This window comes from Paraburkholderia sp. J67 (assembly GCF_905220265.1).
In the GTDB taxonomy this organism is placed as follows: Bacteria; Pseudomonadota; Gammaproteobacteria; order Burkholderiales; family Burkholderiaceae; genus Paraburkholderia.
Genome location: NZ_CAJMZK010000023.1, coordinates 56,984 through 113,334 on the forward strand (window position 1 = coordinate 56,984; position 56,351 = coordinate 113,334).

The 56,351-nt window shown below is 63.9% G+C and carries 55 protein-coding genes, 1 pseudogene and 1 riboswitch (2 of these 57 running past the window's edge); of the genes and pseudogenes, 30 read left to right on the forward strand and 26 right to left on the reverse strand.

The genetic code is table 11. The features are described from left to right. The 3 genes from U5782_RS30605 to U5782_RS30615 form a co-directional block, all read right to left on the reverse strand. Window positions 1–1,094: the 5' portion of a tetratricopeptide repeat protein gene (locus U5782_RS30605; RefSeq protein WP_322047610.1), read on the reverse strand. The gene continues 481 nt to the left of window position 1, outside the view; the window shows 1,094 of its 1,575 coding nt (coding positions 1–1,094); the start codon lies at window positions 1,092–1,094; its stop codon lies beyond the left edge, outside the window. A gap of 297 nt (window positions 1,095–1,391) precedes the next feature. Continuing rightward, on the reverse strand, window positions 1,392–2,528 hold the full coding sequence (locus U5782_RS30610) for a porin (RefSeq protein ID WP_322047611.1): 1,137 nt from the start codon (window positions 2,526–2,528) through the stop codon (window positions 1,392–1,394). Window positions 2,529–2,817: 289 nt separating this feature from the next. After that, the gene (locus U5782_RS30615) at window positions 2,818–4,035 is read right to left on the reverse strand and encodes an FAD-dependent monooxygenase (RefSeq protein WP_322047612.1); all 1,218 of its coding nucleotides are present in this window, start codon (window positions 4,033–4,035) and stop codon (window positions 2,818–2,820) included. A gap of 175 nt (window positions 4,036–4,210) precedes the next feature. On the opposite strand from U5782_RS30615, the gene U5782_RS30620 reads away from it, so the two are divergent. Beyond that, a complete protein-coding gene (locus U5782_RS30620) occupies window positions 4,211–5,155 on the forward strand; it encodes a LysR family transcriptional regulator (protein ID WP_322047613.1) in 945 nt (314 codons plus the stop codon). A 66-nt stretch (window positions 5,156–5,221) separates the two neighbouring features. On the opposite strand, the gene U5782_RS30625 is transcribed toward U5782_RS30620, so the two are convergent. The 4 genes from U5782_RS30625 to U5782_RS30640 all read right to left on the reverse strand — a co-directional run bounded on the left by U5782_RS30625 (window position 5,222) and on the right by U5782_RS30640 (window position 10,202). Further along, complete coding sequence (locus U5782_RS30625) at window positions 5,222–6,409, reverse strand: porin (RefSeq protein ID WP_322047614.1); 1,188 nt, start codon at window positions 6,407–6,409, stop codon at window positions 5,222–5,224. 97 nt (window positions 6,410–6,506) lie between these two features. Next, on the reverse strand, window positions 6,507–7,697 hold the full coding sequence (locus U5782_RS30630) for a M20 aminoacylase family protein (protein WP_322047615.1): 1,191 nt from the start codon (window positions 7,695–7,697) through the stop codon (window positions 6,507–6,509). 43 nt (window positions 7,698–7,740) lie between these two features. Continuing rightward, window positions 7,741–9,066: an MFS transporter gene (locus U5782_RS30635; RefSeq protein ID WP_322047616.1), complete on the reverse strand. Its 1,326-nt coding sequence runs from the start codon at window positions 9,064–9,066 to the stop codon at window positions 7,741–7,743. Between the two features lie 212 nt (window positions 9,067–9,278). After that, window positions 9,279–10,202: a LysR family transcriptional regulator gene (locus tag U5782_RS30640; RefSeq protein WP_322047617.1), complete on the reverse strand. Its 924-nt coding sequence runs from the start codon at window positions 10,200–10,202 to the stop codon at window positions 9,279–9,281. Between the two features lie 98 nt (window positions 10,203–10,300). Beyond that, a riboswitch (glycine riboswitch) is annotated at window positions 10,301–10,391 on the forward strand. Between the two features lie 96 nt (window positions 10,392–10,487). Between U5782_RS30640 and U5782_RS30645 the strand changes: the two genes are divergently transcribed. From U5782_RS30645 to U5782_RS30685, 9 genes and pseudogenes are all read left to right on the forward strand, one after another. Then, a complete protein-coding gene (locus U5782_RS30645) occupies window positions 10,488–11,831 on the forward strand; it encodes a D-amino acid dehydrogenase (RefSeq protein WP_322047618.1) in 1,344 nt (447 codons plus the stop codon). A 174-nt stretch (window positions 11,832–12,005) separates the two neighbouring features. Further along, window positions 12,006–12,278, forward strand: a complete 273-nt coding sequence (locus tag U5782_RS30650; protein WP_322047619.1) for a metal/formaldehyde-sensitive transcriptional repressor — start codon at window positions 12,006–12,008, stop codon at window positions 12,276–12,278. 7 nt (window positions 12,279–12,285) lie between these two features. Beyond that, on the forward strand, window positions 12,286–13,296 hold the full coding sequence (dmeF, locus tag U5782_RS30655) for a CDF family Co(II)/Ni(II) efflux transporter DmeF (RefSeq protein ID WP_322047620.1): 1,011 nt from the start codon (window positions 12,286–12,288) through the stop codon (window positions 13,294–13,296). Window positions 13,297–13,299: 3 nt separating this feature from the next. Then, window positions 13,300–13,500, forward strand: coding sequence for a DUF1289 domain-containing protein (locus U5782_RS30660; protein ID WP_322047621.1), 201 nt, complete (start codon window positions 13,300–13,302; stop codon window positions 13,498–13,500). Between the two features lie 72 nt (window positions 13,501–13,572). Continuing rightward, window positions 13,573–13,938, forward strand: coding sequence for a hypothetical protein (locus U5782_RS30665; protein WP_322047622.1), 366 nt, complete (start codon window positions 13,573–13,575; stop codon window positions 13,936–13,938). A gap of 173 nt (window positions 13,939–14,111) precedes the next feature. Then, window positions 14,112–15,425, forward strand: coding sequence for a TolC family protein (locus U5782_RS30670; RefSeq protein ID WP_322047623.1), 1,314 nt, complete (start codon window positions 14,112–14,114; stop codon window positions 15,423–15,425). Between the two features lie 20 nt (window positions 15,426–15,445). Beyond that, window positions 15,446–16,708 (forward strand): annotated as a pseudogene (locus U5782_RS30675) (efflux RND transporter periplasmic adaptor subunit); the annotation flags it as partial. An 11-nt stretch (window positions 16,709–16,719) separates the two neighbouring features. After that, window positions 16,720–19,926: an efflux RND transporter permease subunit gene (locus U5782_RS30680; RefSeq protein WP_322047624.1), complete on the forward strand. Its 3,207-nt coding sequence runs from the start codon at window positions 16,720–16,722 to the stop codon at window positions 19,924–19,926. After that, window positions 19,923–20,282, forward strand: a complete 360-nt coding sequence (locus U5782_RS30685) for a copper-binding protein (protein ID WP_322047625.1) — start codon at window positions 19,923–19,925, stop codon at window positions 20,280–20,282. Before U5782_RS30680 ends, U5782_RS30685 begins: the two co-directional genes overlap by 4 nt. A 63-nt stretch (window positions 20,283–20,345) precedes the next feature. Here U5782_RS30685 and arsH read toward each other — a convergent pair whose 3' ends face one another. From arsH to U5782_RS30730, 9 genes are all read right to left on the reverse strand, one after another. Continuing rightward, a complete protein-coding gene (gene arsH / locus U5782_RS30690) occupies window positions 20,346–21,068 on the reverse strand; it encodes an arsenical resistance protein ArsH (protein WP_322047626.1) in 723 nt (240 codons plus the stop codon). Continuing rightward, complete coding sequence (arsC, locus tag U5782_RS30695; RefSeq protein ID WP_322047627.1) at window positions 21,061–21,483, reverse strand: arsenate reductase (glutaredoxin); 423 nt, start codon at window positions 21,481–21,483, stop codon at window positions 21,061–21,063. Before arsC ends, arsH begins: the two co-directional genes overlap by 8 nt. A 30-nt stretch (window positions 21,484–21,513) precedes the next feature. Continuing rightward, window positions 21,514–22,584 (reverse strand): ACR3 family arsenite efflux transporter, encoded by a 1,071-nt coding sequence (gene arsB, locus U5782_RS30700; RefSeq protein ID WP_322047628.1) that lies wholly within the window; start codon window positions 22,582–22,584, stop codon window positions 21,514–21,516. A 57-nt stretch (window positions 22,585–22,641) separates the two neighbouring features. Continuing rightward, window positions 22,642–22,965: a metalloregulator ArsR/SmtB family transcription factor gene (locus U5782_RS30705; RefSeq protein WP_322047629.1), complete on the reverse strand. Its 324-nt coding sequence runs from the start codon at window positions 22,963–22,965 to the stop codon at window positions 22,642–22,644. A 65-nt stretch (window positions 22,966–23,030) separates the two neighbouring features. After that, a complete protein-coding gene (locus tag U5782_RS30710) occupies window positions 23,031–23,969 on the reverse strand; it encodes a helix-turn-helix domain-containing protein (RefSeq protein WP_322047630.1) in 939 nt (312 codons plus the stop codon). Window positions 23,970–23,980: 11 nt separating this feature from the next. Beyond that, on the reverse strand, window positions 23,981–24,349 hold the full coding sequence (locus U5782_RS30715) for a cupin domain-containing protein (RefSeq protein ID WP_322047631.1): 369 nt from the start codon (window positions 24,347–24,349) through the stop codon (window positions 23,981–23,983). Window positions 24,350–24,388: 39 nt separating this feature from the next. Continuing rightward, window positions 24,389–25,690, reverse strand: coding sequence for an FAD-binding oxidoreductase (locus U5782_RS30720; protein WP_322047632.1), 1,302 nt, complete (start codon window positions 25,688–25,690; stop codon window positions 24,389–24,391). A 105-nt stretch (window positions 25,691–25,795) separates the two neighbouring features. After that, on the reverse strand, window positions 25,796–26,155 hold the full coding sequence (locus tag U5782_RS30725; protein WP_322047633.1) for a cupin domain-containing protein: 360 nt from the start codon (window positions 26,153–26,155) through the stop codon (window positions 25,796–25,798). A gap of 191 nt (window positions 26,156–26,346) precedes the next feature. Beyond that, window positions 26,347–27,558, reverse strand: coding sequence for a porin (locus tag U5782_RS30730; protein WP_415914433.1), 1,212 nt, complete (start codon window positions 27,556–27,558; stop codon window positions 26,347–26,349). Between the two features lie 291 nt (window positions 27,559–27,849). Between U5782_RS30730 and U5782_RS30735 the strand changes: the two genes are divergently transcribed. The 4 genes from U5782_RS30735 (at window position 27,850) to U5782_RS30750 (ending at window position 33,215) form a co-directional block, all read left to right on the forward strand. Then, window positions 27,850–28,833, forward strand: coding sequence for a LysR family transcriptional regulator (locus U5782_RS30735; RefSeq protein ID WP_322047634.1), 984 nt, complete (start codon window positions 27,850–27,852; stop codon window positions 28,831–28,833). 129 nt (window positions 28,834–28,962) lie between these two features. Beyond that, window positions 28,963–30,915, forward strand: coding sequence for an acid phosphatase (locus tag U5782_RS30740; RefSeq protein ID WP_322047635.1), 1,953 nt, complete (start codon window positions 28,963–28,965; stop codon window positions 30,913–30,915). A 380-nt stretch (window positions 30,916–31,295) separates the two neighbouring features. After that, entirely contained in the window at window positions 31,296–32,735 is a 1,440-nt protein-coding gene (locus U5782_RS30745) for a PLP-dependent aminotransferase family protein (RefSeq protein ID WP_322047636.1), read from the forward strand. Between the two features lie 69 nt (window positions 32,736–32,804). Next, window positions 32,805–33,215, forward strand: coding sequence for a Rieske (2Fe-2S) protein (locus U5782_RS30750; RefSeq protein ID WP_322047637.1), 411 nt, complete (start codon window positions 32,805–32,807; stop codon window positions 33,213–33,215). Window positions 33,216–33,257: 42 nt separating this feature from the next. On the opposite strand, the gene U5782_RS30755 is transcribed toward U5782_RS30750, so the two are convergent. The 5 genes from U5782_RS30755 to U5782_RS30775 form a co-directional block, all read right to left on the reverse strand. Further along, window positions 33,258–34,586: a HAMP domain-containing sensor histidine kinase gene (locus tag U5782_RS30755; RefSeq protein ID WP_322047679.1), complete on the reverse strand. Its 1,329-nt coding sequence runs from the start codon at window positions 34,584–34,586 to the stop codon at window positions 33,258–33,260. 44 nt (window positions 34,587–34,630) lie between these two features. Beyond that, window positions 34,631–35,371, reverse strand: a complete 741-nt coding sequence (locus U5782_RS30760) for a response regulator (protein ID WP_322047638.1) — start codon at window positions 35,369–35,371, stop codon at window positions 34,631–34,633. A gap of 7 nt (window positions 35,372–35,378) precedes the next feature. Continuing rightward, window positions 35,379–35,573 carry a hypothetical protein gene (locus tag U5782_RS30765; RefSeq protein ID WP_322047639.1) on the reverse strand — a complete coding sequence of 65 codons (195 nt, stop codon included), beginning with the start codon at window positions 35,571–35,573 and terminating at the stop codon, window positions 35,379–35,381. Then, window positions 35,570–35,941, reverse strand: coding sequence for a GFA family protein (locus U5782_RS30770; RefSeq protein ID WP_322047640.1), 372 nt, complete (start codon window positions 35,939–35,941; stop codon window positions 35,570–35,572). Before U5782_RS30770 ends, U5782_RS30765 begins: the two co-directional genes overlap by 4 nt. Window positions 35,942–36,196: 255 nt before the next feature. Continuing rightward, window positions 36,197–36,625 (reverse strand): hypothetical protein, encoded by a 429-nt coding sequence (locus U5782_RS30775; RefSeq protein ID WP_322047641.1) that lies wholly within the window; start codon window positions 36,623–36,625, stop codon window positions 36,197–36,199. A 271-nt stretch (window positions 36,626–36,896) separates the two neighbouring features. On the opposite strand from U5782_RS30775, the gene U5782_RS30780 reads away from it, so the two are divergent. Both U5782_RS30780 and U5782_RS30785 read left to right on the forward strand, forming a co-directional pair. Then, window positions 36,897–37,148, forward strand: coding sequence for a toxin HicA (locus tag U5782_RS30780; protein ID WP_322047642.1), 252 nt, complete (start codon window positions 36,897–36,899; stop codon window positions 37,146–37,148). Then, on the forward strand, window positions 37,145–37,468 hold the full coding sequence (locus tag U5782_RS30785; protein WP_322047643.1) for a type II toxin-antitoxin system HicB family antitoxin: 324 nt from the start codon (window positions 37,145–37,147) through the stop codon (window positions 37,466–37,468). Before U5782_RS30780 ends, U5782_RS30785 begins: the two co-directional genes overlap by 4 nt. Before the next feature lie 47 nt (window positions 37,469–37,515). Here U5782_RS30785 and U5782_RS30790 read toward each other — a convergent pair whose 3' ends face one another. The 4 genes from U5782_RS30790 to U5782_RS30805 form a co-directional block, all read right to left on the reverse strand. After that, the gene (locus U5782_RS30790) at window positions 37,516–38,757 is read right to left on the reverse strand and encodes an MFS transporter (RefSeq protein ID WP_322047644.1); all 1,242 of its coding nucleotides are present in this window, start codon (window positions 38,755–38,757) and stop codon (window positions 37,516–37,518) included. Window positions 38,758–38,767: 10 nt separating this feature from the next. Then, window positions 38,768–39,244: a MarR family winged helix-turn-helix transcriptional regulator gene (locus tag U5782_RS30795; RefSeq protein ID WP_322047645.1), complete on the reverse strand. Its 477-nt coding sequence runs from the start codon at window positions 39,242–39,244 to the stop codon at window positions 38,768–38,770. Window positions 39,245–39,334: 90 nt separating this feature from the next. Beyond that, window positions 39,335–39,625, reverse strand: a complete 291-nt coding sequence (locus U5782_RS30800) for a DUF1330 domain-containing protein (RefSeq protein ID WP_322047646.1) — start codon at window positions 39,623–39,625, stop codon at window positions 39,335–39,337. Beyond that, a complete protein-coding gene (locus tag U5782_RS30805) occupies window positions 39,622–40,299 on the reverse strand; it encodes a GntR family transcriptional regulator (protein WP_322047647.1) in 678 nt (225 codons plus the stop codon). Before U5782_RS30805 ends, U5782_RS30800 begins: the two co-directional genes overlap by 4 nt. 196 nt (window positions 40,300–40,495) lie before the next feature. Between U5782_RS30805 and U5782_RS30810 the strand changes: the two genes are divergently transcribed. From U5782_RS30810 to U5782_RS30870, 13 genes are all read left to right on the forward strand, one after another. Beyond that, window positions 40,496–41,098 carry an amino acid synthesis family protein gene (locus U5782_RS30810; RefSeq protein WP_322047648.1) on the forward strand — a complete coding sequence of 201 codons (603 nt, stop codon included), beginning with the start codon at window positions 40,496–40,498 and terminating at the stop codon, window positions 41,096–41,098. After that, window positions 41,067–41,906 (forward strand): alpha/beta hydrolase, encoded by an 840-nt coding sequence (locus U5782_RS30815; RefSeq protein WP_322047649.1) that lies wholly within the window; start codon window positions 41,067–41,069, stop codon window positions 41,904–41,906. The genes U5782_RS30810 and U5782_RS30815 overlap by 32 nt, the downstream gene beginning before the upstream one ends. 1 nt (window position 41,907) lies before the next feature. Further along, window positions 41,908–42,843, forward strand: coding sequence for a flavin reductase (locus U5782_RS30820; RefSeq protein WP_322047650.1), 936 nt, complete (start codon window positions 41,908–41,910; stop codon window positions 42,841–42,843). A gap of 11 nt (window positions 42,844–42,854) precedes the next feature. Beyond that, complete coding sequence (locus tag U5782_RS30825) at window positions 42,855–43,892, forward strand: LLM class flavin-dependent oxidoreductase (protein ID WP_322047651.1); 1,038 nt, start codon at window positions 42,855–42,857, stop codon at window positions 43,890–43,892. 12 nt (window positions 43,893–43,904) lie between these two features. Continuing rightward, on the forward strand, window positions 43,905–45,374 hold the full coding sequence (locus U5782_RS30830) for an aldehyde dehydrogenase (protein WP_322047652.1): 1,470 nt from the start codon (window positions 43,905–43,907) through the stop codon (window positions 45,372–45,374). Window positions 45,375–45,404: 30 nt separating this feature from the next. Beyond that, window positions 45,405–46,817 carry a purine-cytosine permease family protein gene (locus U5782_RS30835; RefSeq protein WP_322047653.1) on the forward strand — a complete coding sequence of 471 codons (1,413 nt, stop codon included), beginning with the start codon at window positions 45,405–45,407 and terminating at the stop codon, window positions 46,815–46,817. Between the two features lie 126 nt (window positions 46,818–46,943). Further along, the gene (locus U5782_RS30840; protein ID WP_322047654.1) at window positions 46,944–47,741 is read left to right on the forward strand and encodes a PhzF family phenazine biosynthesis protein; all 798 of its coding nucleotides are present in this window, start codon (window positions 46,944–46,946) and stop codon (window positions 47,739–47,741) included. Beyond that, a complete protein-coding gene (locus tag U5782_RS30845) occupies window positions 47,734–48,333 on the forward strand; it encodes a GNAT family protein (protein WP_322047655.1) in 600 nt (199 codons plus the stop codon). Before U5782_RS30840 ends, U5782_RS30845 begins: the two co-directional genes overlap by 8 nt. Before the next feature lie 153 nt (window positions 48,334–48,486). Beyond that, complete coding sequence (locus tag U5782_RS30850; protein WP_322047656.1) at window positions 48,487–49,041, forward strand: sigma-70 family RNA polymerase sigma factor; 555 nt, start codon at window positions 48,487–48,489, stop codon at window positions 49,039–49,041. After that, window positions 49,034–50,122: a FecR family protein gene (locus U5782_RS30855; RefSeq protein WP_322047657.1), complete on the forward strand. Its 1,089-nt coding sequence runs from the start codon at window positions 49,034–49,036 to the stop codon at window positions 50,120–50,122. Before U5782_RS30850 ends, U5782_RS30855 begins: the two co-directional genes overlap by 8 nt. Window positions 50,123–50,242: 120 nt before the next feature. Next, window positions 50,243–52,675 (forward strand): TonB-dependent siderophore receptor, encoded by a 2,433-nt coding sequence (locus U5782_RS30860; RefSeq protein WP_322047658.1) that lies wholly within the window; start codon window positions 50,243–50,245, stop codon window positions 52,673–52,675. Window positions 52,676–52,691: 16 nt separating this feature from the next. Then, the gene (locus U5782_RS30865) at window positions 52,692–53,708 is read left to right on the forward strand and encodes an alpha/beta hydrolase (RefSeq protein WP_322047659.1); all 1,017 of its coding nucleotides are present in this window, start codon (window positions 52,692–52,694) and stop codon (window positions 53,706–53,708) included. A 146-nt stretch (window positions 53,709–53,854) separates the two neighbouring features. Beyond that, complete coding sequence (locus U5782_RS30870; RefSeq protein WP_415914434.1) at window positions 53,855–54,760, forward strand: class I SAM-dependent methyltransferase; 906 nt, start codon at window positions 53,855–53,857, stop codon at window positions 54,758–54,760. A gap of 13 nt (window positions 54,761–54,773) precedes the next feature. Here U5782_RS30870 and U5782_RS30875 read toward each other — a convergent pair whose 3' ends face one another. Next, the gene (locus tag U5782_RS30875) at window positions 54,774–55,568 is read right to left on the reverse strand and encodes a helix-turn-helix transcriptional regulator (protein WP_322047661.1); all 795 of its coding nucleotides are present in this window, start codon (window positions 55,566–55,568) and stop codon (window positions 54,774–54,776) included. 277 nt (window positions 55,569–55,845) lie between these two features. Between U5782_RS30875 and U5782_RS30880 the strand changes: the two genes are divergently transcribed. Then, window positions 55,846–56,351 carry the 5' portion of a TonB-dependent siderophore receptor gene (locus U5782_RS30880; RefSeq protein ID WP_322047662.1) on the forward strand. 1,705 nt of this gene lie beyond the right edge of the window, so only the first 506 of its 2,211 coding nucleotides appear in the window; it begins with the start codon at window positions 55,846–55,848; its stop codon lies beyond the right edge, outside the window.

A 56,351-nucleotide genomic window follows, 5' to 3' on the forward strand; every position in this document is an offset into this window, starting at 1 on the left:
TCCGGTTCGCCGATCACGTCGGACCACGCTGCGCGCTGCGCGTCGTCCGCATGAAGATAGTCGCCCGCCGGCGCGAAATCGGCAACGCGAAGTGCGAGTGCGTGAGGCAGGCTCAACATCGGCAGGTGATAGTCGAACGCGGGCAGCGGTGCGGATTTTCCGATCACGCTCGCCGCGCTCGCCACATCCTGCAACAAGGGCAACAATGCATCCTGTACGCGCACGATCACGTTCGCGCCCTTAGCTGCGAGGCGAGGAACGAAACGCACGAACTGCAAGGTGTCGCCAAAGCCCTGTTCCGCGTGCACGAGCACCGTCTTGCCTTCGAGCGCTTGTCCCTTCCACTGCTGCGCGTCGGGGAAACCGTGCGCCATCGCGCCGTCGCGCCAGCGCCATTCGTATTCGCGCCAGCCGTGCTCGAACTGCCCGAGCAGCAAATTGGTCTGCGCGCGATTGGTGCGCGCGCCGGGATCGTTCGCGTCGATCGACAACGCCGTCTTGAACTGGCGCAATGCTTCGTCAAAGCGATGCAGATCGCGCAAGGCCACGCCCAGATTGGTGTGGGCCGCAACGAAATTCGGCTTGAGCGTAATCGCCCGCCGATACGCAGCAAGCTCCTCGTCGTAGCGCCGCAACTGGCCAAGCAGCGTGCCGTGGTTGTAATGGACTTCCGCCTGGAGCGGATAGCGTTGCGTCAGGCGCGTGAGATAAGCGAGCGCGGCCTCGCCCTGCTCCATCTGCACGAGCGACATCGCCACGCCATGCAGCGAATCGGCGTGGTCGGGCGCGAATGCGAGCAGACGCTCGTAGAGCGTGACGGCATCGGCGTGGCGTTGCACGAGCTGGCAAATCCGTGCGGCGCGCTGCAACTGCTGCGGCTGGGTCGCGGCCGGTTGCGCCGCGCGCCACGCAAAATCGGCTGCGCCTACGTAGTCCTTGCGCGCAACACAAACGAAAGACATCGCTTCGAGCGCACCGATGTGATCGGCATTCGCCGCGAGGATCGATTTCAGTTCTTGCTCCGCAGCGTCGAGATCGCCAGCGGAAAAATGCTGTTGCGCTTGCGCGAGCCGCGCAGCGTTGGGGTCAATCATGCATACGCGGGCGCACGCGCCCGCCCCGGTGAAGAGAGCTGAAGGCGACACGCTTCGCGGGCCCACGTGAGCATCATGTGCGTCATGAGCCGCCGCTTGTCGCAGAAAGTCGTTATGTTAATCGACGACGCATCGCATTAGCCATTGAATAAGGCAAATTTCAGTCCCTTATTTCCGCTTCGTCATGATTGGTAATTTTCTCCGATCGAATATTTCACAAGACTTACACATCATGCCAGGCCGCTTCTTTATCGCGTCGATCGGTAAGCCTTGCGAGCACTATTTTCACCGCATTCGTCAGAACATGTGACGAATCCCGGCCATTACACCCACCTGGCCCAGTCCCGGCGCCGGTGTCGTGCCCCCGCCCCCGGCGCTGACCGTAAAGGCTGCGTGCGCGCTGTTTGCGAGGTACGCGCCCTGGAGATAGACAGCGGTCTGCTTCGAAAAGAAGTACGTCGTGCGCAGCACACCCAACGTCGCCCGCGCGTCCTGCCCCGATACCGTGACGTGATAGACGCCGCCATCGACGGAAACCGCCGGAGTGAAATAGTAATTAGCGGTGAAATAAAACAGATTGGAATGGACGTTCGGCGCGCCTGACGAGTTCGTGTCGACCCATCGACCGATCCAGCCGCTACCCAGCTTGACCCCATAGATACTCACGTACCCATTGACCTGGGCGCGATCGTCCTTGTCCGCATTCGAGGTCAACGACACGGGTTTCACGCCATCGAAAAAGTTTGCCGCCGCAGTGGTGCCTCCGCCTCTTTGCTCTTCATAGGAAGCCGCGGCGCCGAACCACGTCGAATCGTATTTGAGCATGGCCGACCACAGACGGCATTCGGTCATATCGCCAGGCGTCTGACCGGCACACGTGCCCTGCCCGGGCGAATTGCCGGTTCCTGCCGAGTCCCGACCGAACGAGTACATGGCGCCCACCGTCAATCCACCGAACTTGCTGCGCCAGGCCACCGAATTGTCCGCGCGACCGTTCGGAATATAGGCATCGAGCGAAGGCAAGCCGTAAATGTTCGGGCCGAGCAGGTCGGCATCGAGCACGGCAAGGTAGGTCATGGTGTATTGGCGGCCGAAAGACAACGTGCCGTACGGGCTTTCGATGCCCACCCAGCTTTGCCGCCCGAAGAGACGTCCACCTTGTCCCATGGTGCCATTGGAAACGTTGAAGCCGCTTTCCAGAACAAAAAGCGCTTTATAGCCCGCGCCCAGATCTTCGGTGCCGCGTATACCCCAACGCGAAGGGAATTCTCCCGTGACGGAGGGCATACGCACAACACTCTGCCCCGCTGCATTGGCATGTGAAATGTATTCCACGCCCGTATCGATAATGCCGTACAGCGACACGCTGCTTTGCGCAAAGCCGGTCGTCGCGAATCCGAGCAAAGCTGCGCCAATGAGAGGGTGCAATCTCATAGAGTCTCCAAACCATGATGGGGATTTATTTTATTTCTACGCATGACTAATCAATTAATAAAAATTGATTAGTCATTCTTCGACTTCTACAACACGAATACGGATTGAATCAGAACCCTTCGCAAACCGGGGATCGAATCGGTTGTTTTAGTGCGCTGATAGTATCGACCGCGCAATAAGCAGTCCAACACCTATTCGGTATAGATTCCATATCCACGAGGTATGGACGGATCTGCTTGCGTCACGCGCGGATAAACCGCGCGTGACGCCGATCGACTTGCTGGCTCGCTTAGAGCCAGGTGCCGCCCTGACGATCGCTCGGCTCTTCGTTGAGCGCGTCGAAGTCGTGAATCCAGTCCAGGTGATTCAGCAAGCTCTCGCGATCGCCCAGACGGGCGTTGCGCGCCTCGGCGGCCGGCCCGTCGGGCAGATGCAGCACGTCCGCCGTGGTGATCGACGCATACTGCACCTTGCGCGTGCGGCCACGGCGCAGGCGTTCATAGGCTTCCTGCGCCTCGCGCCAGTTGCCCGCGCCCGCCTTGGCCAGTTGCGCGGCCAGCACGACGGCGTCCTCGATCGACTGGTTGGCGCCTTGACCGTGGTGCGGCACCAGCGCATGCGCGGCGTCGCCGATCAGCGTGACGCGGCCCTTGCTCCAGCGGCCGAGCGGCGGGCGATGGAACAGGCCCCAGCGTTGACTGATCGGCACGGCCGTGACCATCTGCACGACAGCGGGATGCCAGTCCTTGAACAGGCGCAGTTGCTCGCCCTCGCTTGCCGGCAGGACCCAATCGCGCGACGGCCACGGCGAAGGATGACGCTCGACCAGCAGAAAATTCTGGTCGCCGTTGTCGCCGATCGGATAATGCAACAGATGGCCGCCCGGCCCGACCCAGAATTGAATCGTCTCGGGGTCGGGCAACAGGTGCAGCGAATCGGCCGGCACGACACCGCGAAAACCCGAGCATCCCGAATACAAGGCGTCGTCATAACCCAGCATCCAGCGGCGCGTGATCGAGCGCGCCCCGTCGGCGCCAATCACGAGATCGGCGTCGATGCGCTGGCCGTTGTCGAACGCAAGCGTCACACGATCGGGGTGCTGCGTGAGATCGACCAGCCGATGACCGAGCTTGATACGGTCGAGGCCCACCGCCGTGGACAGCACAGCCTGCAGATCGGCGCGATGAACGCCCCAGTACGAGCCGCCGAATTGCGCCCGATAATCCGGCGCGCCGCGATGATGGCCGATGACTGCGCCGCTGCGGCCATCGCGATAGATGAGTCCGGGCACCTCCGCGCAGACCCTTTCGAACTCGGCGCGTAGCCCCATTTGTTCGTAAAAGCGCGTCGCGTTCGCCGAAAGCGCCACGGCCGCCCCCACTTCGCGCAACTCGTCGGTCTGCTCGAAGAGTTGAACATCGATCCCGTGCTCGCGCAGCGCGAGCGCCAGCGTCAAACCACCGATGCCGGCGCCGACGATCGCAATCTTCATATCCATTCGCGTCATGAAGGTGTCTCCTGTATCCGCATTGTTGGGTGGGGTCGTCCGCGACGCGCCTGCGGGGCGCCGAATGCCTGGACCACGTCAGTATTTTCAGCACTGGACCTTCATTGCTCAATAAGATGAAATGAATGCGCTTCATCACTCAACAGAATCAACCCGGCCAGGCGAATGGAATGTTATGGAACTCAGCGATATCGACCTCAATCTGCTGCTGCTCTTTCAGCGACTGATGCAGGAACGGCGCGTGGCGACGGTCGCGGAACAGATGAACATGAGCCAGCCCGGCGTCAGCAATGCGCTCGCCAAGCTGCGGCGCAGGCTGGGCGACCCGCTGTTCGTGCGCGCGCCGGGCGGTGTGGTGCCCACGCCGTTCGCGCTGCGCCTGGCGGAGCCGGTGTCCCATGCGCTCGCGACCCTGCACGCGGCGCTCAATCCGGTGACGGGCTTCGATCCGCTGCGCGCGACGCGCACCATGACGATCGGCATGACGGACATCGGCGAAGTCGTTTTTCTACCCGCGCTGCTCGAACGGCTGTCGCGCGAAGCGCCGGGCGTCGCACTCAATACGGTGCGCAATACCAGCGTCAATCTGAGCGATGAAATGGCCGAAGGACGCGTCGACCTGGCCGTGGGCCTGCTTCCGCAACTCAAAGGGGGCTTCTATCAACGCCGCCTGTTCGATCAGCGCTATGTCTGTCTGTTCCGGCGCGGGCATCCGCTGGAGGACGCGGCGCTCACGCTTGCGGACTGGCGTGAAGCCGAGCATCTGGTCGTAGTCTCGGCTGGCACCGGCCACGGCCAGGTCGACGATTGGTTGAAGCGGCGTGGCGTGCGGCGCCAGGTACGTTTGACGGTGCCGCACTTCATGAGCGTGGGCTACATCCTGCAACGCACCGACCTGATCGCTACGGTGCCGGAGCGGCTCGCGCTGCAACTCGCGACACCGTTCTCGCTCAGTCTGCGCGCGCTGCCCATGACCTTACCGGCCGCGCCGATCCATCTGCTCTGGCACACTCGCGTGCAGCAGGACGAAGGCAATCGCTGGTTGCGCGAGGTGGTGATCGATCTGTTCGCGGACACGGCCGCACACGGGCGTAAGGTGGTGGCGCGAAAGGGGAAGTGAGGGGGAAAAGGGCGATGCGTCGATGCGCAATCGCCTGCGATTTTCGCGCCCCTCAATTCGCGGCGTCTAAAACCGATGCCGAATCCCCACCGTAGCCAGCGTCTGCGCATCGGTTTTAGAAGCCGTCACACCAGCAATCGCGGCAACCGCGGGCAAGCCGCGCGAATCGGTGCCCGACGCATGTTGATAAAAACCCATCGCATACAGATCGGTTCGCTTCGACAACGCGTAATCGACCACCAGATCGACCTGCTGATAATGCGCGTGCGTCACGCCCGTGCTTTGCGTATACGACCACGCCGCGCCCAACATCCACGCTGACGTTAGCTGAAACCTCACACTCGCCTCGCCGATATTGAACGACTGCGTGCCGCGAAAAGCCTTTTCCGTCGCGCTCAATCCCGCCACCGCAACGGAGCCCAGATCCGTGAAGCGCGTATTGCTATACGCGAGGCCCAGCGTCGCGCGATCGAGCACATACGTGCCGGCCGCCGAAAAAATCTTCTGCGCGCCCGCCGAAGCGAAACCCGCGTACACGGGGCTGTAGATATTGTTGGCGCTCGCGCTGTCGTTCGCCTTGTCGCCGAAGAACGAGAAGTTCGGCCGGTCGGCGCTCTGATAGCCGATGCCGAGCGTCAATGGCCCACGTGCATAGCCGCCCCCCACCGCGACGATGCGATTCGTCGCGATCGACCCCGCCTGATTGCCGAACGCGTACATGCCCGAAAGCGAGAAGCCGTAGAAGTTCGGCGTCGTGTACTTCACCGCGTTGTTGACGCGCGAGAACGTGTCGAGATTGTCGACATCGCCAGGATGCGCGCCATAGCCCGCGCCTGCCGCAGCCCAACTGCCGCCTGCTGTCAGATAGCCGGTGTACCAGTAGGCGCTCGAATACTGGCGGCCTAGCGTGAGCGTGCCGGGCTCGCCCGAGAGTCCGACAAACGCCTGGCGTCCGAAGAAGGTGCCGTTTTGCGAGATCGTGCCCGTGGTCGCGCTATAGCCGTTCTCCAACGTGAAAATGGCCTTCATCCCGCCACCGAGATCCTCGCTGCCCTTGAGTCCCCAGGCGCTCGAACTGGCGTTACCGCTTGCAAGCGCGTACTGCTGCTTGCCGCCCGCGTTCGAATTGAACACAGCGCCAACGTCGATCGTGCCATAGAGCGTCACGCTCGACTGCGCGTACGCGCTGCCCGAAATTGCTCCCAACGCCACCATCCTTACCGCCACTGCCAATGCCAATGCCCGCTTGCGCATGAAAAAAGATCTCCGTTTGGTGCTACTTTATGATTTTTTATTTCGGATAACAAACTATCAAAGAGACGCGAACGCATACGTTCGCGTCCCCACCTGCCTAGTCTTCGCTGCGCAGATAGGCTTCAGTCAGCGCCACCCAGCAGGCGGCGCCGATGGGAATGATTGCGTCGTTGAAGTCGTATCCATCGTTGTGCAACGAGCAGCCAACCCATTCGCCCGTACCGTTGCCTAGCGAGAAGTAACAGCCCGGCAGACGTTGCAACATCCAGGCGAAATCCTCGCTGCCCATTTGAGTCGAAGGCGGCACCTGGATCACCTGGGCTTCGCCCAGCACGCTCGCAATGGCCGCGCGTGCGAGTTCGGCTTCGGCAGGCGTATTCATGATCGCCGGGACCATGCGGTCGTAGACGATATCGGCCACCAGTCCCGCCGACGCGGCCTGATGCTCGACCACTGCACGAATGCGCGCTTCCAGCAGATCGCGCACGGCCGGCACGGTGGCGCGCACGGTGAGCTTGAGCGTCGCCGTTTCGGGAATGATGTTGTAAGTGCTGCCCGCCGAGATCTGTCCCACGCTAATCACACCCGCATCCACCGGCGCGACGTTGCGCGAGACGATGCCTTGCAGCGCCACCACGGCCATGCACAGCGCCAGCGTGGGATCGACCGCGCGGTGCGGAATCGCGCCGTGGCCGCCCTTACCGCGAAACGTCACGCTCACACGATCCGACGAACCGCCAAGCGGCCCTGCCTGCACGACCGCCTTGCCCACCGGCAAGCCCGGCGCGTTGTGGAATGCATAGACGGCATCGCAGGGAAAGCGATCGAACAGGCCGTCGTCCATCATCGCCAGCGCGCCGCTCAAGCCTTCTTCGTCGGGCTGGAAAATGAGGTTCAAGGTGCCGTCGAACGCACGCGTCGCGGCCAGGTGCTCGGCGGCCGCCAGCAGCGTAACCGTGTGGCCATCATGGCCGCAGGCATGCATGCGCCCGTCAATCGTGCTCGCATAGGCCAGACCCGTGCGCTCCTGAAGCGGCAGCGCGTCCATGTCCGCGCGCAGGCCGAGCCGTCGCGCGCCGTTGCCCAACTTCAACTGGGCGACGACGCCATGACCGCCAATACCGGTATGCACGTCGTAGCCCCACTCGCGCAGCAGGCCCGCGACGAGCGCCGCCGTATCGGGCACATCGGCGCCCAGTTCGGGATGCGCATGGATGCGGTGTCGGAGCGCGGCAAAGCGTCCGGCCGAGGCCGCCAAGGCGGCCGGAATCGAATCACACGAATTCATGAATGAAGTCCAGAGAGTGAAAGAGTCGATACCGAAGGCGGAGTCAATCGCGGCCCGGATTGCTCGGATAAAGCAGCAGCGCAGTGAAGCTGATAAGCGAAGCGCACAGCAGATAGCCCGCAGGCGCCATGCGGCTGCCGGTTGCGCTGATGAGCCAGGTCACCGCCAGCGGCGCAAAACCGCCGAAGATCGTCACGCCAAAGCTGTACATGATCGACATGCCGGTCGCGCGATGATGACGCGGCAGCGCCTCCATCATCATCGCCGTGCCCGCCCCCGTGCCGATCGACATCAGCGTGCCGGAGATCGCCACGCACATCATCGTGAGCGGCAGACCGGGCCCCGACGAAAGCAGCGTGAAATTGGGTATCACGATCAGCATCGACAACAGGCTGTTGGCGATCAGCAGCGGCTTGCGGCGCGGCAGGCGGTCGGCGAAGCGGCCGAACAGCGGCGCCAGCACGAGCATCGTGAAGCCGGACACGCAGGTCGCCGCGAACGCGGTCACCGAAGGCATGTGCAGCGTGCGCACGAGATACGTAGGCATATAGAAGACGATCACGTACATGGAAGACGTGGAGCTCGTCATGAGGAAGGTGCCGAGCACGAGTGTGCGGGCGTGCTCGCGCAGGACCACACGCACGCCGTTGAATGCCGAGTTGGCCTCGCTCACGTGGGTTTCTTCGAGGTGACGCCGAATATAAAAGCCCACCGGCGCGATCAGCAGGCCGACCAGGAACGGCAGGCGCCAGCCCCATGCCTGCAAGGCGTCGGGTGGTAGCCACGCGGAGACGGCCACGCCGGACAGCGCGCCAAGCAGCGCAGCGCCGCCTTGCGTTGCCGCCTGCCAACTCACCAGGAAGCAGCGACGCGCCTTGCCGCCCGATTCCATTAACAGCGCGGACGCCGCGCCCACTTCACCGCCTGCCGATAGCCCTTGCAGCAAGCGGCCGATCACCACCAGGATCGTTGCGCTCACACCGATGCTGGCATAGCTGGGCGTGAGTGCGATGAGCGCGGTGCCGGCGGTCATGAGCGCGATGGTCAGCGTCAGCGCCGCCTTGCGGCCGCGCCGGTCGGCAAGATTGCCGATCAGAAGCGCGCCGAGCGGCCGCATGAGAAAGCCCACCCCGAACGTCGCGAACGACAGCAATAGCGACGTAAGCGCGCTGCCGGCGGGAAAGAACAGCTTGCCGATCGTCACCGCGAAAAAGCTGTAGAGCGTGAAGTCGTACATTTCGAGGCCGTTGCCAATTGCGGCGGCCACGATGGCGCGACGGGTCGGCGCGCGTCGTGCAGGACTGGCCGAAGCGTCGCTGCGGCTCATGGGCGGCACGACGCTGCTCAGCGTGCGGGGCATTTCGTTCATTGACGTCCCTCTTAACAGATCGTCGCGTGGTGGGCGGCCCGCTCGGGCGGGCGTGGAATCGTTGCGCAAGTCGCTCACGCGAAGCGCGTGGCGCATGCCGTCAAACGGTGAGCCCAGTGTTTGTTGCCAAAATCACCGCGACAAGCGACTGATTTTCAATCGCTTGCCATCTGGTTATAACGGCGCGCCGAAAGAGGATCGGGGCGATGCGTTCAGGGCTTGAGGGCGGGGGCGTTGAGCGGATCGTAGTCGCGCAAGGCATCGACGATCGCATCATGCAGGCGCGACGCCGAGGCTGGCAGCGTATGGCGGTCGCGTGTGACGAGGGAAATAGTGCGCTCGGGCATGGCCTCGTCGAGCTCGAGAAAGTCCATCGTTTCACGCATGAAACGACTGTTGGTCGATTCCGACGACAGCAGGATGAGCGAGTCCATTTGCGAACACATGGCAAGCGCGAGCGACATCGACGAGCATTCGATCACGCGCTCCGGCAGGTCCATGCCATGTTGGGCGAACAGTTGCACGAAAGGCGTGCCCGCATCCTCCAGCGGATCGAGCACGAGCCATTCGGCCTGTTGCAGCGCGGCGAGCGAGCGCTCGGCTCGCAGCGGATGACCCTTGCGCGCGGCCACGAGCGTCGCCATGCCGAGCACCGGCGTGCAGTCGAGCGCGGAGTCCGGTGCGATTTGCTGCGACGTGACCGCAAAGTCGAGCGTGCCTTCGCGCACCTGTTCGAGCAGTTGCATCGGGCGCATTTCCAGCAGGCGCAAATGCACGCGCGGAAAATCACGCCGGAACACCGAGAGACAATCGGCGAGCGGACGCAGCAGCGCGGTCACGGGCGTCAAGCCGATACTGATCTCGCTCAGCGCGTTGCCCTTCATTTCCTCCATATCGTCGCGCGCGCGGCGCACCTGGTCGCTGATGAGCCGCGCATGGCCAACCAGCCGCTGGCCATAAGCGGTGAGTTGCGCGCCCTTGCTGGAACGCACGAACAGCGTGGCCCCCACGTGCGCTTCCAGTTCCTTGAGCGCCTTGCTCAGCGCCGACTGCGTGACGTGCAGCATGCGCGATGCTTCGAGAATGCTGCCGGTCTGGGCAACCGCAACCAGCGCCTTGAGTTGATGCAGTTTCATGATGAATCGCCGTGTGGAACGGGTGAGACTATCGCACAGCGGTTTTTGAAAATCGATTGCCGGTTCCACCGAACGCGGGTTAATCTTGTCGCGTTCCAACACGCTGCATGGGAGAGATCGTCCTACCTGGACGACGCCGACGGAGCAACCGCCCCGGAAACTCTCAGGCAAAAGGACCATGCAGCCGGAACATCTGGAGAGCGGCGCACCGCCATGGTGGCGCCCACCGAAGGGGAACCCTGCGCGCCGTAAGCGCGTGGGCGAAACTCTCAGGTACATGGACAGATGGGGCATCGGCGCCGGTTGAAATCGGCCGGCGATGATCACTCCCATCTGGACACTGTCATGTCACGAATTGCCGTTATCGGCGCCGGTATTACCGGCGTCACCACCGCCTATGCGCTCGCCCGGCGCGGCCACCAGGTCACCGTCTTCGAGCGCCACCGTTACGCGGCGATGGAAACCTCGTTCGCCAATGGCGGCCAGCTTTCCGCCAGCAATGCGGAGGTCTGGAACAGCCGCGCCACGGTGCTCAAAGGCCTGCGCTGGATGTTCCGGCGCGACGCGCCGTTGCTCATGAATCCGCGCCCCAACTGGCACAAATACAGCTGGATTGGCGAGTTCCTGCGGCAGATCCCGAACTATCGTGAGAATACGATTGAAACGGTGCGCCTGGCGATCGCCGCGCGCGAGCATCTGTTCTCGATCGCGCAACGCGAATCGATCGACTTCGATCACGAGCAACGCGGTATTTTGCACTTCTACGCAACGCGCAAGGAGTTCGATGCGGCGACGAAAGTCAATGCGCTGCTGCGCGAAGGCGGGCTCGACCGGCGCGCCGTCACACCCGACGAAATCCGCGCCATCGAGCCCACGCTCCAGGGCGACTTCTTCGGCGGCTTCTTTACCGAATCGGATTCGACCGGCGACATTCACAAATTCACGCGAGGACTTGCGCGTGCCTGCGAACGGATGGGCGTGACGTTTCAGTACGACACGACGGTGCAGGCAATCGCAGATATGGCGGGTGACAGGGTCTGGATCGACACGCTATGCGATGGCCTGCCCGCCAGCACGACGTTCGATCGCGTCGTGATCTGCGCGGGCGTCGGCAGCCGCGCGCTCGCCGCGCATGTGGGCGACCACGTCAACGTGTATCCGGTGAAGGGCTATTCGATTACCGTGTGCCTCGACGGCGCCGCGAGCCGCGAGGCCGCCCCGTGGGTCAGCCTGCTCGACGACGCGGCGAAAATCGTCACGAGCCGCCTGGGCGCGGATCGCTTCCGCATTGCGGGCACAGCGGAACTCAACGGCGTCAACCGCGATATTCGCTCCGACCGCATCGAGCCGCTCGTGCGCTGGGCGCGCGACTATTTCCCGTCGATGTCGACGGCGCGCGTGATTCCGTGGACGGGATTGCGCCCCATGCTGCCCGCCATGTTGCCGAAGGTCGGACGCGGACGGCGCCGCAACGTGTTCTACAACACGGGGCACGGCCATCTCGGCTGGACGCTCTCGGCGGCCACGGCGCAAGCGGTCGCCGACCTCGTGAGTGAAGACCTCGAAGCCACGCGTGCCCGCGCGGTCGGCCCATCGGCCAGCGCCGTCACGTCGGGCGTTATGCGCTAACGCCGCATCCGCAAGGTGCAGCCTATGTCCGGCTGCACCTGCCTTCTGCCTGAGCCCCCCACCCTGCGCGCGGACACGACTTCCCGCGCGTGTCCCCAATTTTCTCGCGCACTCAGTAGTATACCCCCCCACCCTATTGATGCTAGACTGCGTCCCGTCAACGAGAGGACACAGATGAGCCATACGATCCGGGAAAAACAGAAGCTGCTGAACCGCATCCGCCGAATCAAGGGGCAGGTCGAAGCGATCGAGCGCGCGCTCGAAGACGAGCGCGGCTGTATGGAAATCCTGCAACAGGTCACCAGTTGCCGCGGCGCGATGAACGGTCTGCTGGCCGTCGTGCTGGAGGACCACATCCGCACTCATCTGGTCGATGCCGAGCCCGACGACGAGCATGGCAGCGGCACCGAGCAACTGATCGAAGTCGTGCACAGCTATTTCAAGTGAGAGCAACATGAGCCGGTTTGAGGACGCCGCCTTCGGGGCGGGACACGACCATATCTTCCTGGGCGCCGCCCACGAGGACAACGAACGCAGGACCTGGATGGTCATTGCGCTATGCAGCGCCATGATGGTGGCCGAGATTGTCGGCGGCAGCCTGTTCGGTTCGCTGGCGCTGGTGGCCGACGGCCTGCATATGTCCACGCACGCGGGGGCCATGCTGATCGCGGCGCTGGCCTACACGTATGCGCGCCGCCACGCGAGCGATAGCCGCTTCGTGTTCGGCACGGGCAAGCTTGGCGATCTCGCGGGATTCACGAGCGCGATCGTGCTCGCGATGATCGCGCTGCTGATCGGCTATGAGGCCGTCTCGCGCTTTTTCTCGCCGGTGCGGATCCACTTCGGTCAGGCGATTCCCATCGCCGTACTGGGTCTGCTCGTCAATCTGGCCAGCATCTGGCTGCTGAGCGGCGATCATCATGGGCACTCCCATGGCCATTCGCACGGTCATTCACATGGCCATAGCCACGGTCACGATCATGACCATGATCACGGCGACGAACACGATCATGGCGATGAAGCGCAACTGCACCGGGACCACAACATCCGCTCGGCGTACATCCATGTGATTGCGGACGCAGCCGTCTCCGTGCTGGCGATCATTGGCCTGCTGCTCGCACGCGCTTTCGGCTGGTTGTGGATGGACCCGCTCGCCGGCGTGATTGGCGCACTCGTGATTGCGAACTGGTCGTGGGGCCTCATGCGCGATACCGGCGGCATTCTGTTGGACATGAACGCCGACCGCCGCATGGCCGATAACGTGCGCCACGTCATCGAGGATAACGGCGACACCGTGCTCGACCTTCATGTATGGCGTATCGGCCCGGGCCATATGAGTGCGGTCGTGTCGGTCGGCACGCGCGACGCCCAGCGCAAGCCCAGCTTCTATCACGCGGCGCTCAAGCGCTTCGAGGGACTCTCGCACGTGACCGTCGAAGTCAATCCCGCCGTCGCTGGCGTCTGAGTCATGGCCGTCAAGTCTCCCTGTATCGACCTATGCGCGTTCGACGGCAAAACCGGGTTCTGTACCGGCTGCTATCGAACGCGAGAAGAAGCGCGCGGCTGGAAAAAGATGACCGATCATCGTCGGCATCAAATCATCAATGAGCGGTCGCGCCGTGAAGCCAAGGTGAATCCCGAGGCGCCTCAAGCACGCAAGCAGAACTAAAGGTATCGGCGAACGCGCACAATCAGCGTCACGTTGAAAAAACCGGCAATGCCTGCGCTATACTCGCGGTCAATGAAATTCATCCGGACCCTTCTCGTTCTGCTGCTGTGCGCGATGCTGCCCCTCTCGGGGCTGGCAGCCAGCGGCCTGAGCGGGCCATGTCCGATACAGGCTACGGTCTCGTCGGCCGCCGACGCCGACATGCAAGGCATGCCGGGTTGCGAGACGATGAAGTCTGCGCCTACCGACCACGGTAAATCCGGCGGCACGCTCTGCAAGATGACGGCCCAGTGCCAGGCCGGCAGTCTCTACCATCCCGTTTCCCTCCCCGTTCTGACGCGTCCTGCCGGGCGCGTCATCGAACTGCACTTCCACTACGCGCAAGCCTGTCCCGGCCGCGGCCCAGACGGGCTGTGGCGACCGCCGCGCGCGCTCTGACTCCGCTCATCCGGTACACCGCCTGAACGTCGATCTGGACGCTAATCCGGACGCTCATCTGGACGTTTAGCGCGGTGATGTCGTCCCGATCCGGGACGTGAGCCCCCTTGTCGATTCGTATGCCACATGAGCGTCATGTCGGCAGGCGCGGGCTCGACCCAACGGAGTTCATCATGCATTTAGCCAATGCCTTGCCGGCGCGCCGGCAGGGTGGACTGCGGCTGCGCGCGCTCGCCCTCGCGCTGACGCTGGCGTTCGCCTGCAGCCTCGCCGCTCACGCACAAAATGTGGACGAGGCCGCCCCCTGGACACTCGAAGCCGCGCTGCAAAGCGCCGCCCAGCGCAACACATCGATCCAGGCCGCCCAGGCATCCGTCGATGCCAGCGCCGAATCGGTCGTGAGCGCGGGGCAGCTACCCAATCCCAAACTCTCGGCGGGCATCGACGCCTTGCCGGTCAACGGCGACCAGGCATTCACCATCGGCCAGAACATCCTGACGATGCGCCGCATCGGCATCGAGCAGGAATGGGTGTCGCCGCACAAGCGCGCATTGCAGAGCGATCTGGCGGGCAGAATGGCCGAGCGCGAGCAGACCGGCTATCTAACGCAGCTTGCCAGCGTGCGCGAGCGCACGGCCAGCGCATGGCTCAACGCGGCGTATGCAAAGCGTGCCGTGGCGTTGCGCGCGGCGCTGCTCGATCACATGAACCACGAGCTTGCCGCCACCGAAGCCTCGTATCGCGGCGCGAAAGCGACGGCCGCCGATGTCACCCAGGCGAAGCTGATGCTCGCCCAGGCCAGCGACGACCGGCTCAAGGCGCGCCAGGTGTTGCAGACGGCGCTCATCGATCTGTCGCGCTGGACCGCCGCGAGCGTGACCGACATCACGGGCGAGCCGCCCGCGCCGGAGTCCACGGTCGCAGCATTGCCCGCGGATCAGTTGCGCAGCGTCGAACCCGCCCTGATCGCAGCGGCAGCCGATATCCACGTTGCCGATGCCGATGTGGCGGTCGCTTCGAGCCGTCGGAGTCCTAACTGGACCTGGAACGTCTCGTACCTGCAAGGCGGGGCGAATTCGCGCTTCGTTTCGGTGGGCGTGAGCATTCCGCTGCCGATCCACCGCGCAAACGTCGAAGACCGCGACGTCTCGGGCAAGGCCGATCTCGCCACGCGCGCGAGGCTGAGCTACGAGGACACGCAGCGCCAGATCGAAGCCGATATCCAGACGCTCGCGACGACGCTCGCAAGCGGCCGTGAGCGCCTGGCGGCTTTGCAGACCGCGCTCGTCCCCGCCGCCGATGCGCGCGTGGATCTGGCCGTCGCGGCTTATCGCGCGGGCACGGGCTCGCTCGCCGAGACCTTCGCCGCCCGCCGCGCCCAGCTCGACGCGCAGCTTCAGGTGCTCGACCTGCAACGCGAGGTCTCGCTCACCTGGGCCCAGCTCGAATATCAGGTCGTGCCGCCCGCGCTTGCCGTCAATCCGTGAGAACTGCCGTGAGAACCGACATGAAACTCAAACCCCTTGTTCTGGCAGCGGCGGCGCTCGCCGCTGGCGCGGCCCTGCTCGGCGCCGGCTATGTGGCCGGTGCTCGCCATGCACCGACCGCCACCGTCGTCCCGGCGTCCTCTACCTTTACCTCGACCTCAAGCGATCGCATCGACCCGAAAACCGGCCGCAAGGTGCTGTACTGGCACGACCCGATGGTGCCGAACCAGCATTTCGACAAACCCGGCAAATCGCCCTTCATGGACATGCAGTTACAGCCTGTGTACGCCGACGAAGGCGGTGCGGACGGCATCAAGGTCGCCGCTTCCTTGCAGCAGAATCTCGGCATCCGCTACGCGACGGTGCGCCGCGTGAGCGTTGCCGATGGCTTCGATGCGATCGGCACGACGCAATTCGACGAATCGAGCGCCGATGTCGTGCAGTCGCGCGTGACGGGCTATATCGACCGCCTGTACGCGAGCGCGCCACTACAGCGCATTGCCCGAGGCGCGCCCATCGCCTCGCTCTATGTGCCGGACTGGCTCGCGCCACAGGAAGAGTATCTTGCGTTGCGACGCAGCGGCATGGATCCCGCGCTGCTCGGCGCGGCACGCGCCCGCATGAAGGCGCTGTCGATTCCCGATGCACTGGTCGCCGCGCTCGATCGCACCGGCCAGGTTCAGACGCACTTGACGCTCACCGCGGCCGAATCGGGCGTCGTGAGCGAGTTGAACGTGCGCGATGGTGCGATGGTGACGCCGGGTCAGACCGTCGCGAAGATCACGGGTCTCGCGAAGCTCTGGCTGCTCGTCGAGATACCTGAATCGCTGGCCTTGCAGGCACGGCCCGGCATGCATGTCGACGCCACCTTCGCGGCCGAACCTTCGCGGCACTTCGGCGGGCGCATCCGCGAAATTCTTCCCGGCATCAGCACGGACAGCCGCACGCTTCAGGCGCGCCTGGAGCTCGACAATGCCAGCGGAGCGCTCACGCCCGGCATGCTCATGCGCGTACGCGTGAGTGCAGCTACGGCTGCTGCGCAACTGGTCGTGCCGTCCGAGGCCGTCATCACAACCGGCAAGCGCTCGCTCGTCATCGTGCGCAACGGCAATGGCAGCATGCAGCCGGTCGAGGTCGTGACCGGACGCGACACCGGCAGCGATACGGTGATTACATCGGGATTAACCGAGGGCCAACAGGTGGTGGCATCGGGCCAGTTCCTGATCGACTCGGAGGCGAGCCTGAAATCGGTGTTGCCGCGGCTCGAAGGGAGCGAAACCGCAGGAGTCCAGCCATGATCGCGCGCGTCATTCGCTGGTCGATCCATCAACGCTTTCTGGTCCTGCTGGCGACCTTGCTGGTTGCGGCATGGGGCGTGTATTCGGTGCGTCAGACGCCCCTGGACGCTCTACCCGACCTTTCGGATACCCAGGTAATCGTCAAAGCCTCGTATCCAGGCAAGGCGCCCCAGATCGTCGAGGACCAGGTAACGTATCCGCTCACCACCACCCTGCTCGGCGTGCCGGGCGCGACGACGATCCGTGCTTACTCGTCGTTCGGCGACGCTTTCGTCTACGTGCTGTTCGACGACAAGACGGATCAGTATTGGGCGCGCTCGCGCGTGCTCGAATACCTGAACCAGGTCCAGAGCCGCCTGCCGCCCGGCGCGAGCGTCTCGCTCGGACCCGATGCCACCGGCGTGGGCTGGGTCTACGAGTACGCGCTCGTGGACCGCACCGGCCAACACGATCTCGGGCAGCTGCGCGCGCTCAATGACTGGTTCCTGAAGTTCGAGTTGAAAGCCGTGCCCAACGTGTCCGAGGTGGCCAGCATCGGCGGCATGGTGCAGCAGTATCAGGTCGTGCTCGACCCCGACCGCTTGCGCGCCTATGGCATCACGGCTGATGCCGTGACGGACGCCATTCGCAAAGCCAACCAGGAATCGGGTGGCTCCGTGGTCGAACTCGCCGAATCGGAATACATGGTGCGTTCGTCGGGCTATCTGCGCACCCTCGACGATTTCCGCCATATCGTGCTGCGCGCGAACACGGCGGGCACGCCGGTCCTGCTGGGCGATGTCGCGCGCATCCAGATCGGGCCGCAGATGCGACGCGGCATTGCGGAACTGAATGGTCAGGGCGAAGTGGCCGGCGGTGTGATCGTGATGCGCTCGGGCAAGAACGCGCTGACGACAATCGAAGCCGTAAAGGACAAGCTCGCCGCCTTGAAGCGGTCCTTGCCGCCCGGCGTGGAGATCGTCACGACCTACGACCGCTCGCAGTTGATCGAGCGCGCCGTCGGCAATCTCAAGGACAAGCTGATCGAGGAGTTCATCGTCGTCGGCATCGTCTGCGCGTTGTTCCTGTTTCATCTGCGCAGCGCCTTTGTCGCGATCCTGTCGCTGCCGCTGGGCGTGCTCGCGGCCTTTATCGTGATGCGCTACCAGGGCGTGAACGCCAACCTGATGTCGCTCGGCGGCATTGCAATTGCGATCGGCGCGATGATCGATGCGGCGATTGTCATGATCGAGAACGCGCACAAGCATCTGGAAGCGTTCGAGCGCGCGCATCCCGGCGAGCCGATCGCGCCCGCGCAGCGCTGGGAGCTGATCGCGCAATCGGCGGCGGAGGTAGGACCTGCGCTCTTCTTCTCGCTATTGATCATCACGCTGTCGTTCATCCCGGTTTTCTCGCTCGAAGGTCAGGAGGGCAAACTGTTCTCGCCGCTCGCGTTCACGAAGACCTACACGATTGCGGCCGCTGCGGGCTTGTCGGTGACGCTGGTGCCCGTGCTGATGGGCTACCTGATTCGCGGGCGCATTCCGCACGAAGCGGCCAATCCGATCAACCGGGTGCTCGTGCGCGTCTACCGGCCACTGCTGGAGGCGACGTTGCGCCGCCCGTGGGTCGTGATCGGCATGGCCGTCGTGGCGCTCGCATTGACGGCGATCCCCGTGTCGCGACTAGGCGAGGAATTCATGCCGGCGATCGACGAAGGCGACCTGCTCTACATGCCGACCGCGCTGCCCGGCATCTCCGCCGACAAGGCCGCCGAACTGCTGCAGCAAACCGACCGGCTGATCAGGACGGTGCCCGAAGTCGCCACGGTATTCGGCAAATCGGGGCGCGCGGACAGCGCCACCGATCCCGCGCCGCTCGAAATGTTCGAGACCACGATCCAGTTCAAGCCACGCAGCCAGTGGCGCGCGGGCATGACGCCGCAGAAGCTGATCGACGAACTCGATGCGCGCGTGAAGGTGCCGGGCCTCTCGAACGTCTGGGTCCCGCCAATCCGCAATCGGCTCGACATGCTCTCGACCGGTATCAAAACGCCGGTGGGCGTGAAGATTTCGGGCCCGGATCTCGATGGCATCGACCGCGTCGCGGCGCAGATCGAGGCGGCGGTCAAGACGGTGCCCGGCGTCACTTCGGCACTGGCGGAACGCCTGAATGGCGGGCATTACATCGACGTGGACATCGACCGCCTCGCGGCAGCGCGTTATGGGCTGTCCGTGGCGGATATCCAGTCGGTCGTGTCGTCGGCGGTCGGCGGCGATGACGTTGGCGAAGTCATCGCGGGCCGCGAACGGTTTCCCATCAACGTCCGTTACCCGCGCGAGATTCGCGACTCGGTGGACAACATCCGGCGTTTGCCGGTCATAACGGATCGCGGCGCGCAGATCACGCTCGGCGACGTCGCGACCGTCCGCATCGACGACGGCCCGCCGATGATCCGCAGCGAAAACGCGCGTCTCGCGGGCTATGTGTACGTGGATATCCGCGATGTCGATCTGCAATCGGCGGTCGAGGCCATGCAGCGCGCCGTGGCGCAGAACGTGACGTTGCCGCCCGGTTATTCGATTACGTGGTCGGGACAGTTCGAATATCTCGAACGCGCGTCCGCGAAGCTGCGCACGGTCATCCCGGTGACGCTGATCGTGATTTTCGTATTGCTCTATCTGACCTTCAATTCGGTCGCCGATGCCGCTCTGTTGATGTCCACCGTGCCGTTCGCGCTGGTTGGTGGGTTCTGGCTGATCTGGCTGCTGGGCCATGCCGTTTCCGTCGCGTCGTCCGTGGGATTCATCGCACTGGCAGGCGTGGCCGCCGAATTCGGCGTGGTCATGCTGCTGTACCTGAAGAGCGCGCTCGATCAGCGCATCGCCAAAGGCGCGCCCTTGACCGAGGCGGCCCTCATCGACGCGATCCGCGAAGGCGCTGTGCTGCGCGTGCGGCCCAAGGCGATGACCGTCGCCGTCGTGCTGGCCGGCCTGATCCCGATCATGATCGGCCACGGCTCCGGTTCCGAGGTCATGCAGCGCATCGCCGCGCCGATGGTCGGCGGCATGGTGACCGCACCGCTGCTTTCGATGTTCGTGATTCCCGCCGCCTGGTATCTGCTTCAGCGCCGCCGGGCGCGCAAGCTCGCACAGGCGGCGATGTACCAGGCAGTCCATAACGACACGCAGGTGTCCACTCTCACTCAAGGAGAAAATTCATGAAACCGTTCCTCATTCTCGCCGCCGCATTGTGCGCAACCGGCACGTATGCGTCGTACGCCCTGGCAGGCGACGATATGGCCGCCATGAACATGACGATGAAGCCAGCCGCATCGTCCAGGACGTCCGCCAACGCGCTGAGCGGCGCCGAGGTCGTGAAGGTGGACGCGGCAGCAGGCATGGTCACGCTCAAACACGGTGAACTCGCCAATATCGGCATGCCCGCGATGACGATGGCGTATCCCGCCAGCCATGCTGCGATCGTGCAGATGGCGCACCCGGGCGAGAAGGTGAAAGTCCGCATCGAAAACGTCAACGGCGCGCCGACCATCGTGACGATGGTCAAAGCCTCGTCCTGATGCATTGAACGCCGCGCGTACGGACGCCGTAAAACGGCGTTCGTGCGTGACGGCCGGTGCGGCTCAAATGCTGGCCTGGTTCACGCGCTTCATCAGTGCCTCGGCGCTTTCCTTACGTTCGCTGTAACGGTCCACGAGATACGGCCCGATATCGCGCGTGAGCAGCGTGAACTTGACCAGTTCCTCCATCACGTCCACGACACGGTCGAAGTACGCGGATGGCTTCATGCGGCCCGCTTCATCGAATTCCATGAACGCCTTGGCCACCGACGACTGGTTCGGGATGGTCAGCATGCGCATCCAGCGGCCCAGCACACGCATCTGGTTGACCGCATTGAACGATTGCGAACCGCCACTCACCTGCATCACGGCAAGTGTCTTGCCTTGCGTTGGGCGTAAAGCGCCAACCGAGAGCGGAATCCAGTCGATCTGCGCCTTCATGATGCCGGTCATCGCACCATGCCGTTCGGGCGAGCACCAGACCATGCCTTCGGACCACAGCACGAGTTCTCGCAGTTCGGCGACTTTGGGATGGCTGTCCGGCGCGTCGTCGGGCAACGGCAGGCCGCTCGGGTTGAAGGTGCGGACTTCCGCGCCCATCGCGGTGAGCAGCCGCGCAGCTTCTTCGCTCAGCAGACGGCTGAACGAGCGTTCGCGCAGCGACCCGTAAAGTAGCAGGATGCGCGGTGGGTGGGAAGAAACTTTCGCGGGATGAAGGCGCTGAATATCAGGAACCCGAAACAATGCCGCATCGACCTGTGGCAGGTCGGTCGTGAGATCAGACACGTTTTCCCTCTGCGTTGATGACCACTTCACCGTCTTCCTTGCTGAATGCGCCGCGTTGCGGTTCGGGCAGGATATCGAGCACGATTTCCGACGGTCGGCACAGGCGCACACCCATCGGCGTGACCACGATGGGACGGTTGATGAGGATGGGATGCGCGATCATCGCGTCGATCAACTGGTCGTCGGTCAACGTCGCGTCGTCCAGATGCAGTTCTGCGTAGGGCGTGCCCTTCTCGCGCAGCACGTCGCGCACCTTGAGACCCGATCGACCGATGAGATCAAGCAACGTTTCGCGCGACGGCGGCTGCTTGAGATACTCGATGATCGTGGGCTCGATGCCCGCATTGCGGATCAGCGCGAGCGTGTTGCGCGAGGTCCCGCAGTCGGGATTGTGGTAGATCGTGACTTGGCTCATAGCCTGGGCTCCCGTATTGACGAGGTTCGATCAGGCGCACTCGTACCAGCCTTTGGAACGGTTGACGATACGCACGACGAGCAGCATGGCCGGCACTTCGATCAGCACGCCCACGACCGTTGCGAGCGCAGCGCCCGAATTGAAGCCGAACAGGCCAATCGCGGTGGCGACCGCCAGTTCGAAGAAGTTCGATGCGCCGATCAGCGCCGAAGGGCAGGCAATACTGTGCTTCTCGCCAACCGCGCGATTGAGCCAGTAAGCCAGCGCCGAATTGAAAAACACCTGAATCAGGATCGGCACCGCGAGCAGCACGATGACCAGCGGCTGCTTCAGAATGGCCTCGCCCTGGAATGCGAACAGCAGCACCAGCGTCGCGAGCAGCGCCATGATGGACCACGGGCCGATCTTCGCCATCGCGGTTTCGAAAACCAACGGCCCTTTCATGAGCAGCACTTTGCGCAGGACCTGCGCAAGGATCACCGGAATCACGATGTAGAGCACGACCGATGTGAGCAGCGTCGCCCACGGCACGGCGATAGCGGAGATGCCGAGCAACAGTCCGACGAGCGGCGCAAACGCGATCACCATGATGCTGTCGTTGAGCGCGACCTGGGACAGCGTGAAGAGCGGATCGCCGCCGGTCAGCCGGCTCCAGACGAACACCATCGCCGTGCAAGGCGCGGCGGCCAGCAGGATCAGCCCGGCGACATAGCTGTCGAGTTGCGCTGCCGGCAACATCGGTGCGAACAGATGCTGGACTAACAACCAGGCGAGCAAGGCCATCGAAAACGGTTTGACGAACCAGTTCACAAAGAGCGTGACGCCGATGCCCCTGATGTGTCGCCGCACTTCATGCAACGCGCCGAAATCGACCTTGACGAGCATCGGCACGATCATCACCCAGATCAGCAGCCCAACAGGCAGATTGACCTGCGCGTACTCCATCTGCCCGATCGCCCGGAAGACGCGAGGCAACACCTGCCCCAGCAGAATGCCCGCCACGATACACAGCCCGACCCATACGCTCAGGTAGCGCTCGAAGAAGCCAATGGCGGGCTTGGGTGCGGCCATGCGCGATGCGGCAAGTTCAGGTGAGGTCATGGGAAGGTCGATGGAGCGTGGGCCGGTTCCGAAGGCATGGCTTCAGGCGATACTTTTTCAGCATTGGCAGGCGCTCGCGCCCGGATCGAGACAGGGCTGCCCCTGGCAGCAGTTTTCAGTGAGAAAGCCGAGAACCGCGTTCATTTGCTCGTAGGCCGCGCGATAGATCAGACTGCGTCCATCGCGCTCCTGCGAGACGAGGCCCGCGTGCATCAATTCCTTCAGGTGAAAAGAGAGCGTTGCGTTGGGCACGTCGAGTTGCGCGGCGATGGCGCCAGGCGTCAGCCCCTGCGGGCCGGCCACGACCAGCATGCGGAACACGCGCAGGCGTAATTCATGAGCGAGCGCGCCCAGCGCGCGGATAACGTCGATCTCTTCCATATTTCCAATATATTCGAAATGATGGTCGAGCGCAAGCGCGCGGCGCTACGCCGTGCTGATCGGGTTCACCCCTTACGCGGCGTCTGCGAAGGCAACTCTCCGAACAGCCCGCGATACTCGCGCGCAAAGTAACTCGGATGCGTAAAGCCCCATCGCGCAGCCGCGTCGCCGACCATCAACTCGTCCTGACGGGTCGAACGCAGCAAGCGGCGCACGCTGTTCAGCCGCACCGAGCGCAGATATTCGACAGGCGAAACATTGGCGACGCGCTGAAAACTCGTCTGCAGCGTGCGCCGACTACAGCGCAACGCCACGCAGAGATTGAGCACGGTTTGCGGTTCATCGGCGTGCTGCTCGAGCAGGCGCTCGCTGCGCGAGACGATCTCGGCGTAGGTGGCATGCGTCAGGTCGCGCTTCTTCGCGTACTCGGGATTGAAGAGTTCGAGCAGCATGCTGAGAATTTCGTCGCGAAAGCGCTTGCTGGCGACCGGATTGCCGAAAGCCTCGGGCTGCTGCCGGAAGACGTCGAGAAAGCGCGACAATTCGGCGCCCACGCGCTCGCCCTCTTCCGTGCCGACGGGCAGCAGATTGCGGTCAAGCAGCGTGGCCGTCTGGTCGCCCAGCACACATGCCGCGAGCGCGCGCATTTCCTCGGCGGGAATGCTCGCGCCGAGGTAATACATCGTTTCGGGCGTGTAAAAGCGGAAGTCCTCGCCGGGGCCGAGCAGCCAGAGCGCGTAGCCGTCGAGCCGGCATCCCTGGAATGTGCCCGACACCGGCCGCTGCAACGGCAACGCAATCGACGCGAACCCGCGCGGCGCGATGCCGGACTGCGCGACGCTGCGGTTGGTCGATTCGCGAAAGAACAGGAAATCGGCCGCCTGCGCCTGCATGACGACGCTTTCGAAACGCCCCGGCGTGAGCTGGCTATACACCTGCTCCCATCCGTTCACCGCGGACGAATGATCGTGCACATCGGACAACGCCCGAATCCTGAATTCCATCGCGCCCGAACTCACGCAAACGCGAGGTAATGCTTGACGAAGCCATCGGACAGCACTTCCCATACCGTCGACGTGCCCTTGGTCACGAACCAGGAATCGCCGGCCTTGAAGGTGCGCGTTTCGCCCGTCGATTCGTCGGTCAGGCGCACTTCGCCTTCGACCACGGTGGCCTGTTCGGAGAACGGATAAACGAGGCGGAACTTGCCTTTATTCGTGCCGAAATAAGCGGCCGACACGGCATCGGTGGGTGCGCCATGCGTCATCTTGCCGAATGCACCGATCTCGCCGCCGTCAAGGATTTGCGCGCCGAGGTCGCTCAGCTTGCCCCATGCATCGAGTTCGGAAAGATTGATGCCTTGCTGGATTGCGATCAGACTCATGATTATGTACTCCGTATTAATTGACGATTGATGTGACGATCAGCGGCGACCGTGCCAGTAACCCGAGGTCTGGTGCATCACCTTGCCGAGCGTGACCAGCAGCGCGCGATATTGATCCTTGCCGCGAATGCTCGCGCGCGGAATCGAACTCACGAGCCGATAACGATCCGAACCGCCCAGAATGCCTTCGGACAGGATCTTGCAGATGATCTGGCTGGGCGTCACGCCAAAGCCCGAATAGCCCTGCACGAAGTACGCGTTCGGCCGGTCGGGCAGCGTGCCGATCTGCGGAAACAGATTGAGCGTCGAAGCCATCGGACCGCCCCACGCGAGGTCGATCTTGACGTCCTGAAGATACGGAAAAACTTCGAGCATCAGCTTGCGGTTCCAGGCCTTCAGATCGCTCGGAATATGTTCGACGAGCGACGTGGACGAGCCGAACAGCAAGCGGTTCTCGTTGGTCACGCGGTAGTAATTGATGACCGGGCGAATATCGCTGTACGCGCCGTGGATCGGGCTGATGCGCTTGATCAGTTCGTCGCTGAGCGGCTCGGTCATCGAATTGAACGCGTAGACGTTGATCGTGCTCTTGTGCAACTCCGGCTCGATGCCGTTGTTGAAACCATCGCAGGCCCAGACGATCTTTTTCGCACGCACGCTCCCCTTCGCCGTGCGCACGTGCACGGTGTCGCCGTAGCTGATCTGCAACGCCGGGCTGTATTCGAAGATGCGCACGCCGTAGATTTCGGAGACGGCCTTCGCTTCGCCCAGCAGCAGATTGAGCGAATGCACGTGACCGCCGCCCATATGCAGCAGGCCTGCGTGATAGACATCGGAGCCAATGAGCTGCTTGACGTCCGCGCCTTCGACATAGCGAATTTCATGCGGGCTGCCAAGCGACTTGAAATCCTTTTCCCAGCTACGCAAGGTTTTGGCCTGGCGGGCGTTGTAGGCAAGATAGCCATAGCCGCTGCAAAAATCGGCGTCGATGTTGTAGCGCTCGATACGCTCGCGCATGATTTGCGGGCCGAGGTCGCTGAGCGCGAAGATCGTGCGCAGGCCTTCTTCGCCCACATCCTGCTTGATCGCATCGAGATCGTGGCCGATCCCGGCCATCACCTGGCCGCCGTTACGGCCGGTGCCGCCAAAACCCAGATAACGCGCCTCCAGCACCACCGTATCCGTCACGCCCTGCTCGGCGAGTTCCAGCGCGGTATGAATGCCCGAAAAGCCTCCGCCGATGATGACCACCTCGGCCTGGATATCGTTTTCCAGCGACGGGAAGCTCAATTCGTATTTCTTCGTCGCCGTGTAGTACGTCGCAGTTTCATCGTTGTGCATCGTCGTTCCTGCTGGTGCATTGCACCGTCAAAGCGCGTGTCATGCGTCTGTGATTAATCGGGTGCAGCCGCGGCGCGTGTGCTCCCGTCCAACCCGCGGCGAGCCTCAGGCCACCGCGAAATAATGTTTGACGAAGTGCCCGGTATGGATCTCCCACGTCACCGGCGTGCCCTTCTGCACGAACCAGCTGTCGCCCGGGCGATAGCGCACGGCTTCGCCGGTCAGGCCATTGCGCAGCGTCACTTCGCCGGATACGACGATCGCCTGCTCCGTGAACGGATAGACCATGTCGAAGCGGCCCTGCGTGCAGCCGAACCAGCCGGCGCTGACCGCCGAGGTGGGCGAGCCGTGCGTGAGCAGGCCGAACACGTTCACTTCGCCTTCCAGAATCGTCGCGCCCAGGTCCGCGACCGTGCCCAGTGCTTCCATCTCCGGCACGCTTTCACCCGGTTTAATGCTGTACATCGTCTCTCTCCGTCCAGACCCGCCGTCGCCCACGCGAGCGATCGGGTTGGAATGACTGTAAGTGCCAAAAATCGGCGAGCGTCAGCACATATTGGCAAGGTGTCGCGTTCCAGGGGAAAACACGATGCGTTCAGCCGGAAAGCGCGTCGGCGCGGGGCTCGGCGAGCACCCGCCGCGCGCGCTCGGCTGCGTTAGAAGTTCACCCGAATGCCGGCCATGATGGCGAGTTGGCGGTCGGAGTTGCTGTTGACGAGATTCGGAATCTGCGCGTAATTGACGCTTGCACCCGTTTGCGGATCGATACCCAGCCCCGCGCCCGAGGACTTCTGCGCAATCGCCACGGCGTACAACGCCGTCTGCTTGGAGAGCGAATAGTTCGTGCCGAGGTTGATCTGATGAATGCGCGTCGAGCTGCCGCCGCTCACCTTCGCGTCGTTGAAGATATAGGCGGCGCCCACGGTCCATGCGGGCGTGATCGTGTACACGGCGTTCAGTTCGGCGATATCGAACGACACATCGGAGCCGGACGGATTCGCGCCGCTCGCGAAATACTGGCTATTTTCAAGGCGCGTGTGGGTATAGACCACGGCCACCGTCGCCTTGTCGATGACGACGGAGCCGCCCACGCCCCACTCCTTCATGGAGGACGCGTTCTGCAACTGGCAATACGAAGCGTCCGGATTGGAGCAGGCGAAATCGCCGATATAGCCGCTCGCGCCGCCGAGCGCCGCATCCAGCGGTTGATTCAACGACAGATAACCGGCGCTCAACGAGAACGGCCCTTGATTGAAGGCCGCAGCGAGCGCATAGCCGCGCTTCGCGGCGAAGTCGCCAGCCTGACCGCCAAAGCTGAACGTACCGCCAAACGTGAAGCCGGCGAAATTCGCGCTGGTGAACTTGAGCGCGTTATTGAAGTTGAACGCTTCGTTCAGGTTGTCGACGTCGCCGAAGTGCGAGCCATACAGCGTCGCCCAATTGTTGCTCGACGCGTACACGCCGAGAAAGTCCGAATACGAGTCGTACTGGCGGCCAGCGATGAGCGTGCCGTAACGCGCGTCGCCCAGCCCGACCCACGCCTGACGATTGAACAGCGAGCCGCTTTGCAGCATCGCGCCCGTACCGGTCAGGAACTGGTTTTCGAGGTCGAAGCTGGCCTTCAGCCCGCCGCCCAGATCCTCGCTGCCCATCAAGCCCCAACGCGAAGGCACGAGGTTGCCGCCGCTCATCTGCACAGCGTGGCCGCCGTGAACCGAGCCGTCGGCGTTCGTCGTTTGCTGGTTGGTCGAATAGATCACGCCAGCATCCACGGTGCCATAAAGCGTCACGCTGCTTTGCGCCCAGGCGCCACTCGATACGCCCATCGTAAGGATGACTAATGCTTTTCCGGTCAATTTATGGTTCATGGTCTTTTTGAATCGTATTTATCGTGAGTGGATGCCAGCGGCGCACCTGTCGTGCGCCGTCGAGACCCGGCGGATCAAGGCGTCAGCGCTCCGTGGCTGTCGAGTGGACTGTAGAAGGCCAAAATTGCGCACCGGGAGCACAAATCGGCAAGCTGCGCGCCACATTGAATAAACCAGGGTATTTGCCAGGGCAATTCTGATGCGCCACGGAAACAACCGCCCCCCGGTAAAATCACCCAGCTTCATCCGCCACTGGCCGCCCCGGCCGCGAGGACCCAAGGACTCCATCCGATGAAACTCCACCAGTTGCGCGTGCTGCTCGCGCTCGCGCAGCACGGCAGCATGCATGAGGCGGCGCGCAGCGTGCACGTCTCGCAGCCCGCGCTCTCCAAGGCGATCGCCGAACTCGAACGCGAACTGGGCGTCACGTTGATCTCGCGTTCCGTGCGCGGGGTGAGCCTCACGAATTACGGCCGCGCGCTCGTCAAGCGGGCCAGTGTGGTCGAGCATGAATTGCGTCACGCGCTGGAAGACATCGAATCGATGCGCGGCCACGCCGAAGCGCAATTGAATATCGGCTTTTCCGCCGTCGCGTCGAGCGGCCCGCTGCCCGAAGCCATCGCCGCGTTTCGCGCGCGCTTTCCGGCGGTGACGATTCGCGCCTATGAGTTGCGCCCGCAACAAATTCTCGAAGGGCTGCGCGAAGGCCACCTCGATCTCGCGCTCATTTCGACCAATAGCGGCACCGGCACCGCCGCCTTCCAGTGGGAACCGCTGTTCTCGGTGGGCATGATCGTGGCGGCGCGTCCCGGTCATCCGCTTGGCCGCACCACGCGCATCCGCTCGCTCGCCGACGCGGAATGGCTCACGCTCGATCCGCTCGACGATGCGGGCAGCCCGCTCGCGAGCCTCATGCGGCTGCATCGGCTGGAGATGCCGCGCAAGGTGGTGCAAAGCGGCTCGAATCTGCTGGGCCTGCAACTCGCGACCTGCACGGACCTCATCAGCGTCTGGTCCGATTTCGTGTTCTATGGCGGCACGGGGCCGCTCGTGCTCAATCCCGAAGCGCTCAAGCCGCTGCCGATCCGCGACGAATTGCCGAACTACGACGTCTACATGGTCTATCGCTCGACCGATCTCATGACGCAAACCTGCCTCGAATTCAGCAAGGAAATCCGCCATCGTGCTCGCCAGATGGTGTCGCCGCGCCTCGCGGCGCAGGCTGCTTCACGCCCCCGGAAAGCGTCGGGCGCATCGGCCGATGCGCAGGATTGATGCTTTCAAAACGTGCACGACTTCATCTTCGAGTAATAAATTCGTAATTAGGGAGTAATCGCGCATCACCATAATCCGCCGCCGTGACCATCCTTACCCAGCCTTACTCACGACGACGGAGTCTCTTGCATGTCTGCTTCACGCCCCCGTTTTCCGCTGCGCCTGGCGGTGCTTTCCAGCGTTGCCGCGCTGGCCGCCTGCGGTGGCGGCAACGACCACACCACCACCGCCGCCACGCCTGCACCGCCCGCCGATCCCGCCTTTGTCGATAACGCGCCGATTCCCGACGTGCCCGCCTTCGTCGACACCATCGCGACCAACCAGCGCGGCGACGCGCGCTACGCGACGCTCGCGACCAATGCCGGCGTGCGCGTCGTGGCGCGCTTTCTCGACCTTTGGCAGCCGCTCACGCTGCTGGTGGATGCAGGCGTGTCCGCCACCGCCACCGGCTCCTTTCCGGCCGTTGCGCAATCGACGTGGACCGGCGTGCCCAACGACGGCACGCCCGGCGGCGCGATCCTCAACAGCACGGTGCTCGGCGCGAACGTCCAGTACGTAGTGGACGCCACCACGAAGCGCACCCAGGCGCAGGCCGACGCGGCCTATTACGACGACCGTCGCGGCAAGGGCTATAGCGTGACCGACGGCATGGGTCCGCTGACCAGCGTGTGGCGCTCGGCCGCGCAGCAAACCACCAGCATTACGTCGATTCCCGCCAACGCCACCACGGTGCTCTATAACGACTCGGGCAACAACATCGGCGTGGGCAGCACGAGCAACGCAAGCTTCGGCCAGGTCGTCGATCTGCTCAATACGATGGGCAACAACGCCTCGACGGAACCGGCCAAGCGCTTCTACAAATACGCCCGGCCGTTCCGCTGGAGCACGAGCGTGGTGGTCGATCCGACGCTCGTGCCCGCGATCAGCACCACGCCCTCGACCGATGGCGGCTTCATCAGCGGCCACGAAGCCGAGGCCATGCGCGATGCCATGACGATGGCCTACCTCGTGCCCGAGCGCTTCCAGGAAATGGCGAGCCGCGGCCTCGAACTCGGCGAGAACCGCATTCTCGCGGGCATGCACTCGCCGCTCGACGTGATCGGCGGGCGCATGTTCGCGCTCGCGGCCACGGCTGCGAATCTCTACGATCCGGCCAACGCCACGCTCAAGAGCGCGGCCTATACGCAGGCGCACACCGCGCTCATGCAGCTCTCGGGCACGGATGCTTCCAGCTTCGCCGCCTACGCGCATTCCGGCACGAGCACGACGGACCGCTTCGCCGACTACGCCACCAACAAGTCGGAATTCGTGCGCCGCATGACCTTCGGCTTTACGCAGATCGAATCGACGGACGCGCCGCCCGTGGTGCCCAAGGGTGCCGAAGTGCTGCTGGAAACGCGCTTCCCGTATCTGAGCGCGGACCAGCGCCGCGTCGTGCTCAAGACGACCGAGCTCGCGTCGGGCTATCCCGTCATGGACGATGCCGAAGGCTGGGGACGTCTGAACATGTTCGCCGCCGCCGATGGTTATGGCATCTTCAACGGCAACGTGAGCGTGTCGATGGACGCCACGAAGGGCGGCTTCAATGCTGCCGATACGTGGCGCAACGATATTTCCGGCGCGGGCAAGCTCAGCTTGCAAGGCAGCGGCACGCTTAAACTCGCGGGCAACAACAGCTTTAGCGGCGGCTCGCAGGTGAGCGGCGGCGTGCTCGAAGCGGATTCGGCCAACGCATTCGGCAGCGGCGATGTCTATGTAGGCGGCGGCGGCGTGAAGGTGGCCGCAAGCGGCACGCCGGTGACAGTCACGGGCAAATTCACGCAGCTCGCCGGCACGACGCTCGAACTCGCACTCGACGGCAATGGCGGCGGCCGCCTGCGCGTAGGCGGCCAGCTCACGATCGCGGGCGGCACGCTGCACGTGACGTTCGCGAACGGCTATGCGCCCAAGGCCGGCGACACGCTCGACCTCATCGACGGCAGCGGCGGCGCGAAGCAGTTCACGACGATCAACGTCGATGGCTTCAAGGCCACGCCGGTTTATACGTCGACGGGTGTTTCGGTGAAGCTCTCCGCTTCATAAGCCGCGCCCGCTCGCAGCACGTAAAAAAACCCCGGCGCGTCGACACGCCGGGGCTGAATGCTTGCCACGCTACAGGCAAATAGAAGAGCCGCAAGCTCTGCGGGTTTTAAGGGGTGATGACCCAGGCACTCACGCAGTAATCCTCATGCCCGATGTCGTCGGATTGGATGTGGATGGCATCGGGCACTGACGTCATTATTCAATCCGGTCGATCGAGCGTATAGAAGCAGTTGCGCGCGTCGCCATCGCAGCAGCGCGCAAATTGACGCATGCAGACATGATCCGGACATGAGGATTCCGTAGCAGATCCGCGCGCATCATCGTACGATGCAGACTTTGCCGCTTCACTGCCGTGCCCCCCGCGCACGTCTGCCATTCCGATGCATCGCTACGAAACCCTTGCGCACACCATGGCCGAAGAGATCCGCTCCGGCAGCATTCCCGTGGGCGCGCGCATGCCCTCGCTGCGCCACGTGATCGCGCAGCATGGCGTGAGCCAGGCCACCGCCACACGCGCCTATTATTTGCTCGAAGAATGGGGGCTCGTGCGGGCGCAGGAACGCTCGGGCTATTACGTCGCGCCGGGCGCGGGCGTGAGCGCGGCGCAATCGAATGGCACCGCGGTCGAACGCACGCCGCTCGCGAGCGCGGGCAAGGTCGATATCAGCAACCTCGTGTTTTCGGTGCTCGATGCCGCGCGCGAACCCGACATCGTGCCGCTCGGCTCCGCGTTTCCCTCGCCGCAGCTCTTTCCGCTCGAACGGCTCGCCAAATCGCTTGCTACCGCGTCGCGCAACCTCAATCCGTGGAGCACGGTCGTGGACCTGCCGCCCGGCAACGAGGCGCTGCGCCAGCAGATCGCGTTGCGCTATATGGGCATGGGCATCGCGCAACCGCTGGATGAGATCGTCGTGACGAATGGCGCGCTCGAAGCGCTCAATCTCTGCCTGATGGCGGTCACGCGGCCCGGCGACTGCGTCGCGGTGGAGTCGCCAGGCTTTTATGCAGCCTTGCAGGCGATCGAGCGGCTCGATCTGCGCGCCGTGCCGATTCGCGTCGATCCCGTGACGGGCCTCGATCTCGATGCTCTCGCCGCCGCACTGGAGCGTCATCCGATCCGCGCATGCTGGTTCATGACCAACTTCCAGAATCCCACAGGCGTGACGCTCAACGTCGAGAAAAAGCGCGCGCTTGTGGAGATGCTCGCACGCCACGACGTACCGCTCATCGAAGACGATGTCTATGGCGAATTGCATTTCGAGTCGGACTATCCGTTGCCCGCCCTCGCCTTCGATACACACGGGCTCGTCATGCATTGCAGTTCGTTTTCGAAGACGCTCGCGCCGGGTTACCGGATCGGCTGGACGGCAGCGGGACGCTACGCGCAGAAAGTGCAGCGGCTCAAGCTGATGTCCACGCTGTCCGCCAGCATTCCCGTGCAGGCGGGCATGGCCGATTATCTGCAACACGGCAGTTACGACCGCCACTTGCGCAAGGTGCGCGCAGCGTTGCGCTCGCAACTAGATGAAATGGAGCGCGCGATCCGCCGCTGGCTGCCACGCGGCGTGCGCTACGCGCGGCCGGGTGGCGGCTATTTCGTGTGGCTCGAATTACCCGAGGCCATCGACGCGATGGCCCTGCACCGGCTCGCCATCGCAAGCGGCGTGAGTCTCGCGCCCGGGCCGATCTTTTCGCCGGAGCATGGGTTTCGCAATTGCATCCGGCTCAATTTCGGGCATCCGTGGAACGAGCGCATCGAAGCGGCGATGCGCACACTCGGCAAGTTGTTGACTGACCCCGCCGTGCGTGTGACGGCGTGATGAATCACCCGACTTTCGGCCGGTGTCGTAAGATAGGTTTTTCGATGCTTTCTGAATGGGTCAACGGGTATGCCACTCTCGGGACGAGGTGCGAACGCCGCGCTGCGGTGTGAAGACGAGGCGACGGACTGGGCGCGGGTTTGCGCAAGCGATGAGGTCACCGAAGGCACGGCGCACGCCGTGACGCTCGGCACGCTGCGCCTGGCCGTCTGGCGCGACGGCGAAGGCGAGATTCACGTCTGGCGCGATCGTTGCCCGCACCGCGGTGAACCGCTCTCCGGTGGCAGCGTGAGCGGTGGTTTGCTCACGTGCCCCTCGCATGGCTGGCGTTTCGATGTGAACGGACAACAGGTCAGGATGCTGACGGTGGCGTCGCAGCAGCGCTGCGCGAACGATGTAACGGTTTATCCGGCGTGTGAGCGGGATGGAGGGGTTTGGGTGGGGGTGGAGACACCCACAATCGCGGAAAAGAACCGCTGATCGCCTTTCTGCGACGCCGCGCACGCGACGAGAATCCCCCACTCACGCCCGCCTCAACACAAGCCGCGCCTCCAGCCCGCCACCCACCCGGTTATGCAGCGAAAGCTGCGCGCCCATCGCCACGGCCAGTTGACGCGCGATCGCGAGTCCCAGTCCTGTCCCACCGGTGCCACGATTGCGCGACGTTTCGAGCCGGTAAAACGGCTCGAAAACCGCCTCGAGCGATTCCTCCGGAATCCCCGGCCCGCGATCGAGCACCGAGATCGTCACTTGCCCGTCGCCCGGTCCTTCGACCAGCGCGATCTCCGCGGCACCCGCAAACTTCAGCGCGTTATCGGCAAAGTTGCCGACGATACGCTTGAGCGCCTGGGCCCGCGTCACCACGGCAAGCGGCGCGCGCGTGTCGTAACGCACGTCCGAACCCGCGTCGACATAGTCGCAGACCATGCTGTCGAGCAGCGCGTCCAGATCGAGCCGCACCGGCACTTCGGCCGCGCCATGCAAGGTGCGCGCGTAAGCGACGCCCTCCTTCACGAGTTGCTCCATCTCCTGGAGATCCTGCCGCAAGCGCGCGCTCTGGGTATCGTCGTCCATCACGTCGACCCGCAAACGCATGCGCGTGATCGGCGTCTGCAGATCGTGCGAGATGGCCGCGAGAATCTGCATGCGCTCGGCCATATAGCCAGCGATACGCGCCTGCATCGCGTTGAACGCACGCGCGGCGCGCGCGACTTCGGAGGGACCGTTTTCGTCGAGATGCGCGGCTTTCAGATCGGGGCCAAGCGTGTCGGCGGCCTGCGCGAGCGCGTCGAGCGGGCGCGTCGCCACACGCACCGCCAGCCAGCAGCACACCGCCAGCACGATCAGTTGCACCGCCAGCACGAGCGGCAGCCAGCGTGAAAGCGGCAGCGCGTGCTGCGGGCGCACGTCGATGGTGAGCGGTGTGCCGTCGCTCAGGCGCAGATGCACCTGAAAATGCTCGCCATTGCCGGGAATCGCGTTGGCCGTCATGGCGTAATGCTTGCCGATGCCCTTCGAGATCGCCGACTCGTAACGCATCGAGAGCTGCGCGTCGGGCGCGACGCCCGGCACGCCCTCGCCCAGCACGAACGCATAACTGCGGCGCGCGAGTCTGGGCAGCCACGCGGCGCGTTCGGCGGGCGGCAGATTGTCGAGCAGCGCCACGGAGCTGGCCACTTCGCGCTCGACGTAATCCATCATCATGTTGGCCGTGGTTTCGTCGCGCTCGGTGAGCGTGAGCCAGACCGACAGCGTCTGCGTGAGCGCGAGGCCAAGGCAGAGAATCAACGCGAGCCGCGCGAACAGCGTGCGGGGCCAGCGCAGCAAGTGGCGCGCGGCGCGATCGGTCATGCTCGCCGCGTTGGACGCTTGCGGCGCTGGATGGGTGGCGGCAGTCATTGCGGTCCTTCGATGGCGCTCACCGTCGCCGAGAACACATAGCCCTCGTTACGCAGCGTCTTGATGTAGCGCGGTTCGCGCGCGCCGTCGCGCAGGCGCTGCCGCAGGCGGCTCACGAGCAGGTCGATGGAGCGGTCGAACGGGTCCGCCTGGCGTCCCTGCGTGAGGTTGAGCAACTGGTCGCGCGTGAGCACGCGCTGCGGGTTGTCGAGAAACACGCGCAACAGCCGGTACTCCGCGCCGGAGAGCGCGACGAGCGTGCCTTCCTCGTCGAGCAGATGGCGCGCCGTGGTGTCGAGCCGCCATTCGCCGAAGCCGAGCATCGGCGCAGACTCGGTCACCTGCATGCCGGGCGGCAGCATGCGCGTGCGGCGCAGCACCGAGCGGATGCGCGCGAGCAGCTCGCGCACCGCGAACGGCTTGGAGAGATAGTCGTCGGCGCCCATTTCGAGGCCGACGATGCGATCGGTCTCCTCGCTGCGCGCCGTAAGCATGAGCACCGGCACCGCGCGGAAACGGCTCGCACGCAGGTCGCGGCACAGCACGAGGCCGTCTTCGCCGGGCATCATCAGGTCGAGAACGATCAGATCGGGCGCGCCGTTTTCGAGCGCCGCGCGCATCTCGCGGCCATTGGCGGCGAGCGACACGCGGATGCCGTTCTTTTCGAGGTAATCCGCGATCAGTTCGCGGATGCCGCGATCGTCGTCGACGATCAGGATGTGGTCGATTTTTTCCATGCGCCGATCATACTCCGCGCTGTGAGGGCCGACGCGCACCGTGCCGTCCGCCGTTGCCGCCGTTGCCACCGCTGGCCGGATCGTCGTCCGTCTCGCGGGTCTCGCGGCGCGTGGCCGTGGTCAGCGTGCATACGAGCGGATGCACCGCCTCGTTCGCCAGGCCCCCGGCCAGCAGCGCCAACATCGCAAAGAGCCGCTTCATGCGTCCTCCACCACGGAAAGGCTCGCGCCGTCGTTCACACCGGCTTCGAGCGCGTATGGATCCACACCGTCGAGGCAGCCGAGATTCACGCGCCAGAGTTTGGGATCCTTGCGCGTCTGATGAAACGGGTAGATGCCGCAGTGTTTGCAGAAATAGTGCTTCGCCACGCGCGTATTGAACTGATAGAGCGTGAGGTCCGCCTCGCCGCGCGTGACGGTGAGTTCGGCCGCCGCGAACGGCGGCGACATCAGCGCGCCCTTGCGGCGGCACAGGCTGCAGTTGCAGCGGGAAGCCGGCGTGAGCGCGGTGCGGACTTCGAAGCGTACGGCGCCGCAGTGACACGATCCGTGCAGGACCTCGGTGTTCATGGACAGTTCTCCTCGATGCGTCGATGTCGACGGCGATTTCGATTGCGATGGGAGCTTTATAGCGCAGAGCGGAAAACGCTTTGTATCCCAATGTATCTGCTCCTGGCAGCGACACAAAATATTGCACGGTGGGGGCGAATCGAAGACAGCGCACGCCTCGCGCATACTCGCCGCGACCTGCCTGTCGACGGGCGAAGCGCGCAGCCGCAAGGCGTTCTGCCTGCATCGGCGCGAAGGGTGCACCGTTTTGCCTCGTTATCCCAGGTGCGCCGTTTCGGGTGATTTCGGGGCGTCTGATCTGGGTGCTGAGCGCGCGCGCGATGGCGCGGCCGCAAGCGGCGTCAGTACGAGCACGGCCACGCAGAACGCCAGTTGCGAAAGATAGAACGTTGCGAACCATTGCCCGTGCTGCGCAACGTAATAACTGTTGTGCAGCACATCGCTCACGATGATCGCGACCGTCAGCGCGAGGCCCGTGCGCGGACGCACGAAGAGCAGCAACGCGGCGAGTGGGTCGAGCAGTGTGAGCAGGCTCCAGTAGACCTCGCTGGCGAGCCATGTGTCGCGCCCGTAGCCGTAATCCCAGAGCAGGCCATGCGCGGCGATGGCGCGTGCATGATTAACGGTGGCGGCAAGCAGGCAGAGTGCAAACAACGCACGGATGGCGAGGGAGCGGCGAGTCATGCGGTGGGACGGTCGGCTCGGGGTTGGCTTCGCGGGGAGCGTAGCAGAGGCGGACGAACCGGTCTGGTCACGCGCACCAGGCTTCACATACTGTGCTGGCCATTCGGCCGACTGTTTCGCATCCACTGCCGTTCTTAAGATCATGGCGTCGGACTCAATCCCGCAGTCCTTATCCACCTCGCCGCCATTCGAACGTCAACCGTGACCGCGCGCAAATTCGCACAGCGCCAACGGCTAACCGCGCTTGACGAATGGTGCCAATAGTGACACCATGAGACACGAACAAAAAATTCTCGAACAGATGCGGATCGAGCCCGCGAACGTGCGATTCAACGACCTCTTCAAGGTCTGCGAGGCGCACTTCGGCGCGGCTCGTCAGTCCGGCTCCAGTCATGCCGTCTTCAAGATGCCGTGGCCGGGAGATCCGCGAGTGAATATCCAGAACGATCGCGGCAAGGCCAAGGTGTATCAGGTGCGCCAGGTCCTCGAAGCGATCGACAAGCTCAAGGAGCTGCAAATATGAAGCATGACCACTTTACCTATCGCATCTCGTGGTCTCCGGAAGATGAGGAGCACGTCGGGCTGTGCGCTGAGTTCCCGTCGCTTTCCTGGCTCGACAAGTCGCCCGAAGGCGCGCTGGCCGGAATCCGCCGAGTGGTGGCCGAAGTCGTACAGGAAATGACGGCAAGCGGCGAGAACGTGCCCGAGCCTATCGCCGATCGTAGCTATAGCGGCATCTTCAAGGTGCGGATTCCCCCGCAAGCCCATCGCGCGCTCGTGATCGAGGCAACCGAACAAGGTGTGAGCCTCAATCGGCTCGCCAGCGCGAAGCTCTGCGCGTAATCAACGTCCGTAGTCGAGGTCGGTCGTCAACGTCTATAGCCAGCACGTCAAGGTTCAGGCGCGGCCGCGGCACGATCCAACCGCCCCCGCGTCATCACCCAAAGCGCCACCGCCGCGGCCGCAAACCCCGACGCCGCCCCCATCATGAGCGCCCAGCGCGGTCCCCAATGGTCGGCGATCCAGCCAACGATCGGCGCACCAATAGGTGTGCCGCCCAGCGCCACCGCCAGCCGGATCGCGAGCACGCGCCCGCGCATCGAAGGTTCGGTGGAAAGCTGCATCAGGCTGTTGGTTTCCGTCATGACGGTGAGCGCCGCCACGCCAATCAGCACCAGCGCGGCGCCAAACCAGCCATAGCTGGGCGCGATCGCCGCCAGCGTACAGCCCACGCCAAACGTCGCCGACGCAATCAGCAGCGAGACAAAGCGCGGGTTGCTGCGATGCGCGCCGAACAGCGCGCCCGACACCGTGCCCACCGCCATCAGCGACGAGAGCAGGCCGTAGCCGCCTGCATCGGCGTGAAAAACACGCACGGCCATCGTCGAAATGAAGATCGGAAAATTCAGGCCGAAGGTGCCGATCAGGAACAGCATGACCACGATGGCCTTCAGGTCCGGGCGCGACCACACATAGCGAAAGCCGGCCGCGAGGCTACCTTTCGCCGCTTTCGCCCGGGGTCGCCCGCGCAATTCGTGCGCGCGCAGCCGCGTGAGCGACACCAGCACGGCAATGAACGACAGCCCGTTGAGCACGAACGCCCAGCCCACGCCCACCGAGGCAATCACGATACCCGCCACCGCCGGCCCCACCATGCGCGCCGCGTTGAACGAGGTCGAATTGAGCGCAACGGCGTTGGCGAGATCGCCATCGCCGACCAGTTCCGAGACGAAGGTCTGGCGCACCGGCGAATCGAAGGCCGTGATGCTGCCAAACAGGAACGCGAACAGATAGACGTGCCAGAGCTGCACCACGCCTGTCACCGTCAGCAGGCCCAATGCGAGCGCGAGCGCGCCGAGCGTGGCTTGCGTCAACATCAGCAGGCGGCGCTGATCGAAGTGATCCGCCGCGTAGCCCGCCCACGGCAGAAACAGCAGCTGCGGCCCGAACTGCAAGCCCATGACGACGCCCACCGCCGCCGCACTATGGTGCGTGAGGCCCGTGAGCACGAGCCAATCCTGCGCGGTGCGCTGCATCCACGTACCGACGTTGGAAACAATCGCGCCCGCAGACCAGACACGATAGTTGAAGCTGCGCAGCGAACGGAACATGCCGGCGGTGGAATCGCTCATCCCCGCCTCCTTATTGCTGCACGAGCCGCTGGAGCAGCGCGACGGCCTGCGCGAGCTGCCCCTGTTCGGCGGCGGACAGGCGCGCGTCGATGGTGCGTGCGAGCCAGTCCTGGCGCGCCGCGCGGCTTTCGCGCATGCCGCTCGCGAAGGCGTCGGTGAGCGACCAGAGCGTCTGGCGGCCGTCCGCCGGGTCCGGCGTGCCGGTCAACAGGCCTGCTGATTCCAGCGCGGCGACCACCGTGCCCATCGACTGCGGCCGCATGCCTTCGGCGCGCGCGAGGTTCGATACCGTGGCCGCGCCGTCACGTTCGAGGCGCTGTAGCACGGACAACTGCGACGGCGTGAAATCGCCTGCGCTCGCCTGCTCGCGCAGACGCCGCTTGAGTTTGCCGACCAGCGCGCGCAGGTCGCCTGCGAGCGCATCGGCCTGGGCGGAAACGGGGTCAGGGGTTGGGCGAGGCGTGCGGGGTGTCGTTTGCGAGGTCATGCGCGCATTTTAGAAAATATGAAGCCAAACTGCAAAGCTTAACTTCATATCTACACGCGGGAACGCCCGTGCACGGGCGCAACGCCTGATTCAACCCGCCAGCCCCTCGACGATCGTTATCTGCGCGACACAATGTCCGTCGCGCTTCGCCTTGGCCGCCTGATACTCGGGCGAGTGATAGCACGCCAGCGCCGTTTCGCGGTCCTTGAACTGGATCACGACATGGCGCTCGAACGCCTGCCCTTCGAGCGCCTCGTACACACCGCCGCGCGCGAGGAACACGGCGCCGAACTTCGCGAATGCCTGCGGCGCGACATCCGTGTATCCCTTATATTTTTCCGCGTCGAGCACGGTGACATGGGCAATCCAATAAGCCGTCATGATTTCTCCTGTTCATTTGCAAGAACTTTTTGCGCAATGGCGGCCGCTTCACTGATGTGTTCATGGACCGCCAGTTTTGCCTTCTCCGGATCGCGCAATTCACAAATCGCGCGGCAGATTTTTTCAATCCGCTGATAGCCCGATTCACTGCGTTTTGTCGATTTCATCGTCATCGCGCGCAAGCGGCTGATGCGACCGTTGAGTCGCTGAACGACTTCCCACGCCACGCCGTGCCCCGCGACGGAAAAGATCTTCTCGTAGAGCTTCGATGAGACATTGATGATCGCATTGACATCATCGCCTTCGAACGCACCTTTGAATTCCGCCAGCAGCGCCTGAATCTGCAAGGCCGTTTCCGGCGTCAGGTTTGCCGTGCAATCGGCCACGGCGCTTTGTTCCAGCAGCATTCGAATCTGATAAATCTGCGCCGCGACTTCCCAGCTCATCGTGGAAACGGTCGGGCCTTTTCCCGTGACGATTTCCACGAGACCTTCCGCCTCCAGATAGCGGATGACCTCCCGCACGACCGAGCGGCTCACGCCCATTTCCTCACACAAGGTCCGCTCGACCAGCCGCTTTCCCGCCGGAAAATAGCCACTGATGATCGCATTGCGCAGCTTGTTCAGAGAGAGCTCGCGCAGCGTAACCGGTGGATTTTCAATAGTCAGATTCATAAATCATTCAATAAGTCAGTCCGCGATCGGGGCGCGGATTATACGGTCGCGTCGAACGCCCCCTGCCCCGCCTCCGTTCATCGCCCCGACGGCGCTTCCACCTCTTTTCGAACCCCGCCAGGGTTAACACTCATGGCATGCCGTACTATGGTATACCAAACTATGTCACACAATCAACGCACGTAAGGAACGCGCTATGAGCCTGATTCGCAAGTCCATCCTCCATGTCGAGACCGTCTACGTCGACGGCGCCAAAGCCGCCGCGCAACCGCTGAAGATGATCGGCGCGGTCGCCGTGATCAAGAACCCCTGGGCGGGCCGCGGCTACGTCGAAGACCTGTCGCCGGAAATTCGCGAACTCGCGCCCCAACTGAGCGCGCACCTGACCAAGCTGATCATCGACGAAGCCGGTTCGGGCGAAGCCGTGGAAGCGTTCGGCAAGAGCGCCATCGTCGGTCTCGACGGCGAACTGGAGCATGCATCCGCGCTGATCCACACGCTGCACTTCGGCAACACCTATCGCTCGGCCGTCGGCGCCAAGTCGTATCTGGCGTTCAACAACACGCGCGGCCCGGCCAACGCCCCGCTGCTGATCCCGATGATGGACAAGAACGACGAAGGCCGCCGCTCGCACTACCTCACGCTCCAGTTCGCCATTCCCGATGCGCCCGCCGCCGACGAACTCGTCATCGCCATTGGCGCCGCAACGGGTGGCCGTCCGCATCACCGCATCGGCGATCGCTACAAAGACCTTGCAGAGCTCGGAAATGACGTCAAGAACCCTGCCGCTGTCAACTAAGCGCGTCGCGCACTACCTCGAACAAGGCAGCGGCGAGCCGCTGGTCCTGATCCACGGCGTGGGCATGCAGGCCCATGCCTGGTATCCGCAGATCGACGAGCTGTCGCGCGACTTCCGCGTGATCGCCGTCGATATGCCGGGCCACGGCCAGAGCGATGCGCTCGACTCCGGTGCGGGCTTGCAACAGTTCGTGGCGTGGGCGATTGCCTTCATCGAGGCGCTGAACGCCGGCCCGGTGAACCTGGCCGGTCACTCGATGGGCTCGCTGATCGCCGCGGGCGTCGCCGTCACGCGGCCCGATCTGGTCAAACGCGTGGCAGTCCTGAACGGCGTGTATCGGCGCTCGACCGAGGCGCGGGAAGCCGTGCTGCAACGCGCGGCCGAGTTGCGCGGCGGCACGATCGACGTGGAAACACCGCTCAAGCGCTGGTTCAACGCCGAGGAAGCGCAGCAGATCGCCGCGCACAAGGTCGAGTCGTGGCTGAAGTCGGTCGATCTCGCAGGCTACGCCACGGCGTACACGGCCTTCGCGAAAGGCGACGAAGTCTATGCGGACGGCTGGCACAGCATCGCCTGCCCGGCGCTCGTGCTGACCGGTTCGGACGACCCGAACTCGACGCCGGAAATGGCGCAGCAGATGGCCGCCGCCGCGCAAAACGGTCGCGCCGTCGTGATCGAGGACGAGCGCCATATGGTGAACCTGACCGCGCCCGAAGCCGTCAATCGCGCGCTGCGCGACTGGTTGCAGACAGAAACGGGCGTCGAATGCGTCGAGCCGCAGCCGGAAACCATGAAGTCGGAAGTGTGACATGAGCCAACAGACACCCACTCTCAACACCCGCGAACTGCGCGATGCGTTCGGCGCCTTCATGACCGGCGTGACGATCGTCACCACCACGCGCGAAGACGGCCAGCCGCTGGGCTTCACGGCCAATTCGTTTTCGTCGGTGTCGCTGGACCCGGCCCTGCTGCTGGTGAGCATCGCGAAGACGTCGAGCAACTATCAGACGTTTTCCACCACGCGTCACTTCGCGATCAACGTGCTCGCGGAGGGGCAAAAGGACCTGTCCAACACCTTCGCGCGTCCGAGCGACGACCGCTTCGCGAAGGTGGGCTGGAGTCTGAGCGCGCACCAGAACCCGCTCATCGACGAAGTCAGCGCCTGGTTCGACTGCACGACGCACGCCGTGATCGACGCGGGCGACCACGCTCTGCTGGTCGGCAAGGTCGAGGCCTTTCATTCCGCCGGTTACGCGGGTCTCGGCTACTACCGTGGCGGCTATTTCACGCCGGCCAAGGTCTCGGCCGAAGTCATCGCGGGTCCGAAGGTGATCGTCAGCGCCATCATCGCGCGCGACGACAAGGTGTTGCTCACGCGCACGGCCGACAACAAGTGGGGGCTGCCGTCGAAAGAAATCGGCAAGGAAGGCGCGGACAAGGCGCTCGCCGAGATTTTCGGCCGATATCAGCCCGATGCGTCTGCAAGCTTTATTTATTCGGCGTACAACAACACCGAGACCCATTACCAGTACATCTCGTTCCTGTGCAGCGCGCCGGACGACGCCGCTGACACGGCCGACGCCTCTGGCACATTCGTCAGCCTCGACGACATCGAGGCCGACCAGTTCCAGGACAGCGCCCTCGCGAGCATGCTCCAGCGCTACCGCAAGGAGAGCCAGCTCAAGAGCTACGGCATGTACTACGGCGACCACAGCTCCGGCACGGTTCGCCCGCTTAATTCCTGAAAGGTCACACCATGCGTTTTTCGCTTTTCGTTCACATGGAGCGCGTCTCCGACCAGACCAGTCAGAAGCAGCTGTATGACGAAATGGTCGAGCTGTGCCAGATTGCCGACCGGGGCGGCATGCACGCCGTCTGGACCGGCGAGCATCACGGCATGAACTTCACGATCGCGCCCAATCCGTTCCTCAACCTCGCGGACCTCGCGAACAAGACGAAGAACGTACGTCTGGGCACTGGTACGGTGATCGCGCCGTTCTGGCACCCCATCAAGCTCGCGGGCGAAGCCGCGATGACCGACATCATCACGGGCGGCCGGCTGGATCTGGGCATCGCGCGCGGCGCCTACTCGTTCGAATACGAGCGCCTGATGCCGGGCCTGGATGCCTGGGGCGCGGGCCAGCGTCTGCGCGAACTGATTCCGGCCGTGAAGAAGCTCTGGGAAGGCGATTACGCGCACGAAGGCGAGTTCTGGTCGTTCCCCTCGACCACTTCGTCGCCGCTGCCGCTCCAGCAACCGCATCCGCCGATCTGGGTGGCGGCGCGCGACCCGAACAGCCACGAATTCGCCGTTTCGAACGGTTGCAACGTGCAGGTCACCCCGCTGCATTTCGGCGATGAAGAAGTCGAAAAGCTCGTCGGCCATTTCAACGCTGCTTGCGAGAAGTTCAGCGAGGTGCCGCGTCCGCAGATCATGCTGCTACGTCACACCTATGTCGCCAGCAACGAAGACGACGCGCAACTGGCGGCCGAGGAAGTCAACGCCTTCTACAACTACTTCGGCGCGTGGTTCAAGAACGAGCGTCCGGTCAGCAAGGGCCTCATCAAGCCGCTGACGAAGGAAGAAATGGATGCGCACCCGTTCTACACGCCGCAAGCGATGCGCAAGAACAATGTGATCGGCACGCCGGAAGAAGTGATCGGCCGTCTGAAGGCTTACGAAGCGCTGGGCTTCGACGAGTACTCGTTCTGGATCGACACCGGCATGAGCTTCGAGCGCAAGAAGGCCTCGCTCGAACGCATGATCAACGACGTGATGCCCGCCTTTCAGTGAGGTTGTGATTCCATGAGTGTTCAATTTCAGCTGTATATCGACGGCCAGTTCGAAGCGGGCGCGGCAACGTTCGGCAGTATCAATCCGGCCACCGGCGAAGTGTGGGCGCAGATGCCCGAGGCCCGCACCGACGAGGTCAACCGTGCCGTGGCGGCCGCCAGCCGCGCATTGAGCGACGCCGCGTGGGCCGGGCTCACCGCATCGGCGCGAGGCAAGCTGCTGCACAAGCTCGCCGATCTCGTCGAAAAGGCTGCGCCGCGCCTGGCTGAAATTGAAACGCACGACACCGGCAAGATCATCCGCGAAACGTCGAGCCAGATTGCCTATGTTGCGGAGTACTACCGATACTACGCCGGCATCGCCGACAAGATCGAGGGCAGTCATATCCCCGTCGACAAGCCGGACATGCAGGTCTGGCTCGAACGTCAGCCCGTGGGTGTCGTGGCCGCAATCGTGCCGTGGAACAGCCAGTTGTTTCTCTCGGCGGTCAAGCTCGGCCCGGCGCTTGCCGCTGGTTGCACGGTCGTGCTCAAGGCCTCCGAGGAAGCGCCCGGCCCGCTGCTCGAATTCGCGAAGCTCGTGCACGAAGCGGGCTTTCCCGCCGGTGTCGTGAATGTGATCACGGGATTCGCGCCGGAATGCGGCGCAGTCCTCAGCAGCCATCCCGATGTCGACAAGGTCGCCTTCACGGGCGGCCCGGAAACCGCACGGCATATCGTCGCGAATACCGCGAAGAATCTGGCGAAGGTATCGCTGGAACTGGGCGGCAAATCGCCGTTCATCGTGTTCGCCGACACCGATATCCAGAGCGCGGTGAATGCGCAGGTCGCAGCCATCTTTGCCGCCAGCGGCCAGAGTTGCGTCGCGGGTTCGCGTCTGCTGATCGAAGCTTCGGTCAAGGACGAATTCCTGGCGAAACTGGTCGAGCGCGTGGAGCGCATCCGTATTGGCGCACCGGACGACCTCGCGACGGAATACGGCCCGCTGTGCACCGAGCGGCAACTTCGCCACATCGAGTCGATCGTCGCAAACTCGGTGCGTCAGGGCGCCAAAGTACTCACGGGCGGCAAGGCGCTGGATCGCGGCGGCTACTACTACGCGCCCACGATACTCGACTGCACGGGCGTGGAAAACGCGGACAGCATCACCACCGAACTCTTCGGCCCGGTCTTGTCGGTCGATACGTTTACTAGCGAGCAGGAAGCGATCGAGAAGGCCAACAGCACGGTCTACGGTCTGGCGGCCGGCATCTTCACGACCAGCCTCACGCGCGCCCACCGCGTATCGAAGCGCGTGCGCTCGGGCATCGTCTGGATCAATACGTATCGCGCCGTTTCGCCGCTCGTGCCGTTCGGCGGCTTCGGGCTTTCGGGACACGGTCGCGAAGGCGGATTAAGCGCTGCGCTCGAATACACGACGACGAAATCGGTCTGGCTGCGCACCTCGGACGAGCCGATCAGCGATCCGTTCGTCATGCGCTAAGCGCCGCCCCAAAATAATGATGGAGACACTATGACTAACCCGGCGAACGATAACAGCGTTCTGACCATCGAAAGCAACTCGATCGAATACGTTGCCCCGGAGAACCGGCACGGCAAGCCCGCCGATCTCTTCACCTTGTGGTTCTGCACCAACGTCGCGCCGCTGGCCGTGATTTCCGGCGCGACTTCGGTGCTGATCTTCCACCTGGATCTGGTCAGCGCGATTCTGGCCATTGCGGCCGGGCAATTCTTCGGCGCTATTTTCCATGCGCTTACCTCGGCGCAAGGGCCGCTCGTCGGCGTGCCGCAGATGATTCAAAGCCGCGCGCAATTCGGCCGCTATGGCTCGTTGCTGGTGGTCGGCTTCACCACGCTGATTTATCTCGGGTTCTTCGTCTCCAACATCATTCTCGCGGGCAAGACGCTGCACACGGCCGCGCCGTTCGTCCCCGTACACGTGGGGACCGTGCTGGGCGCCGTGCTGGCGACGCTGGTCGGCGTGATCGGCTATCACTTCATTCATCGCTTCAACAAGATCGGCGCATGGTTCATGGGTGGCGCGCTCGTGGTGGGTATCGCGCTGATGCTGCCCGGCCTCGACGCGCAGGCCTTCCATCAAGGTCATTTCGATCTGGCCAACTGGTTTGCGATGTTCGGCCTGTGCGCGGTGTGGCAGATCAGCTTCGCACCCTACACGTCCGATTACTCGCGCTATATGCCTGCCAGCACGGGGTTCGCGAAGACTTTCGCCTTCACCTACTTCGGCACGTCGCTGGGTACGATCTTCGCGTTCCTGTTTGGCGTGCTGGCCGTGAGCACCGGCCACGCCACCGACGCGATGGACGCCATCCGCACGCAAACGGGTGTGTTCGGCTATGTGCTGATCGGCCTCTTTCTCGTCAACATCATCGGCCACAACGGCATGAATCTGTACGGTGGCGTGCTGTCCATCATCACCGCCGCGCAGACGTTCCGCCCCGACTGGCTGCCCGGCCGCCGCGTGCGTATCGTCGTGTCCACCGTGTTGCTGGTGGCGTCCACCGTCACCGCCCTGTGGGCATCGAGCAACTTCATCGCGATCTTCCTGACGGCGATCTTCGCGATGCGCATCGTGCTCGCCCCCTGGATTGCGATCAATCTGGTCGACTTCTATCTGATCAACAACCGGCGCTACCGGGTCACGGAAATCATCAGCAGCAATGGCGGCGTATATGGCGCGGTGAATTTCAAGGCCATCGGCATCTACGTGTTTGGTATCGCGATTCAGGTGCCGTTCATGGAAGAGAGCTTTTTCCACGGCCCCTGGGCCTCGATCCTGGGAGGCGCGGATGTTTCGTGGATGGTGGGCCTCGTTGCCACCGCACTGACCTACTTTCTGCTTGCGGGAAAAAGCGGTTCGCGCTCCCTGAGTGGGTCGCCGGCAGGTGCCCGAGCCTCCGAGTGAGTGACTGAAAGTAAAGATGGCGTGAAAACCCGGCACCCTCGTCAATGAGGCTGCCGGGTTTTCTGCTTTTGAAGAACCCGGTTTGCCATAATGCGTTTCTTCCCGGACGATAAGGCGCAACCTTCAATGACAATCCGCTATCACTCGATGCTTTGCTTCGGCCGTCATGAGACGAGCGGCAATACGGCCCTGGTCGTGGAGGGTTTTTCATCGGATGCTATTGAGCGGCAGACGTTGGCACGGCAGCGCAGCGTCGCGGCCACGGTCTTCATCGATCGCTCCAGCGACGGCAAGGTTTGCCTGGACTTCTACTACCCGCATGCGCGCAGCCCGCTCTGCCTTCACGCAACGCTTGCCGCCAGCGCCGTACTATTCGAGCAACACCCAGACAGCACGCGGCTTGAAGTCGTCACGAGCCTGCGCGGACAAGTGCTCCAGATCGAAAAGCACGGCGAGCGCATTCTGGTCGATCTGCAAGTGCAGGCCTGTCCGCCCGTGACGATCGACGCGCAGCAGGCCGCTCTTCTACTAGGTGCGAACGCAACGGATTTGATCGGTGCCCCACGGCTCGCCTCGGTAGGCAGCGCGAAGCTTCTCGTGGAGGTGCGCAACGAATCCACGCTCTACGGTCTCGCGCCGGACCTGGCGGGTATCGCAGCCTGGAGCCAGGCGAACGGCGTCTCCGGTCTGTACGCCTGGTGCACGACGGGTAACGATGTCTACGCCGGACGCAATTTCAATCATCTGGACCCGCGCCTGGAAGATGCTGGAACGGGTGTCGCCGCCGGTGCGCTCGCGGCGATGCTGAAGCACGACATCACGCTGCACCAGGGCGATGGACTTGGCCAGCCTTGCACCCTTTTCGCCAGCTATCAGGATGGAATCGTGAAGGTTGGCGGACGGGCGGTGGCTGATCGTGGCTGAACTGAACATGCTGACCCTCCTCCCCCCAACGCTGAACGATACCGATGCGCTGCTCGCCTTCGAGATCGACAATCGCGCCTGGTTCGAGCAATGGATCAACGCCCGGGCCGATGGGTACTACTCACGCTCTGCCGTGCGCGAAGCCATCATCGCGGCGATCGACGACATCGACCAGGATCGCGCCTACCAATACCTCGTCCGCAGCGGCGACACGATCGTCGGGCGGGTGAATCTGGTCGGCGTGGCGCGCCCGTATTTCAACCGGGCAACGCTGGGCTACCGCATTGGCGCGTCGTTTGCGGGCAAAGGCCTTGCGTCCCAGGCCGTCAGTCTCGCGATGGAGCTGGCCGCCAACGATCTCCGGTTGTCGCGCGTGGAAGCCGTGGTCCGGCCGCAGAACATCGGCTCGATACGCGTGCTCGAACGCAACGGCTTCGCCGCCTTTGGCCGCGCCACGCGCAGTATGTATTTCCAGGGCGAATGGCACGACCTCGTTCACTACGAGCGACACCTCGATGAACCGGGGCATACACCCGCCACGGGGCCGGCGCGACACGCCTTCGGCCACGAGACGCACGCTCCCGGCGACTAGCAAGCCAGCCCATGCGCGGTGCGGCGATTCCCGCGCCACCCAACAGACCGCTTGCACGATCGCGCATAAACGATAATAATTCTCATTCGTAAAATTATCGTAAGCGCCATGAAACCAGCGGGCCACAGGCCCTGGTTCCTTGCAGATCCACTCGTGCAGCCGTCTTCCAGCCTTGCTCACACGTTCGCCGCGCACTATCGTGCGTTGCTCGCGTTCGCTTCGCGCCGCACGCGCTCGGCGGAGGCGGCGTCGGATCTCGTGCACGATGCGTTCGTGAAGGTGGCGTCGCTGCCGGGCTCCGCCGAGGTACGGCAACCGCGCGCGTTCTTCGTGCGCGTGATCGAGAATCTGATCGTCGATCGCTTTCGCGAGAGCCGCGCGAGCGGCCAGTTGCATATCGACGTGACGCCGCACGACGACGATAATGACGCGTGCGCCGACCTGGCCATCGACCGCGTCGATCCCAGCCTGCTCGCCGAGGCCTCGCAAACCGCGCGCGCGCTCGAGCAAGCGGTGAGCGCATTGCCCGCGCGCTGTCGCGAGGTGTTCGTGCTGCGCAAGGTCCACGGCCTGTCGCACGACGCCATCGCCGAGCGCTTGCAGATCAGCCGCAACATGGTCGAAAAACACTTGCGGCGTGCGTTGCTCGGGCTGGTCGAGTTCGACCGCGACGCCCACGACGACACTGCGCCACCGGCCCATGACTAAGGATTTCCAGCCACTGGGTATGCCCGTTTCTTCTTCAGCCGGCCGTTCCACTGCGAGTACTTCAGCCTGTGCTACCGATGCGCAGGCCACGGCGCACGTGCGGCGTCTGCACGCCCAGGCAGCCGTGTGGGTCGTGCGCATCGACGCGGGCCGCGCGACGCCCGACGACGCGCGCCTCGCGCGCTGGTGCGCGCGCTCAACGCAACATCGGGCCGCGTTCGATACCGCTTTCGCGCAATGGCAGCACGCCGACGCGCTGCGCGCGCGTGCGCCCGTGGCGGTTCCGCGTCCCGCGCAACGGCCATCCAAACCGGCCCCGCGTGCCCGCTTCGCTTTCGCCTTCGGCGCGCCCGGCGCGGCTTTCGCGTGCGCGTGCGCCGTGCTGGTCGCCGGTCTTGCGCACTATCTGCACGCCGCCGACTTCACGACCTCGGCTGGCGAAGTGCGAACCGTCGCGCTCAACGACGGCAGCGTGATGCGCATGGATGCCGATTCGGCCGTCGATGTGCGCTATGACGAACGCGAACGCCGCGTCGTACTCGAACGCGGCCGCGCCGCCTTCGACGTGAAGCACGGCGACACCCGCCGCTTCGTCGTGCAGGCTGCCCAAGGGCAGATCGTCGACATCGGCACCGCCTTCCAGGCGAGCCTGCCGGGCACCTCGTCGTTCAAACACGATAACGCCACGCTCGTCACCGTCACCCAGGGCCGCGTGCAAGTGCGCAACGCCTCGGGGAGTCTCGAAGCCGCCGCCGGTCAGAGCGTCGAATATGGCGATCCCGCACGCGCGCCCAGTGCGGCCGCGATCGACACGTTCGCCGCCACGGCCTGGCAACGCGGGCGCATGGTCTTCACCGACGCCCCGCTCGCCGACGTCGCCGCCGCGCTCAACCGCTACTGGAAAGGCCATTACATTTACGTGCGCGGCAGCGCGGCCACGCTGCGCGTATCGGGCAATTTCGCCATCGACGCGCCTGCACAGGCGCTCGCCACGCTCGCGGAAACACTCGCACTGAACTCTACGCAGATCGCCGGTCGTGTCGTGATTCTCTCGGCACAAGACAGCGCGACTGCACGCTAAAAGGCAGAAACCGTCGCGCGATAAAAAATATTTTGCGCGAGACATCCTGTTTTTGCGCACTCAAACGTCTATTCCCTCAGCAAGACTCAAAACGTTCAACATCAATTCGGGGGAATTTCGTTGTTCACGCAAGCATCTTTTCGACCGCTGGCGATCAGCGCAGCGGCAGCGGCACTCTTTGGCGCGGCGCTGCCCGCGCTCGCTGATCAGGACACGGCGCGCAACACCGCCACCACGCAAAGCCCGGCACGCCTCGACTATCGCATCGCGCCTTCGGACCTGAACACGGCGCTCAATCGCTTCGCCGAAACGAGCGGCGTGCAACTGGCCTACGCCAGCGCGCTCGTGGCGGGCAAGCGCTCGCCCGGCTTCACGGGCCACGCCGATGCCGCCAGCGCGCTCACGCAACTGTTGCACGGCACGGGACTGCGTGCGGTGCGCGGGCAGAACGCCGCTTTCGTGCTCGAAACGGACCCCGAACCGCCCGGCCCCGAAGCGGGCACGACGCCCGAAGCGTCCCTGCCCGCCGTGAAAATCAGCGCACAGAACGCGAGCGAAACGCATGACCCGACCATCGCGAGCGCGGCGCTCAAGTCAAACGTGGCGCTCACGCGCACGCCGCAGTCGGTGTCGGTCATCGAGCGCAAGCAGATGGACGAGCAGAACGTGCAATCGGTCGCGCAGGCGTTGCGCTACTCGGCGGGCATCGTGCCGGAAACGCGCGGTATCGGCGACCGTTACGACAGCCTGCAGATGCGCGGCTTTGGCGGCTTCGGCGGCAATGCCGTGTACGTGAATTTCCTCGACGGCCTCAACCTCGGGCGCGGCCTCTCGTATGCGGTACCGCAGATCGAGCAGTACGGCTTGCAGCGCATCGAAGTGCTGCGCGGTCCCAGCTCGATTCTCTACGGCCAGGCCAACCCGGGCGGCGTGGTCGTGCTGGAGAGCAAGCGCCCCGAGGCGGATCACGTCAACGAGGTCATGCTGGGCGCGGGCACGCACAACCGCTGGGAAGGCGCGTTCGATCTGGGCGGCGCGGTGGATGCGGACAAGCGCGTGCTGTATCGCTTCGTCGGCCTCGCGCGTGACGCCGATACTCAGGTCTCCGGAACGAAGGAGCAGCGAATTTATGTCGCGCCATCGCTCACCCTGCGCCTCGACGCGAACACCGAACTCACCCTGCTCGCGACCTATCAATACGATCCGAACAACGGCTACTACGGTTTCCTGCCGCGCTACGGCACGGTCTCGTACAACCCGAACGGCATGCTCGGCACCGGTTTCAACGACGGCGAGCCCGATTACGACCACTTCCGCCGCGAGCAGGCGACGCTCGGTTACGCCTTCAGCCACCGCTTCAACGACACCTTCACGGTGCGTCAGAACACGCGCTACATGCACATGTGGAGCGACTATCAGACGGTCTATTCGAGCGGCTATACGAACTCGACCAACCGCTATCTGAACCGCCTCACGACCGCCTCCGTCGAACACGTCGACACGCTCTCGACCGACACACAACTCGAAGCCGACTTCAACACCGGCGCGCTGCGCCACGCGGTGCTGATGGGCCTCGACTACCAGATGACGATGGCCGACCGCCGGCTGTCCTCGGGCAAGGCGCCCTCGCTCGACATCACGGCGCCCGTGTACGGCCAGAGCATCACGGCCCCGACGCTCGCCAGCTACACGCGCCAGCGCACCGACGATCTCGGCCTCTATCTGCAAGATCAGATCACGCTGGGCAAGTGGTCGTTCGTGCTCGGCGCACGCGAGGACTATGCGTCGACCAACGCGAACGAGTACGTCAAGCACACGTCGACCAACCAGTTCGACCGTGCATTCACGTGGCGCGCGGGCGTGCTTTATGCCTTCGACAACGGTCTTTCGCCGTTCGCGAGCTTTTCGCGCTCGTTCCAGCCGATCACCTCGGGCACGACCTCGGACGGCAGCCCGCTTAAACCCTCGACGGGACGCCAGTTCGAAGTGGGCCTCAAGTACCAGATGCCGGGCACCACGAGCTTCACCACGCTCTCGCTCTACGATCTCGAACAGCACAACGTGTCCACGCCCGATCCGGTCAACTCCAGCTATCGCGTTCAGACCGGCGCGGTCAAGAGCCGCGGCATCGAACTGGAAACGCATCTGAACCTCACGCGCGAACTGTCGCTGATCGCGGCCTATAGCTACACGAGCGCCTGGGTGGCGAGTGCTAACGACAGCTCGCTCGGCCATACACCCGCCGCTGTGCCGAAGCAGACCGCCTCTCTGTGGGCCGACTACACGCTGCATCGCGGCACGTTCAAGGGTCTGGGCATGGGTGCGGGCGTGCGCTATATCGGCAGCACGTACGGCGCGGCCGACGATTCTTTCAAGGTCGGCTCCTTTACGCTGGTCGATCTCGCTCTGCACTACGAACTGCGTAACTGGCGCTTCGCCCTCAATGCGTCGAACCTGTTCGACCGTCAATACGTGGCGGCCTGCGCGAGCGCGACCCAGTGCTTCTGGGGTGTGCGCCGCGAAGTGATCGGCACGGCGCGCTATCAATGGTGAAATGGGGAACTCGACGATGAAACGAAACCGCCTGTTCGCGCTACTGGCGCTGGCTGGATGCGTACTGGTGGCCCCTGCTCACGCAGCGACGGTTAGTACGGATACCGAATCAACTTCCGCAGCCCAAGCCCTGCTGCCCGATACCGATTCATTCCTGTTGCAGTCCGGGCCGCAAGGCCCGCGCTACCGGGTCTGGCTCTACCATCCCGCCGCCGCGCAGACATCGGCTTCGTCTTCGCGCGTGTCGGGCGAAGGCGCCGATACGTGTGCACTCGAAGGCGCGCCACCGCTGCTCGTGCTGCTCGACGGCAACGCCACGTTCGCGCTTGCGGTGAGCGCCGCGCGTCTTCAGGCGCGCTTGATCGGGCCAGTCACGATAGCCGCGATTGCCGCCGACAACGATGCGCTCTTCGACGAACCGCAGCGCTTTCGCGATTTCACGACGCCCAACCGCGACGGCTGGGGCGTGCCGCGCGACGCGCAAGGCAAGCCGCTGGCAACCGGTGGCGTGGACGCCTTTGAAACGCTCGTCAACGAAACGCTGCCGCGCGCGATCGAGGCGCGCACGCACGAGACGCCACGCACGCGCATGTTGTTCGGGCATTCGCTGGGCGGGTATTTCGTGTTGCACGATGCATTGACGAATCCACACGCCTGGTCGCGCTATATGGCCGCCAGTCCCTCGCTCTGGTGGAACGCGGGCGAGCTGCTCGCACGCGTGCGCGACGCGGCGACGACGGCACATTCAGCCGCATCGCGTTCGGGCATTCCGCTCGCGATTCGCGTCGGCGGCGACGAAGCGCGTCTCGCACCCGAAAGCCCGCCCGCGCGTGTCGAGCGTGTGAAGCACGCCGCGATGATCGACAATGCGCGTGCTTTCACAGAGGTGCTGAACGATGCCCCCGCGCTTGGCTTTAATGCCGATATGCAGATCTACACGGGCCAGAATCACGTTTCCTATCTACCCGCGGCGATCAGCGAAGCGGTGACGCTGGCCGCGAAACACGCATGCGCGAAGCCATCGCAACCGTGACGCGCGCACCATCGCTGCAAGCGTGCAAAGCAAATCGGCAACGATGCTAAACGTTGCATCGGCTCAAGCGCGATGAACGATACCCGGCCAGCGCGAGCGCGCATAACCGGGTATCGTGTGGGCTACCCAAAATCAGCGCCATTGCCATGAATCCGATCCAACGTCATCGAGTCCACGCACGAGCTGCATTGAAACGCACGGCCGCCATCGCCACGGCATCCCTTGCGCTCTTCGCCGCGGGGTGCGCTGCGCCCACACCGCCCGCCGCACAGAATGCCCAACAAAACGCACAGACGTCCTCCGCTGCCGCCGCGTCGCTGGATGCTGCGATCGCCGGTCCACAGCGTAGCGAACGCGCCAAAGCGCGCGACGTCTATCGGCATCCCAGGGAGACGCTACAGTTCTTCGGCGTCCAGCCCACGCAAACGGTGCTGGAAATCGCCCCGGGCGGCGGATGGTACACGGACATCCTCGCGCCGTGGCTGCACGCAAGCGGCCATCTCTACGAGGCCCAATACGTCAGCACGTCGGCGGACCTGGCGGCCGAGGATCGCGACACCGACGCCGCGTTTCTCCGCAAGCTCGCGGCAGCCCCGGCCAACTACGGCAACGTCAAGGTCGGCACCTTGCACGCGGGGCAGTTCCAGGGCTTCGACGCGCAAGGCCAGTTCGACCAGGTGCTCACGTTCCGCAACATCCATAACTGGATCAAGGATCGGCAGATCGACGACAACCTGCGCGCGTTCTATGTCGCATTGAAACCGGGCGGCGTGCTCGGCGTCGAGGAGCATCGCGCACGGCGCGGCACGACCGTGCAGCAGATGATCGATACCGGCTATGTGACGGAAGACTATGTGATCGAGCACGCGCAGGCGGCGGGCTTCGTGCTGGCCGGGCGCAGCGAGATCAACGCGAATCCGAAGGACACCAAGGATTATCCGCACGGAGTCTGGTCGCTGCCGCCCACCTACGAGGGCGGCGACGTGGACCGCGCGCGTTTTGCCGCCGTCGGCGAATCGGACCGCATGACGCTCAAGTTCATCAAGCCATAGTCAGCGCAGGACTTCAGGCAGACGCACCTTCACGCCGCAAAAACTGTTGCGGCGACACCCCGCTCGCGCGCCGGAACATCACCGCGAAGGTGCGCGCGTCGGCATAACCCAGTTCGCGGGCAATATCCGCAGGCGCGTGGCCGACCGCGAGCCGCGACATCGCCTCGGCCATACGCAACTGCTCGCGCCACTGACCGAAGCTCAAGCCCGTCTCCACGCGAAAATGCCGCGCGATCGTGCGCCCGCTCGCGCCCACGCGCGCGGCCCACTCTTCGAGCGTCTCGTTGTTGGCCGCCTGCGCGATCAGGCTGGTGCAGATCTGGCGCAGCCGCTCGTCGGCGGGCAGCGGCAGACGCGCGGCGTCGGGCGCGCCCGGCGCCGTGTCGATCAGATCGAGGATCAGGGGTTCGAGGAGCGCGGCACGGCGGGCTCCCGCCGTGTCCGCACCGGCGGCGCACAGGTCGAGCAGCGCCGCGCGCAGCAATTCTCCCGGCGCAATCGGGCGGCAACGCGGCTCGGGCTCGGCCAGCGCGGCCGGGTCGATGTAGAGCGTGCGCATCGACACCTCGCCGAGCATGTGCAGTTCGTGCTCCACCTGCGAGCCGATCAGCAACGCGTGGTCGGATGTGACGATCCAGAGGGTCTCCGGCGTCATGATGCGGACAATGCCGCGCGTGGCGTAGACGAGCTGCGCGCGGTGGTGGATGTGGGCGATTTCGTGCGATCCGCTCGCGTAATCCAGCGACTGGGGAATCACCTTGCGGGCGCCGACACCGTCGCCGAAGGTCTGTAATTTTGCTTGCGCCATGTCCTGATCGAAGTGCGAATTCCGGCTTAGACCATCAAGCAGGACAACTCTGTCCAGTTTGGCGAAAAAGTTGTCCTGACTAGAGACAGCGTATCAGATTAAAGTCACGGTTTGCCGCCTGATTGGTCAATTGAGGCCAACCCGCGGTCCATCCGCTGCCGTTCCCCCCACACGGTTTGAACACGTCTCGCCGCCAACAAGAGCAGGCCCACGTAGCGGTTTATTCATTAAGACGAATCATTCGCATTATCATTCATCTACGAAAAGGGAACATCACATGAGAACCGGGGTGCGCGGATCGACCGCGCTCAGCAACACGCTGCTGTTTTGCCTGCTAAGTGGAGCGTTGGCGGCGCACGCGCAGACTTCCACCACGAACGCGACCGGCACGGCTGGCGCGACGTCCGACGCGGCGAACCAGCTGCCGACGGTCAAGGTGAGCGGCAAGCGCGACACGAGTGCGACTGGCGCCGCTGACGGCTACGTGCCGATCAGCGCGGTCTCCGCCACCAAAACGGACACGCCCTTGATCGAGACGCCGCAATCGGTGTCCGTGGTCACGAGCAAGCAGATGACCGACCAGGGCGCGCAGACCGTGGCCGAAGCGCTGCGCTACACCGCGAGCGTGCTGCCCGAAATCCGCGGCGCTTCGGCTCAGGGCGCGCCCTATCTGTTCAGCCGTGGCTTTTATCTCGAGCAGTATCTCGACGGCGCGCGCATGCCGGGCGACGTGAGCTTCGGCTACGCGATCCCGAGCTTCGACCCCTACGGTCTCGAGCGCAT

What these genes read in the sequence shown, in the direction of transcription:
- U5782_RS30610 (WP_322047611.1), bottom strand. Translation starts at nt 2,528, where the DNA reads ATGAGATTGCACCCTCTCATTGGCGCAGCTTTGCTCGGATTCGCGACG.
- U5782_RS30615 (WP_322047612.1), bottom strand. Translation starts at nt 4,035, where the DNA reads ATGACGCGAATGGATATGAAGATTGCGATCGTCGGCGCCGGCATCGGT.
- U5782_RS30620 (WP_322047613.1), top strand. Translation starts at nt 4,211, where the DNA reads ATGGAACTCAGCGATATCGACCTCAATCTGCTGCTGCTCTTTCAGCGA.
- U5782_RS30625 (WP_322047614.1), bottom strand. Translation starts at nt 6,409, where the DNA reads ATGCGCAAGCGGGCATTGGCATTGGCAGTGGCGGTAAGGATGGTGGCG.
- U5782_RS30630 (WP_322047615.1), bottom strand. Translation starts at nt 7,697, where the DNA reads ATGAATTCGTGTGATTCGATTCCGGCCGCCTTGGCGGCCTCGGCCGGA.
- U5782_RS30635 (WP_322047616.1), bottom strand. Translation starts at nt 9,066, where the DNA reads ATGAACGAAATGCCCCGCACGCTGAGCAGCGTCGTGCCGCCCATGAGC.
- U5782_RS30640 (WP_322047617.1), bottom strand. Translation starts at nt 10,202, where the DNA reads ATGAAACTGCATCAACTCAAGGCGCTGGTTGCGGTTGCCCAGACCGGC.
- U5782_RS30645 (WP_322047618.1), top strand. Translation starts at nt 10,488, where the DNA reads ATGGGGCATCGGCGCCGGTTGAAATCGGCCGGCGATGATCACTCCCAT.
- U5782_RS30650 (WP_322047619.1), top strand. Translation starts at nt 12,006, where the DNA reads ATGAGCCATACGATCCGGGAAAAACAGAAGCTGCTGAACCGCATCCGC.
- dmeF (WP_322047620.1), top strand. Translation starts at nt 12,286, where the DNA reads ATGAGCCGGTTTGAGGACGCCGCCTTCGGGGCGGGACACGACCATATC.
- U5782_RS30660 (WP_322047621.1), top strand. Translation starts at nt 13,300, where the DNA reads ATGGCCGTCAAGTCTCCCTGTATCGACCTATGCGCGTTCGACGGCAAA.
- U5782_RS30665 (WP_322047622.1), top strand. Translation starts at nt 13,573, where the DNA reads ATGAAATTCATCCGGACCCTTCTCGTTCTGCTGCTGTGCGCGATGCTG.
- U5782_RS30670 (WP_322047623.1), top strand. Translation starts at nt 14,112, where the DNA reads ATGCATTTAGCCAATGCCTTGCCGGCGCGCCGGCAGGGTGGACTGCGG.
- U5782_RS30680 (WP_322047624.1), top strand. Translation starts at nt 16,720, where the DNA reads ATGATCGCGCGCGTCATTCGCTGGTCGATCCATCAACGCTTTCTGGTC.
- U5782_RS30685 (WP_322047625.1), top strand. Translation starts at nt 19,923, where the DNA reads ATGAAACCGTTCCTCATTCTCGCCGCCGCATTGTGCGCAACCGGCACG.
- arsC (WP_322047627.1), bottom strand. Translation starts at nt 21,483, where the DNA reads ATGAGCCAAGTCACGATCTACCACAATCCCGACTGCGGGACCTCGCGC.
- arsB (WP_322047628.1), bottom strand. Translation starts at nt 22,584, where the DNA reads ATGACCTCACCTGAACTTGCCGCATCGCGCATGGCCGCACCCAAGCCC.
- U5782_RS30705 (WP_322047629.1), bottom strand. Translation starts at nt 22,965, where the DNA reads ATGGAAGAGATCGACGTTATCCGCGCGCTGGGCGCGCTCGCTCATGAA.
- U5782_RS30710 (WP_322047630.1), bottom strand. Translation starts at nt 23,969, where the DNA reads ATGGAATTCAGGATTCGGGCGTTGTCCGATGTGCACGATCATTCGTCC.
- U5782_RS30715 (WP_322047631.1), bottom strand. Translation starts at nt 24,349, where the DNA reads ATGAGTCTGATCGCAATCCAGCAAGGCATCAATCTTTCCGAACTCGAT.
- U5782_RS30720 (WP_322047632.1), bottom strand. Translation starts at nt 25,690, where the DNA reads ATGCACAACGATGAAACTGCGACGTACTACACGGCGACGAAGAAATAC.
- U5782_RS30725 (WP_322047633.1), bottom strand. Translation starts at nt 26,155, where the DNA reads ATGTACAGCATTAAACCGGGTGAAAGCGTGCCGGAGATGGAAGCACTG.
- U5782_RS30730 (WP_415914433.1), bottom strand. Translation starts at nt 27,558, where the DNA reads ATGAACCATAAATTGACCGGAAAAGCATTAGTCATCCTTACGATGGGC.
- U5782_RS30735 (WP_322047634.1), top strand. Translation starts at nt 27,850, where the DNA reads ATGAAACTCCACCAGTTGCGCGTGCTGCTCGCGCTCGCGCAGCACGGC.
- U5782_RS30740 (WP_322047635.1), top strand. Translation starts at nt 28,963, where the DNA reads ATGTCTGCTTCACGCCCCCGTTTTCCGCTGCGCCTGGCGGTGCTTTCC.
- U5782_RS30745 (WP_322047636.1), top strand. Translation starts at nt 31,296, where the DNA reads ATGCATCGCTACGAAACCCTTGCGCACACCATGGCCGAAGAGATCCGC.
- U5782_RS30750 (WP_322047637.1), top strand. Translation starts at nt 32,805, where the DNA reads ATGCCACTCTCGGGACGAGGTGCGAACGCCGCGCTGCGGTGTGAAGAC.
- U5782_RS30755 (WP_322047679.1), bottom strand. Translation starts at nt 34,586, where the DNA reads ATGACCGATCGCGCCGCGCGCCACTTGCTGCGCTGGCCCCGCACGCTG.
- U5782_RS30760 (WP_322047638.1), bottom strand. Translation starts at nt 35,371, where the DNA reads ATGGAAAAAATCGACCACATCCTGATCGTCGACGACGATCGCGGCATC.
- U5782_RS30765 (WP_322047639.1), bottom strand. Translation starts at nt 35,573, where the DNA reads ATGAAGCGGCTCTTTGCGATGTTGGCGCTGCTGGCCGGGGGCCTGGCG.
- U5782_RS30770 (WP_322047640.1), bottom strand. Translation starts at nt 35,941, where the DNA reads ATGAACACCGAGGTCCTGCACGGATCGTGTCACTGCGGCGCCGTACGC.
- U5782_RS30775 (WP_322047641.1), bottom strand. Translation starts at nt 36,625, where the DNA reads ATGACTCGCCGCTCCCTCGCCATCCGTGCGTTGTTTGCACTCTGCCTG.
- U5782_RS30780 (WP_322047642.1), top strand. Translation starts at nt 36,897, where the DNA reads ATGAGACACGAACAAAAAATTCTCGAACAGATGCGGATCGAGCCCGCG.
- U5782_RS30785 (WP_322047643.1), top strand. Translation starts at nt 37,145, where the DNA reads ATGAAGCATGACCACTTTACCTATCGCATCTCGTGGTCTCCGGAAGAT.
- U5782_RS30790 (WP_322047644.1), bottom strand. Translation starts at nt 38,757, where the DNA reads ATGAGCGATTCCACCGCCGGCATGTTCCGTTCGCTGCGCAGCTTCAAC.
- U5782_RS30795 (WP_322047645.1), bottom strand. Translation starts at nt 39,244, where the DNA reads ATGACCTCGCAAACGACACCCCGCACGCCTCGCCCAACCCCTGACCCC.
- U5782_RS30800 (WP_322047646.1), bottom strand. Translation starts at nt 39,625, where the DNA reads ATGACGGCTTATTGGATTGCCCATGTCACCGTGCTCGACGCGGAAAAA.
- U5782_RS30805 (WP_322047647.1), bottom strand. Translation starts at nt 40,299, where the DNA reads ATGAATCTGACTATTGAAAATCCACCGGTTACGCTGCGCGAGCTCTCT.
- U5782_RS30810 (WP_322047648.1), top strand. Translation starts at nt 40,496, where the DNA reads ATGAGCCTGATTCGCAAGTCCATCCTCCATGTCGAGACCGTCTACGTC.
- U5782_RS30815 (WP_322047649.1), top strand. Translation starts at nt 41,067, where the DNA reads ATGACGTCAAGAACCCTGCCGCTGTCAACTAAGCGCGTCGCGCACTAC.
- U5782_RS30820 (WP_322047650.1), top strand. Translation starts at nt 41,908, where the DNA reads ATGAGCCAACAGACACCCACTCTCAACACCCGCGAACTGCGCGATGCG.
- U5782_RS30825 (WP_322047651.1), top strand. Translation starts at nt 42,855, where the DNA reads ATGCGTTTTTCGCTTTTCGTTCACATGGAGCGCGTCTCCGACCAGACC.
- U5782_RS30830 (WP_322047652.1), top strand. Translation starts at nt 43,905, where the DNA reads ATGAGTGTTCAATTTCAGCTGTATATCGACGGCCAGTTCGAAGCGGGC.
- U5782_RS30835 (WP_322047653.1), top strand. Translation starts at nt 45,405, where the DNA reads ATGACTAACCCGGCGAACGATAACAGCGTTCTGACCATCGAAAGCAAC.
- U5782_RS30840 (WP_322047654.1), top strand. Translation starts at nt 46,944, where the DNA reads ATGACAATCCGCTATCACTCGATGCTTTGCTTCGGCCGTCATGAGACG.
- U5782_RS30855 (WP_322047657.1), top strand. Translation starts at nt 49,034, where the DNA reads ATGACTAAGGATTTCCAGCCACTGGGTATGCCCGTTTCTTCTTCAGCC.
- U5782_RS30865 (WP_322047659.1), top strand. Translation starts at nt 52,692, where the DNA reads ATGAAACGAAACCGCCTGTTCGCGCTACTGGCGCTGGCTGGATGCGTA.
- U5782_RS30870 (WP_415914434.1), top strand. Translation starts at nt 53,855, where the DNA reads ATGAATCCGATCCAACGTCATCGAGTCCACGCACGAGCTGCATTGAAA.
- U5782_RS30875 (WP_322047661.1), bottom strand. Translation starts at nt 55,568, where the DNA reads ATGGCGCAAGCAAAATTACAGACCTTCGGCGACGGTGTCGGCGCCCGC.